Raw genomic sequence first — 57,671 nt, 5'->3', positions numbered from 1 at the left:
CTCCAGAACGCCGATACCGCCGTTAAATGTCAGACCGATAAACAAACCGCCGAACACACTTCCCAGCAAAATATTAATACTCAGCAAATAGCTAAATAACAAATAAGCGGGTCCGGAGAGGATCAAAAGCGCTGTGATGCACCATAACAGATGTTTACGCAAGCCAAGACGGTCCTGAATAAAGCCATAACAAACCTGAGCAAACAGCGCGGAGACGGATAGCACGGAAAAGATAATTCCGGTTTCCGACGCCTTTAGTCCCACTTCCTGATGCAGCCAAATAGAGAGAAGTGAACTTGATGAGGACCAGGTCACAAAGAAAAAGAACAGCAGCGCGCTGAGCAGCAGATAGCTGCGAGAAGATCTTTTATTCATCTACGTAATCTCAGGGAAATGACATACCGAGATGGTAACGTTAACATTTTGCCTGTACACTTGATTTTGATGCGATAATCGATGTTAATCACAAAAGTTAACGTTAACATTTTCATGCTCGGATCAAGATCACATTTTTTATCGTCGCTTGCCATTCATTGGGATTCGATGTCTGGAATAAATATTTGTCTTTGTTCACAACCCGTTAATAGATGGATTGCGTACAATATCTGGATTGGGTAGTTAGTTTCTTTAATGGAAGACTATGGCATCTTTAAAAGATGTGGCCAGACTGGCCAATGTATCACTAATGACCGTGTCTCGGGTGCTGAACGATCCGAAACGTGTGAAGCCTGAAACCCTGTCCCGGGTACAGGAGGCTATTTTACAGCTAAATTACGTGCCGGACCTCTCTGCCCGGCAGGTTCGTCGTGTCGGTTCCAGAAATAAAACGATTGGCGTGCTCGCGTTGGATACTGTCACAACCCCTTTTTCAGTCGACATTACGTTGTCTATCGAGGAAACCGCGCGCGCCTACGGCTGGAATAGCTTCGTGGTTAACATGTTTGCCGATGATAATCCTGACGATATTGTCGATCTGCTGCTCGCACACCGACCCGGAGGGATCATTTTCACCACGATGGGATTGCGTGAGGTGAACGTCCCTTCCAGGCTACTGAAGCACCCTTGCGTTCTGGCCAACTGCGAGAACAAGGGAGAAGCAGTTGCCAGCTATATTCCCAATGATGAACAAGGGCAATATACGGCAGTGCAGGCGCTATTAGCAGCGGGATACCGTCGCCCTCTTTGCCTGCATTTACCTGTCAACCATCTGGCGACGCGACGCCGCCGTCAGGGGCTCGATCGCGCCTGCCGTGAAGCCAATATTAATCCTGACGCGCTCGAACACTGCTATATGCAATATGGAGATGAACACTATCGTGATATTCCGGACATTTTGCTGAGATATATTGATCGGGGGATGCCGCAATTTGATTCGGTAATTTGTGGCAATGACCGTATCGCATTTATGGTATATCAAACGCTGTTAACACAGGGGATTCGCATCCCACAGGACATTGCTGTTCTTGGGTATGATAATCTCGTTGGGATCGGAAATTTGTTCTTACCCCCGCTTTCCACAGTCCAGTTACCGCATTATGAGATTGGGCGTTTAAGTACGTTGCACATTATCAACGGCGACAGTCACCGGGAGAAAGTTCTGGTCGACAGTCCCTGGCTGTTACGCGAATCATTCTGAACATGCCAACAGGTTACCCCATCTACGCCACCACGACGGGAAAGCCACTGAGACTCCTGGCATCATGAATATGAGGGAAAGTATGTTTTCTTACATTATGTTAGGTACCAACAATCTCCCGCGCGCCATTCAGTTTTACGATCCGCTAATGGAACTGCTTGGGCAACCGCAGGCCGGGCGTAATGAAGAAGGGGCGTCGTGGGGAACATTCAACAGCAACCACACCGTTGGGCTGTGCATCGGCAGCCCCTTTGATCGACAACCTGCCAGCGTTGGTAATGGCACGATGGTGGCGCTGAATGCGCGTTCCGTCGAACATATTGAGCAGTTGCACACCCTCGCGCTCAGCCTGGGCGGCACAGATGAAGGCGCGCCGGGTCATAGGCCGCAGTATGGTCAGGGATTTTACAGCGCCTACGTACGCGATCCGGACGGCAACAAGCTCGCGTTTATCTATTACGCGAACGTAGCCTGAAGGAATCTTTATCCGGTAATTCTGTTATCGGCGTGAACTCGACAGGCTCAGAACCCAAAAGCAGTTCAAATCTTTACCCCGAGTCGAAAAAGCATGAGTGCGGCGTGAGAGGAGAAACGTCGTTTTCTTAAAGGTCGGAGGATGTAATGACTTGAAATGGTGCCGATAATAGGAGTCGAACCTACGACCTTCGCATTACGAATGCGCTGCTCTACCAACTGAGCTATATCGGCCCTGAAAAGGACATGTCCACGAATGTGAACACGGGGTAGAAGGTTAAAACTAACCGGGCGATGCGTCAATGGCCTTGTGAATCAAACGCCTATTTTTGCATCATCCGCTTTCAATTACGCACGAATCGTGTCAACACAAGAACGCTTGTACACGGTTGGTTATGACTATAGCCAACGACGAACCCGTTGCTCATATCGTTCCCATTCCGGCCCGAAATGTTTTCGCAACTGTTCTTCTTCAAAATCGATATGCAATCTGGCTATCACCAGCATAAATAATGGTACAGCCAGTATCCCGGCGAGGCTGCCGACGCAGAAAGCGAAGGCCAACTGGAGTCCGCTCATTCCAAGGTAAATAGGGTTGCGGCTCCAGGCGTAACATCCACCGGTAACAAGCGTGGTCGATTTATCTGCATGAAGCGGATTCAGCGTCGTGCGTTTCATTAGCATTTGCCACGCGGTATGCAGTATCACCCACAGACTGACGCTGGTCAGTAATGCGCTGATCACGATATTCACCGCACCGAATATGAAACGTGGACTCGCCGTCATCGCATCCGCTGCGAGGAAAAGTACTAAGATGAGTGGTGGCGGAAACCAGACTCTTAATTTTCGCAGGAAATGACGCATAACGACTGAACCGGCTTGATGAACGCTGATACCGCTATAAATACCCTGTAAAAAACACATAGACAAACGATGTTTCACTCACAACAGGCTATCGCCTTCACCAGGCAGACTCTGTAGTACTAACTTCGGCAAAAATACTGGCATCAGAGGCATACGCCCCTGATGTTCCCGTCAGGTTTCATGATGAGAAAGTGGAATCCGGCGCTGATTCAAATAGACCTACCGACTGCTTGTAAAAACGCATAAAATCATCAAACATCACTGGCGGTAAAAATTGATAACCCTGTAGGTAATCAACATTATTTTTTCCTAACCATTGCTGCTGATAACCATGTTCAACCCCCTCCGCCACCATACGTAATCCCAGGAGTCCAGAAAGGTGAATGATTGACTCGAGCATAGGGATATGTTGCTCAACATCTTTAATAGCCTTGATGAAAGTTTTATCAATTTTTATAACATCCAGGTCTAACTCATTGAGATAGCAAAGGTTAGCATATCCCGTCCCAAAATCATCTAAAGCAAACAAAACCCCTTTGTTTCGCAGCGATCGTATCAGCTCTTTGATGGCAGGAGTAATAGTGAGCGTCTGGTTTTCGGTTATTTCAATCATCAATTTAATCGGTAGCCTTTGTGTTATCTCCATAAAGTTAAGGCATTCCCAATAGAAAACGGGATTACTTAAACCTGATGGGCTGACATTAAAAGAGACAAATAGAGTTTTATTGATATCCTCACTTCCATCGACCAGATTACGCGCGACGGTAGTCATTAAATAGCTCGTTAACTCATTCATTAAGCCACTTTTTTCAGCCAGTGGTATAAACTCACGTTGAGAAATTGCATAGTTATGCCCATGTGGCCAGCGAGCTAAAACCTCAACACCACAGACATCTCCATTGATATTTACGATGGGTTGAAAATAAGGAATGATTTCTTCATTCCTTATTGCCATACTCAGTCGACCAGAATCTGAGATATCATATGCATCGCCGTATATTACATTCTCACCAGAATGACTGTTCGTCGGACAACCATCATGCAATAAATTATTTCTGGTTAAAAAAATGATAGTTTCATTAAAATGTGAAAAACCCAGACGAGCGGTAATTCGTTCCCGGTATCTATACACTGATTTAATGGTTAGCGAGTTAGCAATACAAAAATCGTGCAATTTTTCTTTTGTAAATGATGCATACAGCATTTCCTCCTCAAATTCAGACAAATGAAAAGTAAACATCGTTGAACCTTTAGTGACTTCCACAACCTCAATGGGTGCCATCAAATTGGCTCTTAGCTGAAAAATCAACTGTTCCGATAATTCCCGTCCATTAATGAAAGCATACTCTTCGTACCCTCGATTAACAGAACGCGTTTCATTCATTCGCAGAACAATACAGTTTATATTGATAAATTGTGTACTATTTCTTTGAAACCATTTCCTGACCAGAAACAATGGTAACCGATTATCGATAATCAGCAAACAGGATGGATACCGTGGAATAATTGACTGAGTACCAGAAATAAATGATCGCGCATCAACCAGCACCAGATTTGGCAACCACGCTTTTATTCCTGAGAAAAGGAAAATATCATAACTGAGAAGAAAAACCTTTTTCGTATTCATAGTTATCACCAACTTTAATTTATGGCATAGCAGGCCCCTCGTTTTATACACGAGAGCATGTACAACACCTTCAACCTCCAATAATTATAAGGCGGCGCGTGAGTTAACTTTTTCCATAAGTTATCTCATGCAGATTAGGAATTTATAATCACAACTGTCCATATGAGTATCCCCGTAAAATAGTAAGGCCTTTTAAAAATTGAAAAAGGAATATTCCTGATTCCTAAGCGGCACAAATAAAATCGCTCACGTTGACAGCAAGTAAAAATATAAAACCATAAAATCAAAAAACGACAACATATGTAACTAAAAAAATTATTCTGCCAGACAAACCATGAACACATGTCATAAATTTCTTATCCCATAACCATTTCCAGCGATATGGATCACATTTCATTAGAAAAAAAACTGGCTTAACATGAGCTACTCAGTAATATCATCAGGAACATTATCATTTAATTTTTTGACGATAGCCGCACGACGAATCTTTGATATCACGCTGCTTCAGGCTTTTCTGGTGCAATCACACTCAACCTGATCATTAATTATACACCCCATGCAATCTGACTCTTAAATACCGTAATATTGAGTACGTATGAAAAAATTTCATCTATTCTGAACTTATGACTGTATTTTATAAAGATACATACTAACGATTGAGTTTGAAGCACCCCTGCCCCACAGGTAAATATTTCTGCAAGGCAACTATAAATTTTCTGTTTTGTGTTTTTAGTTCACTACTATGCCAGGTCTCCCCGGGTAACACATAACGCATGATGGCTTCATCATCTGTTGAATGGCACCCCCGGTGTACGATGACCTTAAAAAAAGTATTCCCGGTGTTTTTCAGTGTCCCGTTTCTCTCATCAACCGAGTATGCCAGATTGATTTTTCTCGGACGAACAACCAGTATGGTATCCATGGCGATTACCGGGAGCGCCGCTCCGCCTTTCCCTTGATTGCGCTGGGTAAGCAGCGTTATCGGTATTTCGCGAAACAGAATTCGATAATAACGTTCCTTATCATCCTGTGGACCACGGTAGAAAATCTTAAAAAATTCGCTCGCCTGCGGTGCCAGTGAAAAATTCAGTGGTGTAAATAAAAGTTCGCCTTCGGCAATAGCGCTTCTGTTTTCACCACCTGGCCCCGGTTTATCAATTTTTACTGCGCTAATACTGTACAAATTCTGTTTCTGGCTATCGTTATAGATTCGTTTACTGATAAACGATTTATCCGATGGCATCTCATAAATAGTCGATTCCAGATAAACAGCCTGTACAGAGCATGCAGTCAGCGCAGACAGCAAGACCAATACCCATCTAAGTGCCAAATGGCAGCGATTCATGGTGTGACTCCCACCCAATTCGCCGTGACTTTTATCTCTCCACTGGCACTGACGACACCTTCCCAGTCCGCACCAGAAACGGTTAACAGCGAACGTGAATCATTCATTGGGAAAAGCAGTTTCAAATCAGTTGCATAATAGCTTCCATCATCGTTGTTATTTGCGTCCCAGGGCGTCTGTTGCCACTGCGCATCGCTCATGTTGATTGCCGCCTCACTACAGCTGTTTCGTTTCTGCACCACGCCCCCCGACTGACTGTTGTACTGAAGAAAGGCGGGAATTGGGACGGATAGCCCTCCTTGCGTAGAGGTAAACAGGCAATAAGGCACATTGTTTATCGTTGTACTATCCCCAATAACCTGGGCGGTAATGCTATCGGCCTGACGGGGTCCGGAGACAGTCACGGTGTAATCCATCTCAATCGGAGCGGCATCGCCAATCGTACCGCTGCCGCTTGCAGAAGTAGTATTATTCGCAGAGATAATACTGATCCCATACTCCTTCGGCACAATATTAAGCTGTAGTGAAGGTGTAAACTGGTAATATCCAGACTCTGGTGTTAATCCATTATAAAAACCAAAAGTAAACGGTTGACTATTAGTAATGCTGATTCCTGAATCGACGAGATTTTTCAGAAATGCTTTCGACAGAAAAATATAAATATATTCCCCAGACGTTGTGAAAACGTTGTAATACGCTGTTGAAGTACCATAGTTATACCAGTTTGAACCATTCCCGGAGTATTTCACCGTAGTCGAACCCGGCGTAAAACCAAGCATTGCTGTGTCAACATAAGCTCGAAACGTCAGAGAGGCGGTCAGATTAGCCGTTTGTTGCAGGTTATAACTTACCATCTTGCAAATCACACCATCGGTGCCGCCTACCACGCCAAGTTCACAATAACCAGAGTCTTTGGTGATGCTCGGCGTTCCATCGCTGGCGACCCACAACTCCTGAAATGCGTTGGTTGAAACTAAAGATAAATGGCCTCTTTTGTTTAATGTATAGGGTCTGATGTACCAATTACCACTACTCTGGTCTTTGCAACGTTGTCCAGCCGCATAATCATAGTCAATCGTTGTTCTGCAAAAATTGAGATTGTAGGTCTCTGAGCCACCGACTGACATATTGCGAAAATATTCATACGCCGAGTCAGTCAGCGATGCAAAACCATAGTATCCACCGGCAATCCCCGCTCCGGTTGCTTTGGTATGATAAAAACCAAATTGATCGGTTAGTTCTGCAGGTATGTAGCCAGATGCCGGACAATTAGCGCCAGTTGTGCAACGAATACCACGGAATGGTTCGCTGATTGGCGAATTATCAATCCACATATCCTTGTAGTATGTAGTATTAGCTACCCAACCAACGATACCAATGTATCCAAGGCTATCCTGGTCATTTCCATATTTTACCCAAGTATTCGAGCCGCTAATACGGGGATCGAGGGAAGAAGGAGTAATAAAATATTCGTTATCAACGTTGTTTTCTATAAATAAATAATTGTTGTTCACAGCCGCCTGAGTGGACGCAGAAAGCGCCCATGCCGAGGGGGATAACGCAACGAAGACACTCCCGAGAATAAGAGACAGAGATTTATTCATTATTAATACCTTATCGTTGTGCCATGGTGGTTTGCGTTGCACATTTCACCTCGCCAACCCACGCCGCGCCGCGTGCTTTTTCCAGATCAAGATCAGCTTCACATACGCTGCCATTGGCTGAAATTAACGTGATGACCGGATATTTTTTATCAATATCGATAGCAAACTCACCCTTTTCATCCGTGCGCGTTTTACCAATATGGTTATGAATATCGGTATTTGCAGCCAATTGCCCATCAGGGTAGCGAATACGCCCGAACACGGTGACCATGCTTTTAATTTCAGGGTTAATAACGCCAACGTTCCCCGGATAAAGCGTCAGTTCCTGTTTGCGTCCTGAAACAATATCGAAGCTGTCCTCAGAGTTCTTATCATTGAGGATCTCCAGCTTGTATTGAGCATAGGGCGGGAGTGCAATGAAATTGGATTTACCGCTGAGAAGATAATTACGATTATTAATCTTCGCAGCCAGTTTCCCCTCGCCGGTCAAATCTGTTTTCACGATGACACCAGACCGCTGCCTCTCTTTACTCAGACCGAAGTCTTTGCCAGCCCACGCCAGAGAGCCTTGAGAAGAGAAGTTCATATTGGTGGAGTTATCCGCGGAACGCGTTACCGATACGGTACCGGCGTTATATTTCGTGTCATAACTCAGATTGCCATTTATCGAATAATTGTTGTCGTAATATTGTTCACCACTCAGACGGGTTGACGCCGCCAGGCCGACCGATTTAATGGGACCTTCAGCATACTGCTTGCGCGCGCTGAGATTCCCCTGGGTGCTGCCATAGCGATCCCGGGAGACCCCCATGCTCAGCCAGGAAGCCAACGGCAACGATAAATCCAGGCTGACATAACGTTCCTGTCTCCCATCGTCATTTCGGTTGTTGTAGTAATAACGCTGGATCCCAGCACGCAGTCCAACCGAGGCATACCTGCCAGAATATAGAGTAGTGCTGTAATCAAGGTTACGGTATTTATTGCCGGAATAACGATTCTCCGTCTGACTCACGGTGAGCGAACCGCCATGAGGAATAAACTTTCCGAGGTTCAGCGTGCCGCCAATAGAATAATTGTCACGTTCCTGCACCGGCAGACGATCGCCAATTTTACTGTCTTCACGAGATGCCCAAAGAGAACCATACCCCTCAGGCACATTGAGATTAATGTTACTGATGTTTCGCCATGACGAATCGTTCGCTACCAGCGTCTGAGCGCCAATGCTGACGTATTCATTCACATTGAGTGTGACATCCGTTTCATTGACCGCATTGTTGTCAAAACCGTAGAGCGTGGATTTCAGGCCCAGTCCCGACAATACCGCCAGCGTTACCGATGCGGCCCCGCCGGCAATCCATGTCTGCTGGCTGCCCAAATCACGATAATGGTTACGCTTATAGCTCACCCGATCATAATCCAGTGAGCCGCCAAAAAATTGCCACGAGAGCTGATCAATTCCAGCAGCCTGCTGGCGGGCAAAGATTTTATTAACCCGGCTGATACGACTATTAATCGTCCGGCCATTGACCACGATATCCACCGTGACGTCATAAACTCCATACGGAAAACGACTGGTATCAATTTCATAGCTGCCCATATTAAAGTTCTGCACGCTGAGCAATCGCCCGTCACGAAAGACATGAACCTCGCCAGCTGCTGGCAAAAATACGGTAATCGGCGTGAGTGAAAGCGCGGTGTTTTCAACCACCGTATTTCCTTTGTTTCCGTAGCTCACGCCGTAAATTTTACCGCCATTCAACGCATTCAGGCTGGCAATAGACTGGACATTCCAGGTGTCAAGCATCCCGAGCGCCAGTCGATACCCGTTATAATCGCGCTCATACATCGCCCGATAGAGTTTACTGGTGCCATTGCTGTCGCCTATGCCGTAAAACGAACCGTTAATGTTGATGTGGTGTTCACGTAGCGATGTTGTATTGTCCATCGTCAGATAACTGCGGGTGCTACTGCCGTTACGATAGTCGTTGTAGTAAGTGCCGAAGTTATAATTCAGGATGTTGGAGAGCGTCTCTACGCTGGAAGGCCCGAGCAGACTGCTGCGTGCGACAATCGCTTCAGTTAACGCATCTTTGCTGACGATCATCTCCAGGTGAAATGAAGAGACATTGAGTTGCAGGCGCACATCATCTGACAGTTCAATATTCGTGTTGTCATGAAATTTCACATCACGAATTTTTTCCACCATCGCGCGGGTTTTCTCAGAGAGCACCGCATTATTGGGCAATTCAGCAAGCGACAGGGCTCTAACGGTAATATTGCCATCAACAAGCGCAATAACCGCATCGGCAATTTTTTGCTGACTTTTCTCGTCAGTCTCGTTGTAACGAATATATACCGGCACCGTCATTCCCTGCTCCAGTGAACGGGCGAAAGCGCTGGGAATAACGTAATTACCCACTTTTACTGGGGCTGCATGTGAAAATCCTGGTGTCAGCGCAAGAAAAAGACAAAAGCTACCGCCGACAATATTATTTGTTGTCATATGCATCCTTACATTCCGGTATTTTTATTTATCCCGTACAGATGGCTGCAATCGACCATCACTTCACTGTAATAAACTGTTTACCGTGCCAGATACCGATCCGTGAACGGCTATTGCTAATGTCGGTAAACTGTAATTTTATTTTCGTACCCGGCATAATGTAATAACGTTCGCGACAGCCTCGTCCCCGATCGCGGGCCTTATCCTTACATGCCCCATAGGCGATCACACGAAACGAAACATTGCCGGTATTGGTAATAACATCGCCATGTCGGCTATATTCAAAACGCTCCTTTCGCGGCGCCACCACCAAAATAGTGCCAATTTCAGCGGATGCTGTCGCAACAGCCATTTTATTGGCCCGGGTTTCTGCGCTCTCGGTGACCGGTTCATCAATCCATTGCAGACGATAATAACGCTCGACATCATCTGCAGGTCCTTTATAGAAGAAACGAAATACATCCTTCGCCTGACCAGGCAGAATAAGATTGGCAGGTGTAGAAAGTAACTCTCCAGAATTAACAGGCTTTATTTCGATACCACCCGCCAAAGGTGATGACAATTGTTTTACCGAAACACTGACATAACGTGCCGAATCTGTCGTATTGGCAATTTCTTTCGATAATGAACTCTCAGCAGAAGTCATTATCGATGTAATCTCACCGACATTAATTGCCCAACTGGAAAAAGATGTTACTAACCCTACCAACATTGCTGCCGGTAAATATTTTTTCATGACACCATTCCTGATAAATTCGGGAGAAAATATTCTCCCGAATCTTTATTGCTTAGGCAGACGGAGTCGTCCAGGTTGCATTGAACTGTACTTTTACATCGCCAGTCCAATAGCCGTCCGGCAGGGCAGAGTAATCCGTTACTGCCTGGGTACCATCAGAAGTCGCTGACGCGATGGTGAATTTGAAGTTGGATTGATCGCTGACACGAGCAGCACCATTATAAGCGCCATCAGCCATCAGGCTTTCAAGACCAGAAGTCGAGCTGGAGTTGACCAGGACGGTATCTGATGAATTAGTCAGCGGGGTGCCATTCCATGCCACCCCGACGTTCAGGGTAGAAGCATCGCCACTGGCGTTAGTCAGAGTATTGCTAACAATCTGAGCAGTCAGTTCAAAATCAGTGGCGGTCTCCTGGCCTTGAATGGTCACATCAAATGCGCCATCCTGGGAGTTGAAGCCATTCAGACCTTCCGCATACTGAAAGGTTAAAGAATTCAGCGGGGTGACAACCAACATGCTGGAGGTATCTTTTGTTGCCGTCGCATCCCACGAGGCTGTTGCAGAAGCAGTAACATCCGCCATTGCATTTGCCGCAACAAATACAGAAGCCAGAGAGGTCACTAATAATAATTTTTTCATTTTATCTTCTCCTAAGAACAAACTCACCACCGAGTCTTATTATTAAGTCACTCCAGCGGTTCCATTATTGCGAGCCAGAATTGCCGCGCCCAAAAATTATCATTTGAATTAAGTAACATCTCAACAAACCCTGAAACGCAGAAATTATAAAAGACTAAGAATTTTCCCACAAAAAAAGACCTCTAAGAAGTTTCCTAAGAGATATTTACTCAAAACAAGCCTCGCTCCAGAATTATCACCCAAACAAATAAGTCACAGCAAACAATTCATCTTTTTTATGTTTTTGATATTTATCAAAAATGTCATACAAATAAATTCACACCAAAATCCTTACAAAACATAAAGATAATCAAAACATCCATATTTCATCCAGAATGCTTATTCTTTGTTGCAATTTTGCTAAAATTTATCCTTCACAAGAAAATTCTCATAAAACTTTCGTTTGAAGGGGAATATTCTTATAAACAAAGCACAAGTCTGGAGGATTAATATTCGAATTGATAATTATTTCACACAAGTAATACCAGGAATTTTCCATTTAAAAAGAATATTCCTGGTATTACCAGATAAAAATCATGTGCATAAAGGAGAGAATTAGATGAAGCTTTTCAAACCAAGGTAACTATTAAGTGTTACCGTACGTACCCGATGTATGGTAATCAAATCCTGTTGTTCGAGTGATTTTAATGAGCGGCTGACGGTCTCAATTTTAAGGTCGAGATAACTGGCAATTTCTTCCCGGGAAAAAGGCAATCGAAGCGTCGTTTCCGGTCTGCCAATGCGCAAATGCATCTCGTAAAACTCCACCAGGAAAGCGGCGATTCTGGCCTCCGCGTGCTTATTCGCATAACGCCGCAATTTCTCCACAATGAACCCATTATCTCTGCACAGAAACTTGATGACTGCTGCGGCCACTGAAGGATCCTTCTCTGCGACCTTGAACAACCGCGCGATGTCGATATGGCAAACTTCCGCAGTCGTTGCAGCCCTGATGGTGGTCAGATACGTTCTCCCTTCGACTGCATCCAGCGCCATGATATCCCCCGGAACATAAAAGCGGCTGATCAAAACGTTATCGCCACATTCCACGCTGGACTTGCAATACCCCTCATGAATCACAAAAAGCATCTCAGCGGTTTCATCCTGCCGAGCGAGAATCTCACCTGCTTTAAACTTCCTTCTTTTGTCTATTAACCTGTACTCATTATCACGATCAATCACCGATCCCTTTGGACACAGCGAACAATGGCGGGGTGGAAACGGATTGCCGAGCGGCACAACAGGAATGCTAAGTTTGTGAATATCCGATTTCACGCAACAACTCCTCATAAAAATGAGACTGATTCTAATAGAACGGGCGTTAGGAACAATACGTGAACCGCAGACCAGGAAAATTCATTCCAGACAGGGAAAATTCTGTGCTAGCTCACTTTTCTGGCACAAACGAGAATATGAATAAATATAGTCTGCTGCGGATGATTAAAAACGCAGAGCTGAAACGAACGCAGGTATGGCAAAGAAGGTTAAAACAAACCGGGCGATGCATTACTGGCCTTGCGAATCAAACGCCTGTTTTGCATCACCCGGTTTCAATTACGCGCGAATGGTGTCGTCGCCGAAGCCAATCCACTTATATGTGGTCAGTGCTTCAAGCCCCATTGGGCCACGCGCGTGCAGTTTTTGCGTACTCACCGCCACTTCAGCCCCCAGTCCAAACTGGGCGCCATCGGTAAAACGGGTGGAAGCATTCACGTACACGGCAGAAGAATCAACTTCATTCACGAAACGGTTGGCGTTGCTGAGCGTGCGCGTCAGGATAGCGTCTGAGTGCTGGGTGCCGTGTTCACGAATGTGCGCGATAGCACCATCCATATTTTCGACCACCACAACGTTCAGATCCAAAGACAGAAACTCGTTATCCAGCTCTTCCGGTTTCAGCGGCACCAGTTTGGCCGGGCCATGCAGTACCTGCATCACGATTTCGTCGCCGTGCAGCGTAACACCGCTTTCCGCCATCTTTTGGCTTAACGCAGGCAGGAAACGCTCAGCGATATCCTGATGCACCAGCAAGGTCTCCACGGTATTACAGGTGCTCGGACGCTGGGTTTTGGCGTTGACGATAATCTTCAGCGCTGGAGCGATTTCAGCAGAATCATCCACATAAATATGACACACGCCTATGCCGCCGGTGATGACCGGGATAGTCGACTGCTCACGACACAGCTTGTGCAGGCCCGCGCCACCGCGTGGGATCAGCATATCGATGTACTTATCCATACGCAGCATTTCAGTGACCAGCGCGCGATCCGGGTTGTCGATCGACTGCACCGCTGCTGCGGGTAAACCGCAGGCTTCCAGCGCCTTTTGGATCACCGCCACGGTCGCCGCGTTAGTCCGGTAAGTCTCTTTCCCGCCGCGCAGGATCGCCGCATTACCAGTTTTCAGGCACAGGGAGGCAACATCAACGGTAACGTTAGGACGCGCTTCATAAATCACTCCAATCACGCCCAGCGGGACGCGACGGCGCTCGAGACGCAGGCCGCTATCCAGCAGGCCCCCGTCAATCACCTGCCCGACCGGGTCAGCAAGATTACACACCTGACGCACATCATCAGCAATCGCTTTCAGGCGCGCAGGGGTCAGTGCCAGGCGGTCGAGCATCGCTTCGCTCAGACCATTTTCACGCGCCTGTTCTACATCCTGCTTGTTAGCGCTAAGGATACTTTCCATTTGCGCTTCCAGCTCATCGGCTATTTTTTCCAGCACGCGATTTTTTTCGCGGCTGGAGAGCAGCGCCAGCTTGTATGACGCAGCTTTGGCAGCAATGCCCATTTGTTCCAGCATATGCCTGTTCCTTAACGGGTAATCATGTCGTCGCGATGGACAGCAACCGGGCCGTATTCATAGCCAAGGATGGTGTCAATCTGCTGTGAGTGGTGTCCGGCAATACGGCGAAGCGCGTCGCTGTTATAGCGGGTCACGCCGTGGGCGATATCGCGCCCTTCGAGATTGCAGATACGAATCACTTCACCACGAGAAAAGTTGCCTGTCACGCTTTTAATGCCTTTTGGCAGTAATGAACTGCCGCGTTCCAGGATCGCAGCGGTAGCCCCCTCATCGACGGTAATTTCCCCGGCAGGCGGCGCGCCGAAAATCCAGCGTTTACGGTTCTCCAGCGGAGAGGCCTGAGCATGAAAACGCGTCCCAACGGAAACGCCTTCCATCACATCACCAATCACGCCCGGCTTGCTGCCCGCGGCAATAATAGTGTCGATTCCGGCGCGGCACGCGACATCTGCGGCCTGCAATTTAGTGCCCATACCGCCCGTTCCCAGGCCAGAAACGCTGTCGCCGGCAATGGCGCGCAGCGCATCATCAATACCGTGAACGTCTTTAATCAGCTCCGCCTGCGGGTTGGTGCGCGGATCGGCAGTGAAAAGTCCCTGCTGATCGGTCAGCAACAGTAGCTTATCGGCTCCGGCCAGAATTGCCGCCAGCGCCGAGAGATTGTCATTATCGCCGACTTTAATTTCGGCGGTCGCCACCGCGTCATTCTCATTGATGACAGGAACGATGTTGTTATCCAGCAGCGCGCGTAAAGTATCGCGGGCATTAAGGAAGCGCTCACGGTCTTCCATATCCGCACGTGTCAGCAGCATCTGCCCGATATGGATACCGTAAATAGAGAACAGCTGTTCCCACAGTTGAATCAATCGGCTCTGCCCTACCGCCGCCAACAGCTGTTTCGAGGCTATCGTCGCCGGGAGCTCAGGGTAACCAAGATGCTCACGCCCGGCGGCGATCGCGCCTGAGGTAACGATAACAATACGATGCCCTGCGGCATGGAGCTGCGCGCACTGGCGAACCAGTTCTACGATATGGGCGCGGTTCAGGCGGCGCGATCCGCCCGTTAACACACTGGTGCCAAGTTTTACCACCAGCGTCTGGCTGTCACTCATGATTCTCTGCCATTCAAAATTGGGGAAAATGATATCAAACGAACGTTTTAGCAGGACTGGCCCCGGTTGCCAACAGCCAGCGCACAAAGCATGAAATTTTATTGCGCAGGATCAGCAAGCGTAGCGGCAGATTTTGACGCATTGATTACAGAAACATAAAAACACTCTTTTTTAAAAATATTCTTACTTTGTCATAAAACGTTCATTGCCAGACGTTAAAAACCTTCCTGTCTTTTAACGGGGATCACACCCAGTGAATATTAGCGCGTACTTTTAATCAGGAATGAAAATGAAAAAGAGCACTCTGGCATTAGTGGTGATGGGGATTGTGGCGTCGGCATCCGTACAGGCAGCTGAAGTGTATAACAAGAACGGCAATAAACTGGATCTGTATGGCAAAGTGAAAGCCATGCATTACATGACGGATTATGACAGCAAGGACGGCGACCAAAGCTATATCCGTTTAGGTTTTAAGGGCGAAACGCAAATTAATGATGAACTGACGGGTTACGGTCGCTGGGAAGCAGAGTTCGCTGGCAATAAAGCTGAAAGTGATTCCAACCAGCAAAAAACACGTCTGGCCTTTGCCGGTCTGAAATTAAAAAATCTTGGCTCGTTTGATTATGGTCGTAACCTGGGCGCACTGTACGATGTAGAAGCATGGACCGATATGTTCCCGGAGTTCGGCGGCGATTCATCTGCGCAGACCGATAACTTTATGACCAAACGCGCCAGCGGCCTGGCGACTTACCGTAACACCGATTTCTTCGGCGTCGTGGATGGCCTGGATCTGACCCTGCAATATCAGGGTAAAAACCAGGACCGCGATGTGAAAAAACAGAACGGCGATGGTTTTGGTACATCCGTTACCTATGACTTTGGCGGTAGCGATTTCGCCGTAAGCGGCGCTTATACCAACTCCGATCGTACCAATCAGCAGAATCTGCAAACTCGCGGTACAGGCGATAAAGCAGAAGCCTGGGCAACGGGTTTAAAATATGATGCTAACGATATCTATATTGCGACGTTCTATTCTGAAACGCGCAATATGACGCCGATTTCCGGCGGCTTCGCCAATAAAACACAGAACTTCGAAGCGGTTGTTCAGTACCAATTTGACTTTGGTCTGCGTCCGTCACTGGGTTATGTGCTGTCAAAAGGTAAAGATATTGAAGGCGTCGGCAATGAAGATCTGGTGAATTATATCGACGTTGGCGCTACGTATTATTTCAACAAAAATATGTCCGCGTTTGTCGATTATAAAATCAACCAGCTGGATAGCGACAATAAACTGGGTATCAACGATGATGATATCGTTGCCGTCGGTATGGTTTATCAGTTCTGATTTAGGATAAAAAATGCCGGATGGGGTTGCGCCGCCATCCGGCATTTTACTGTTCATTATGCGGTTAATTTAACCGGCTCATCCTTAAAATCGTCAGCAGGCTCCAGCGCCAGATTCAGCGACGTTAACAATCCACGTAATTTTTCATGAAACTCACGTAAGGTGTATTCCAGTCGCTCTACCACTTCAGTCTCTTTCACCGGCACCGCCGTCCAGTTGCCATCTTTATCAAACAAACCAAACTGATAGCTGTAGGTAAAGCGTTTTTCCTGCGCCTCAAGCTCCATCCACCAGCCCCAGAACTCACGTTTCTCAGGGGCGGGTTTCACGTTGACGCAAACAGCCAAACAATCGAAAAAAAAGCGATTGTCTTCGCACTGCCCTTCCCGGATGTACGGGCCAAGCGCGGTGAATTTCTTGATCAATCTACTTTTCGGATGCCCACTCGGTAACGTCATTACGATCTCCTTAGGTGAAGCTCCTGTTTTACCAAATCGATAAAATTTAGCAAACTTTTAACACAATCTCTGATTGATCCACTTGGTTATTTCTTGCAGTCCTTTGTCAAAATTGCGATACACCGGGTTGAATGGAATCTCCAGCAGCTTACCGTCAGAAGATGACGAGGTGATTAAACGCGACTCCTCTTCCGGGCTAAACGGATCATTTTTCCAGAACCCCGACAGCATTGGCGTCGGGCAGCGTCGACCGAGCAGTCCCTGCACTTTTAATGAATAGCGATTAAGCTCAACGCGCAGCGCTTCATCGGAAGCGTCATGCATCCCCAGGCGGCTGGCCAGAACGTCAAGATACATTTCCGGGACGCTTGCCTGACGCTGCGGGTCACTCAACAGCGCATGTACAACCGGTCCCAGGCAGGCCACCGCCTTCAGCCGTGACGACTCCAGATACGCCAGGCGTACCGCCACATTAGCGCCAAAACGGAAACCGAAGGCCGCCACGCGGGTGTGATCCACCCACGGGACATTAGGCAGCGCCTTTAATACATGCTGATGTAGCAGGCTGGAATCCTGAGTCAGTTTCCATTTTGATGAGAATCCGACCGACGGCATATCCAGCGTCAACATGGCAATACCGCGCGGAGCAAAGTAGCGCTCATACAGGGTGTAGTAGTCCGTTTGCATGGAATCGAGACCGCCGCACATCAGTACCGTCGGGAACGGACCATCGCCTTTTGGCATATGCAGGAAGCCGGTTATCGGCGCGCCGCCAGCGACCGCGAATTCCATCTCACGCAGCGTGCCCGGCAGCCGTTGAGCGGCTTCTTCATAGGCGCGATTGGCCAGAGCCTGCGCCTGCTCTGCCAGCTCATCGCCTTTCAGGTGCGGATAAGCGGCAATGTTGTACAGCGTAGAGGCATGCAGCCAGTGGCGCCCGCTCACCTGTGGATCCTCCTCCATAGACGCTTTCTGTTGCCATTCCATCGCCTGCTTTGCCCACTCATAGATCCAGTTCCCGCCACGATAACCAATGACCGTGTCGTAGAGCTCTTTATCCGTGCGTTCGGCTTCGCTCATCACGATACGCGCCTGTACTTCGAGGATTTCACGCGGATCGATGCCGCGCCAGATCCACATCAGGCGATTCACCATGCGATACCAGTGTGGGATTGTTTTGCCATCCAGGGCAGATTGTACGGACGGCTGCGCGCCGTGATTAAAACGACGAACCAGCGTAGACGTTTCAGGGTGTTTGAAGCGGGGTTTGAACAGGACTTCGCTGAGGTTAGCTTGTGACATTCTTGCAGCCTCCATGAATACTCATTAAGGCATAGTGTAACCTGATGGGGATTAATAAAGAACAACGCCCGGCATAGCCAGGCGTTGAAAGCGTTGCTGATTAGCGACCAGAGATCGGCGGGACAAACACTACGCCCATATCCCAAGGCTGCTCAATCCAGGTATCCTGAGGGATATCAACAATATAATCATTTACCAGCGGACGACCTGCCGGCTTAGCGAAAATAGTGACGAAATGCGCTTTAGGATACATTTCGCGGATCGCAACCGCGGTGCCGCCGGTGTCAACCAGGTCGTCGATGACGATAAAACCTTCACCGTCGCCTTCAGCACGCTTAAGCACTTTCAGCTCGCGCTGGTTGTCGTGATCGTAGCTGGAGATGCATACGGTATCGACATGACGAATACCCAATTCACGCGCCAGCAATGCGCCCGGCACCAGACCACCACGGCTAACGGCAATAATGCCTTTCCATTGTTCAGAAGGCATCAGGCGGCTTGCCAGTTTACGTGCATGGATCTGCAACATGTCCCAGGTGACGACGTATTTTTCGCTCATGTGAAGTGTCCCAGCCTGTTTATCTACGGCTAATTAATAAATTGAGGGTGAACCAGGTTGCGCGAGATTATAGAGATCTGACGCACTAAAAACCAGTGTTTCGCAGAATCCACGCCTCTTTTTGCATGCTTTATGCTAGCCGTCAGCGGAGAAAGTGGTATTCTCAATCGCATCGCGCAAGCCTGACTTGTGGTGTTTTTTATTCAGCTAACCCCGTGCCCTGCAAGCAAGTTTTGTAGGACATCGCCAAGGAGACTCAACGTGTCTGAACTGTCTCAATTATCCCCGCAACCGTTGTGGGATATTTTTGCCAAAATCTGTTCTATTCCTCATCCGTCCTACCATGAAGAGCAGCTCGCTGAACATATTCTGAGCTGGGCCCAGGAGAAAGGTTTTCACGTCGAGCGCGACCAGGTCGGTAACATCCTGATTCGCAAACCTGCCACTGCAGGCATGGAAAACCGCAAACCGGTCGTTCTGCAGGCGCACCTGGATATGGTCCCGCAGAAAAACAACGACACCGTGCACGACTTCACCAAAGATCCTATCCAACCTTATATTGATGGCGAATGGGTGAAAGCCCGTGGCACCACGCTGGGTGCGGATAACGGCATCGGTATGGCGTCCGCGCTGGCCGTCCTGGCGGATGACAACGTGGTACACGGTCCGCTGGAAGTGCTGCTGACTATGACCGAAGAAGCGGGCATGGATGGCGCGTTCGGTCTGCAGGCTAACTGGCTGCAGGCAGATATCCTGATCAATACCGACTCTGAAGAAGAAGGTGAGATCTACATGGGTTGCGCTGGGGGTATCGACTTTACCTCAAACCTGCCACTGTCCCGTGAGGCGGTTCCGGCTGGTTTCCAGAGCTTTAAACTGACCTTAAAAGGTCTGAAAGGCGGTCACTCCGGTGGCGAAATCCACGTCGGCCTCGGTAACGCGAATAAGCTGCTGGTACGCTTCCTGGCGGGCCACGCTGAAGAGCTGGATCTGCGTCTGATTGATTTCAACGGCGGCACGCTGCGTAACGCGATTCCACGTGAAGCTTTTGCGACCCTCGCCGTGGCTACTGATAAGGTTGATGCCTTAAAAGCGCTGGTTAACACTTACCAGGACATCCTGAAAAACGAACTGGAAGCCAAAGAGAAGAATCTGGTTCTGCTTCTGGATGCCGTAGCCAACGATAAAGCCGCGCTGACCGCACAGTCTCGCGATAGCTTTGTTCGTCTACTGAACGCCACCCCGAACGGCGTGATCCGCAATTCCGACGTAGCGAAAGGCGTGGTGGAAACCTCCCTGAACGTCGGTGTCGTGACCATGACTGACGATAATGTACAGATCCACTGCCTGGTTCGCTCGCTGATCGACAGCGGTAAAGACTACGTGGTAAGCATGCTGGATTCACTGGGCAAGCTCGCCGGTGCCAAAACCGAAGCCAAAGGCGCGTATCCTGGCTGGCAGCCGGATGCTAACTCTCCGGTTATGCACCTGGTTCGCGAAACCTATCAGCGTCTGTTCAACAAAACGCCGAACATCCAGATTATCCACGCCGGTCTGGAATGTGGTCTGTTCAAGAAACCGTATCCGGATATGGACATGGTTTCCATCGGGCCAACTATCACCGGTCCGCACTCCCCGGATGAGCAGGTTCATATTGAAAGCGTCGGCCACTACTGGACGCTGCTGACTGAACTGTTGAAGTCGATTCCGGCGAAGTAAGTCTCTGTAATAAATGCCGGATGGCGCTGCGCTTATCCGGCTTACGCGCTGATTTGTAGGCCGGATAAGGCGTTTACGCCGCTATCCGGCAATACATCAGAGTTAAATTCCCAGCAGCAGTTGCCTTTCCAACTGTGGATCCAGCAGCGTGACGTGTAATCCCACCAGTCTCACGCCTCGCCCTCCCCGACGTTCATCCCAGGTTTTGTGCGCCGTCGCAATTAAGTCATCTTTACTTAAGCGCGGCCAGACGTGCTCCTGCGTGGTTTGCTGAAAATCATTAAACTTGAGTTTTATTCCCTGCCGGGCAATCAACAGATCCGGTTTTACCTTTGCCAGACGCCGTTCCAGTTCGGGATATAGACGCTCAATAATCTCCTCACATTCAGCCCATTCATGAATATCTTCTGCCAGCGTACGCTCGACGCCGACTGATTTGCGCAGTCTGTCGTTGTTGACGTCGCGCTCATCAATACCCTGGCTGCGTTCCCACAACACGCGACCAAACTTACCAAACCGTTTGAGCAACATGGCCAGGTCGTATTTTTGAACATCCTCGCAGGTGCGCAACCCCATCGCTTCCAGCTTAGCGGCAGAAACTTTGCCTACGCCGGGTATTTTCCCTAACGGCAGCGTTCTGAGAAATTCGGGAACATCGGCGGGGGTAATAACATATTGCCCGTTGGGCTTATTGAGATCGGAGGCTATTTTTGCCAGAAACTTGACCGGCGCAATCCCGGCGGAGGCGGTTAACTGTAGCTCGTTGAAAATCGTCTGGCGGATCTCCCGCGCTATCAGCGTGGCGGAACCGTGACAGTGAGCGCTGTCGGTCACATCCAGATAGGCTTCATCCAGCGAAAGAGGTTCGATCAGCGAAGTATAACGGGAGAAGATCGCCTGAATCTGGCGGGAGGCTTCTTTATAAGCCTCGTATCGACCAGGCAATAACGTGAGATGCGGGCACAGTTTTAACGCCATTCCGGTCGGCATTGCGCTACGCACGCCAAATTTACGCGCCGGATAATTGGCAGTGCTGATAACCCCCCGGCGTTCACGACTGCCGCCAATAGCAATGGGAATGTCGCGCAGGGCTGGATTATCACGCATTTCCACCGCCGCGAAAAAACAGTCCATATCAACATGTATGATTTTGCGCATCACTCGCCTCCCACAACACTGTTTAAGTATACAGTATTTTTATGGTGTGAGAAGTCTGATTATGCCTTACGCAGGACCATTCATAACGAAGCGCGCATCACACAGGTAGCGCACGATGTCCGTGGTCTTATGTTCTGCGGGATTACCCGCCGTACTGACAAAAAGCTTATTCACTTTGCGAATCTTTGCCCGCAGCAATTTTTCGATCGTCATCAGGCGAAAGGCGTCATTTTCCACGCAGAAAAGCTCGTAGTCGCCCAGACGCTCTCCACAAATTTCACAATGATTCATCCAGTAACGTAGCCCGGTGGTTTTACTTTTATCCAGATAGTAATTGCTGGCTTTGATGTTCTTTTTTATCTCTTCAGGCAGAGAATTAATGTGGAACAGAAAGGTATTCCGTCGAATAGGTTGCCAGCCTTTGCCATCCGGATCTTTTCTGATAAACCGGGTAAACATCACTCCGTGAATATGGGTAAGCTGGTGGCAGTTCCAGCAGTGCATCTTCGAGGTAATCACCAGATAGTACGGCGCGACGATGTTAAAACTGTCGGTGTTGTAGACATAGTCACGAAGCGCCTCGTTTAGCTCATGGGGTTCGATGTACCAGATCCCGGAAACTTTGTCGAAATGCGCGCCCTGACAGGCCACATCCGTGACGTTATCAGTATGAATATCCAATGGAATAATATGGGCTATATCTATCATATTGCCTTCCTGCGGGATAATTTTCCCCCACATTGCGTGGGGGACGGGGAACAGAATTAATGAGCGACGGGAGCAGAATGTTGGCGTAAAGAAGTCACCTGCTTTTGTTTGTCGAGCTTATCAACCAGTGGTTGCACAACCTTCTCGCCATGCTGACCAAAATATTGATACAGCGTATCGGAAGCGCTTTGCGTCAATACCATGATCTCAATGCGACGATTGCCGGCGCTTTCCGGATTTTTCGCATCCAGCAGCATTTGGTCAGCCATTGCGCTGACCTGCATTACTTTATCCTGCGGCATCCCTGCGTCTTCCAGGACACGACGGGCCGATAATGCGCGGTCGCCTGACAGGTTCCAGTTGTTGTAAATGTTACTCTTATAGCTCATCGCATCCGTATGCCCGGTAATGATGAGCTTGTTGTCCAGCGAGTCAAACACGGGGGCCAGCTCAACCAGCAGCGATTTAAAGAACGGCATAATTTTGGCGCTACCGCGTTCAAACATATTACGGTTCTGATCATCTTTAATCAGAACGCGCAACCCCTGAGGAACAATCTCCATTTCAAGGTTGGTCTCCATATGCGCATTGCGGGCAATGACGTTAATGTCGGTCGCCAGCTCGCCTAGCTCCTGGGCTGATTTTTGTTTCAGTAACGCCGTTTTCTCGTTCACATCCAGCGCCTTTTTAGCGTTCTCTTCCGTGATCCTCGCCGTCTCCTGTGGATTCACGGTTTTATCAAGCTTGTTGCGCGTGACGTTTTTCTTCTGCGCGCCTGGCGCTATCGGCTGCTTGCCCAGCTTGTTTAACGGCGCCATACCGCCACCGTTAAAGATTGACTGGCCATGCAGCGCCGCCACGATATTTTCGCGGTCAGCCTTGCTGACGCTGTTCACAATCCACAGCGTCATAAACAGCGCCATCATCGCCAGCGTAAAGTCAGCAAAGGCGACCTTCCACGCCCCGCCATGATGACCTGCATGGTTCTTTTTAATTTGTCGGCGGATAATGGTGGTTTTCGCGCCGCGATCGCGACGATTTGGCCCCTTCCTCATGCTTATTCCTGCTCCAGCATCGCATTAACCCACGCATCCAGATTGGCGAAAGTGGGTTTAGAGGCCAGATGGAGAAGTTTACGGCCAGCATCGACCGCCAGTAGCGTCGGTTTACCGCCCGCTTGCGCCACCAGCACGGTACGAACGCATTCGAGCAGCGAATGCTCTGCCCGCGCCTGCTGTTCCATGGCGTTTGCCAGCGGGTCCATCAGGCAATAACAGATGAACACCCCTAAGAATGTCCCCACTAACGCCGCCGCCACTTTCAAACCAATAAGCGCAATGGAGCCATCGATAGACTGCATGGTGATGATAATGCCCAGTACCGCAGCACAAATGCCAAATCCAGGCATCGCCTCGGCGGTACGCTGCAAGGAGCGCGAAGGGGTTAACAAAGACTCTTCGGCGGTATCCAGTTCCTGATCGAGGATCCCTTCCAGTTCATGGGCATCGATTTTCCCCATCGCCATCAGACGGAAATTATCGGCGATAAATGTCACCAGTCGCTTCTGAGTCAGCACCAGCGGGTATTTCTGGAAAATGGTGCTTTCTTCCGGCTGCTCGATATGCTGATCCAGCATACGCAGACCACCGTTCTGCACCATTTCCAGCAGCTCATACAGGCACATCAGTAGCTGACGCTGAAACTCCGGTCCCATTTTCTTTTTACTGATCACCCCTTTGATCTGGTGGGCGATCTCTTTCAGGACATGTACCGGGTTACCAATAATCATCGCCCCCAGACCAGCACCGACGATAATAATAATTTCTGCTGGCTGCCAAATAGCAATTAACTGCCCACCAGCCTCAAAGTAGCCGCCAAATACGCAGCCCAAAACCACTAATAAACCAAAAATCTTTTGCATTACGTCCTCCGCATGTTGATTCGGAATTGTTAGTCTGGATATAAACAATCACGAATCTTGTGCGTGATTTTTTTATTCATTTGACAAATTCGGGCTTCGGTCAGCCCTAATACCAGCGCGATCTCTTTTAAATTCATATCGTGTTGGTAATACATTGAGAGCACGAGGCCCTCTTTTTCGCTGAGTTGGCTCAGGGCGTAACTCAACATCTCCTGGGTGACGAATTGCTCCTCAAGCCCCCGCCCTTCGAGCAGTGCAATCGGCATATCGCCATTCAGTAATTCATCCAGACTGGCCAGCGTTTCGGCGCCTTCCAACTGTTGATATTCCTGATAATCCTCAGACGATAATCCCAGCCCGGACAACTCCTCCCATGAGGGTTCATGCCCAAGCTGTGTGCGCGCATCACGAATCATATCTTTAATCTGATGGTATTTTTGTCGTAACTGGCGAGGCCGCCAGTCGAGGCTGCGCAGCTCATCCAGAATTGCGCCGCGTATGCGGTGGACAGCATAACCGGCAAAACCTTCGTCTGGCTGACCGTAGCGGCGAATCGCGTTCAGCAATCCCATCAGCGCCGTTTGTTCCATATCCTGCCTGTCCATAACGCAGGTACATTGCGGCGCAAGTTGACGCACCACTTTGCGCACCAAAGGTAGATAAGCCTGTAAATAATGGCTCTCTTGCTTTGGCGTGAGCACGGGCGTGGCATTAAAGTCTTCTGACTCGTAAGCATCCTGTATCATGTTATTTCCTGGCTTGCCGCTTATTGGAACACGACTTTTTTCACCAATATGTCCTTATAAGGTGTCGCCATTTTGCGTTTCGCTAATTCGACTTTCAGATTCTCAAATACTTTCTTTCTGATATCGGAGATCTTCAGCGCCCGAATATCTTCATATTTCATATTCGAGAGCTCATCTACGGTAATACTTTGATAAAGCGGTTCGTCCTTCTTAATTTTTTCAGCGTCTTTCTCTGAATCAACGACCATTACCAGCTCAGCGACCATATAGCGATCGCCCCCTTCATCATCATGCAGCGTAACCACCGTTTCTGGCAGGGAGACAAAAATACTGCTGGATTCATCCTGGCTGTCTTCCGCTTCATGGGCAGGAACCTCTGCTGCAGCCGTAGTTCGCTTATTCATAGAATGATAAATGCCCCATCCTACGCCCCCCGCAATACCCAGAGCCACAACGGAGCTGATCACACACGCGATAACAATTTTCTTCATCTTGCTCTTACACTTTGATCAGAATGGATTCGTTTTGTTGAAATTGAGGTTCATCGTTAAGCGTTAACGCCGACGTCACCTCATCCTGTTGATGACCTGACTGCTGTTTTTGCTGCTGCTGCGATTGCCCCTCGGAAGAGACCTGAACATTGACTTCCATGAAGTTCTGCGCCGTCAGGTGCTGGCGGAGGTTCTCGCTAAATTGTTGCAATGAGCGGCAGACATCGCTCTGATTTGCGCCGATGTGAACCATCAGCTTGCCTGAATCCAGTTGCACGGCGATTTCCAGTTTGCCCAGCGAAGGAGGGTCAAGACGAATGGTTGATACCTGCTGTTGCTGACCAAGCTGGAACTGAATTCTGTCTTTAAGCAGCGCGGTGAGTTTCTCCCCGAGTTCCTCCGTTGACATCGTCACTGGCGAGGACGCTTGCGTTGACACGATGTTATGGTCAGTCAGCGGATTCACCGGCTGATTTCCCTGCGCCGCGGTAGTGAGCAAACTTTGCGTAGAGAGCGCCGGGTTAACCGTCACTCCAGCGGTTTTTCTCTCCACCACCGGGCGCGGACTGGCGTTCTGGGTTGCTTTCACCCGAGCAGAAATTTGTTGGGTGGTCGAGAGTGACGCAGGCTCCGGCGCAATCGCACGCAGATCCTGGGCGGAAAACGTCGCCAGCTTAGCCTGTTGATCCGGGGTTGCTGGCGGCAAATCCTCACTGAGAGACGCCAATAACGTTTGCAGCTTAGGCGGCAGTGACGATAAGTCGGTTGTATGCTGCTCAGCCGATGGCGTGGACGCTTTTTCCGGCTGGGCCATGGCGCTCGCCAGTTGGCGCAGCAGCGATGCTCCCGAATGAGTGGTTTGCACCTGCGCCAGCATTTTCAGCATTTCACCATCAGGTTGCTTCTGTACTCCAGCAGGAGCCGCCTGAGTCGGTTGCGCCAGTAGCATCGCCAACAATGCCTGCATGGCTGCCGGATTCGCATCGTCTGCTTTATCTGCAGCCGCCGATGTCAGCTGATGACTCAGTTTTGCGCCAATCAGCCGCTCAGCCGCGGCGTTAAACCCCGATTGGGGTAAAGAAAATGTGCCGCTGCTTGCAGGGGCCGCCGACGCCGAAATAGTCGCCTTTTCCGGTGTGGCCTCTGCCGACGCACTGACCGAGGCCAGTAATACAGGATTCATGCCTTCTCCGAAATTAAATTAACCATTGAATACGCCAGCATTCCTTCCTGGTTTTGCTGATGTTTCTCCATACGCGCTTTGAGTTCTTCCGCACGCTGCGTTCGCCGCGCAATTAATGCCTCAAACGCGGCCAGCAGTCTGCTCTTCACTTCCCGTAGCGACTCGGCGTCAGTTTCCCAGGCAGCATAGGCATGAAAGTCACGCATCACCTGCTGATGCAGCCCCGGTAATCGACGCCACCGTTTTTGATCCAGGGCATCGTTCATCGCCGCCACCAGGGCATAAAGCTGCTGTTGCTGACGCTCTCTTTCCATCGCCTTATCCAAGTTTTGCCGACAGACCTTCCCAGCCTGTGCGCAGATTCGTCAGGATGAGGATCACTTCATCAATTTTTTCTAACGACAATTCGCCGCTCGCTTCATACAGACGGTAGACGCAGTGGTCATAAAGCCGGGAGAGATTCACCACCAGCTCACCGCCGGTTTCAAACTCCAGCGAGCTGGTTAAGGCGTTGAGAATATCGATACATTTATTGATGCTTTGCGCTTTACGCTCGTAGCGTTTGTTTTCAATGTGGCTTTTCGCGCGTTCCAGTTCGTCCATCAGTCCCGAAAACAGCACCAGCACCAGCTCTAACGGCGATGCTGCTGCCGTACGCGCAGCAAGATCCATCTCTTTATATTGCGAATAACCATCCTGCGTGTCGTACATATTGTTTCCCAATCCTTCTTTTAAATCAGCCGGTTACATAAACGCGGCCATACTCACTTTCATGGTATACGTTTCAATCAACGTATTGGTGTACTCTTCCACATAGCGGTCATAGTTGGTGTTATAGGTTTCGGTCAGTTGATCGCTTTCGTCCTGAATTTTGCTCTGCTGGTTATCAATGTTTTCCTGGCGCATAGCGATGATGCCGTTGCTGGAATCCAGGTAACTTTCCATCAGGTCGTCCATCTGCGCGACCATGCTGTCATCGCCGACAAAAATGGAGGTCAATCCGTCCGGGTTTTCTTCCATTTCTTCGCTGAACTGGGTGGAGTCAATCTGCAGGTGGCCGTCGGAATCCAGCGTAATGCCATAGTCGACAATCGATACGCCGCCGTATGAAGCGTGTGCGATATCATCCATCTGATTTGCCAGTGAATTCATCCCAGCGTCACCGGCAAAAACCCCGGCTGCCGTGTTGTCATCGCCGTAGCTGGTGAGAGAATCTATGGTGTCGATTAGCGTGTTATAGGCATCCACAAAGGTCTGCACTTTTGCCTGAGAACCACTGGAGTCTTCAGCAACGGTAAAGGTGGTTACATCGTTCGGATCGTCAGGGTCGCTGACCTCTGAAAAGGTCATGGTTACGCCGGGGATCACATCGTCAAAGGTGTTAGTGCTGCTTGTAATGGCGGGGCCTCCCGCATTACCCAGATGAATTTCAGCGTCCTGCGCCTCTGTGACGTTATTTTCGCTGGCGATAATCTGATCAGAGAAAGAGGTGTTTCCCGTTACGCTTACTGAGAATTTGCTTTGCGCTCCCGTAGAATCGGAAGTCAGCATGATGGTGGTTGTCCCGTCGGTTTTGACCAGTGCCGCCGACACGCCTGGGTTGTCATCCGAGCCATTAATCGCATCAACCAGTTCGTTGGCATCAATAAAGCTGTCGCCATCCTCATCGGCAGACGCGAGATCGATATCCATGGTCGTACCATCATCCATCGTGAGCTCAAACGTGCCGGTTGCGCTAAAGGTATCGTCACTCATGCTGAAGGTCGTCTGCTGCGCCTGCGCCAGTTTAGTGACATAGAATGAATAGGTTCCCGCCTGCGCCTGCGAGTTTGCTGATACGGTATTCGCCTCATTATTCGAGGTGGCAGAAAACGTCAGTGGGCCGTCGGTGTCGCTGTTAAGCGCGTCTATTGCTGACTGAAAGTCAGTGAGCGCCGAACTTAACGACTCCAGACCGCTGCTCTCTGCATTCAATTCGTTCTGTTGGTTCTGCAGATTCGCCGCTTGAGTGGCGATATCTGCGTAGGCAAATTCTTGTGCTAATTTTTGGATCGGACTCGTAAAGCTCATAATCAGTGACTCCGTGCAACGTTATTTATGCATTAGCAAAACGCATGCCAATATTTTTTATTATTTATATTCAGTAAGTTAAATTAGTAGCGGAAATGAATTTTCCCTTCCTCAGGAAGGTTTCCAGGTAAAGCCTGGTCGCTGAAAGCACAACACCGCCGGGTGGCGGTGTTGTGAATGGCATCACGTCAGGAATTACTGCAGCAGGCTGGAAACCATGCTGGACATGCTGTTGGACTGCTTCAGCATGGTGATACCCGTTTGCATCAGTACCTGTTGCTGGGTCATGTTGGACGCTTCTGTCGCGTAGTCGGTATCCATAATGTTGCCGATCGCCACTTCAGTGTTGTCCTGCATGCTGGTCAGGTTAGCAGCGGTGTCGTTCAGACGGTTGATGGATGCACCCAGTTTGGACTGGATCTTAGACACATCATCCATTGCAGTCTGGATAGTGCTGATCATATTGTTAGCAGCGCCCGCAGAAGCTGTTAGCTCGGTACCAGATGCACTCACGTTAGATGAGTTGTCAGAAGAGAAAGATTTGCTGACTTTATCCAGATCGTTGACCAGATCACCCAATTGCGAAGAAATATTTACGGTCATGGTGTCAGAAGATTCAGCGCCAACCTGGAAGGTCACTGAACTCTGGAACAGACCTGAAACCCCTGTGTTACTTGTGGCAGCCGTACCGAACAGGTTAGTGCCACCATAGGTGGTGTTCTGCAGCATATCGGACATCTGCTGACCCAGTTCGTCGTATTCGTCCTGCATCGCCTGTAGATCATCGCTGCTGTAAGTTCCGTTCGCAGCCTGGGTGGACAGGTCTTTCATACGGCCCAGTACGTCGGTCATTTCGTCAAACATGCTGTCCGCAGTCTGCAGCATCGCGGTTGCGTCCTGAATATTGCTCAGCGCAACGCCCATACCGCTGGACTGCGCGGTCAGGCGGCTGGCAATCTGTTTGCCCGCAGCGTCATCTGCTGATGAGTTAATACGGTTACCTGTCGCCAGACGTTCCATAGAAGTAGACAGTGATGCGCTGCTTTTGTTGATAGCATTTACAGCAGACATTGATGCGGTATTAGTATTAATCGATAACATGGTACTGCTCCTTGGGAATAATCGTTTTCGTTTCGATACTCAGTAAAAACGACCACCCGTTCGGAAAACTTAAAGCGCTACAAAAAATTTTTTCATGCCTCCTACAACTTCATCAGCAAGAGCTCACTCCTATTTTAGCTTTCCGTGCTTTAGCTCCAAAAAAGGCCTCACCCAAGGAAGAACTCACCTAAGGTTTAATTAAAAGATTATTAGAAATATCTCATCATGAGTTGATTGATTACGCATCTGAAGGGTTAACTTTATGATAAAGATAAGATTGTACTCAATCAAGAATGCATTAAAGTATCGTACTCAGGCTTTATTTTACATTTCGTTGCAAATAGCCTGTATTTTTATATTGTGAGTCTCGGACACTTTCGCTACATTTCAAATCCTTTTTTGGACAGTATAAAAAATACTCAATAGCGATTCGGCTACAGCTTCACAGCCAGAAAGACATTTCAATTTCTCCAGAATTTTAATGCACTGATTTTTAACGGTGTGACACCAGGGATATAAAATCTTGCACGGGTACACAAAACGATGAGTATCGTAGTCAACAACTGGCGGATGGATTCCTCGCTTAATGCGTTAATCCATTGTGAAACAGGTGAGATACGTCGCCTGGGCGAATACCATTTTATTCTGTTAGAGACATTAGCTAAAAATGCCGATGTGGTTTTATCTCGGTCGTATTTAATGAGCGCGGTATGGAAAAATCGTATCGTTGGTGGAAATAGCCTGCCGACAGCCATTCATGCCCTACGTGTTGCTATCGACGATGACGGCAAGCAGCAGGAAATTATAAAAACCATACCCAAAAAAGGGTATTTATTTAATAAAAACTACCTCACTGAAACTATTGACCTTAATGAAACTGTGGCTGATGACAGTACTATTGATGAAGCCGAGAAGCGTACCGAGGTTATTGAACTCCTTACGCTTGTTGAAACGCTTCCGTCAACAACTCATGGGGAAATACCCTTACTTAACAGTCAACTATTGCCGAGAAGCCAGAGAAAAACTAACATCAGGCGGCATCCTTATCGCGCCGTTCTGATTACCTTACCCGTTATCGTTATCGCGCTGTCGTTGTTTATTTTAATCTCTTATTTTAAAGCACCATCTGTCACTAAAATGGAAGAAGCTCCACAACTGGTTAAAGAGACGCTTGAAAATGCCAACCGTGTTACCGTATATCAACTGTACGACTCAGGTGAGAATAAGAAATCGTCATCGTTTGTTTCACCGCATATTCTTCCCGGTATAGAGCAGCTCAACCCATTGTTGGTAAGCCATAATGCCTCGATGACCTTGTATTATCGGGTTTCACTGAACAAACTTGCCCTTGATATTGTGCTTAGTAATCAATGCAATGACAAATGGCAGTTAGCGCTGAGTTTTGATAACTGGCTAAATAAAGATAATGAAATGAATGGTATTTTAATTAAAGAAGTGGAGAAAATGTTAAATGAAATGCCAAAATGCAAATAATTTCTTTTTCCCTGGCCTGTCTGTTTTAACGCTATTTTTCACTTTTATCGCGCATGCCCATATTGAAAATACGGTTATTGCCAATTACGATCTTAATACTGGCAAAAACGTACATTATGAACTCATTACGAGTCCACTGAACAAAAACATGACCGTCACTCTCGTCCCGCTGGAGCAAAATAACAAAATGCCATCCACGTTTAAGATCGCATCGTGCATAAATCATTATGCAGGTTCATCTAAACAAGGGGAGTTTCACTTTAGTACCACCAAAACCGATCAAAACGATTCCCGGCTGGCTAATTTCGGGGTATTTGTCTCTGAACACAACCTGCATACGTGGTGGCTTCATTTAAACCCACAGCAAAATTTGCTTTTTACACGGGATGTTGGAGGTCTATTAATCACAGACCCCACTGTATTTAACTTCTCAACAAATGCATGTCAGCAGAATTAACTTAATAAACTACGGACAGTCTGGCTGGAAAGTCGGGCTTGTCCATTTACCGCCTGTGCTAATACCTGATAATTGTGATTAGCATGATCCAATACTCCCCCCAGTGATTCAGAGGCTTTTACCGCACTCTCTGCCTGTGGAAAACGCGCCATACCGTCAATCAGTTGCCGGCCCTTTTCCTGCTGGGCAGCCATTTGCGCACGTTGATCGCCAATAATATCCAACGCCTGCTGTAATCCGTCCGGAGTTCGGGTTCCGCCCTGTGCTATATACTGTTGAAGCTCCTCTGAACGTGAGGGATCGGCAAATGTTTTCAGCGGGGTAAACGCTGATGACTTCGCACCGACATCGCGTACGCTCAGGGTTTGTTGGAGCTGCGGCCACTGCTTTTCCGTGGTGGAGAACGTTAACGTGCCCTGCCGATCGTGCACCTGTACGCCGACGCGACGCAGCGCGTTGCTCATCATTATCTTGTACTGGCCTGGATCCATATCCTCACTCACCACCACCGCCGAGTGCTGCGTTTGCCGCCCGTCGGAAACACTAAACATACGCGAGCTTATGGCATTTGTTTGCAGCATCTGCGCCAGTTCAGGCGCGTGAAAGGTCACTCGCGCCTCGCCCTGCAAAACCGGACGCAGTTGCCTGTCCACCGCGCCGCCGGATAACGCCGTTCTTTTATCCAGCCACTGGGTAAGTTCGGCGCCCTTTTGCTGCTGCGTCTGCCCGCCACGGCGCGAGGCATGGCGATAATCCAGCAAATGCTGCTCCAGTTGTCCCAGATAGTGATCGGCCTGCTGCAGCGTGGTGAGCTGATCGTTAAGCTGCACGCTATAGCGCTGAGGCCGGGTGGTAATAAGCGGTGAGGCCGGGTAATCACTCGCCGTTGCGGGTAACTTTTGACGGACAGGGGCATTCTGCGCAACGGTATGCTGTTGCACAGAAGAATTAAGCGCTCCGCTACCGGAGAGTGATGTTGTATTTAAACCGACCTGCATACTATTCCTGAGCTACTGCTAACTGTTAAATCACACTGAAAAGGTTCAACTCACTCACTTTGGAGTAAGTTTTTAAGGTGGCTTCCATCGCCATTTCCAGACCGGTAAAGGTTATGGAAGCTGGGCCATAATCCAGATCGCTCAACTGGCTAATAAGCTGATCGTTGGACGTTGAGATATCCGTTTGAGCACCGCTTAGCATGGTCATCGTATTCTGCGTTTCACCAATGGTGGCGATAGAGGCATTGAGCTCATCAGAAGCCACGTCTACCGTGTCGATGGCATTCTGAATATCGCTTTGCACCTGCGGATCGGCGGGGTCTACCGATGGATCCTGCAGCTCTTTCGATAATGACGTTAAGGTGTTCAGCACGTCCAGGCTATCGCCGAAGAAGTCGCTGACGGCAACATTGGTATCAACCTCTACGCCATTGGAGACGGTGGTCTGGCGATGATCGTCGTTACCCTGATAGGTATAGCTGTCGGTCACCCCGTCGCCGTCCTCATCCACCGCGACAATCGGCGGCCGATCGTTCACCGTGCCGCCAAACACATAGTGCCCGTCTTCATCCTGGTAATTGAGCGCCGCCACCATCGCTTCGGTCATTGACTGGATATCCTGCCCCAGGCTGGATAATGACTCGGCGGTATTGGTGCCGTTCGCGGCTTCCAACAGATCGTCGCGAATCGCCAACAGATCGTTATTAACGCCATCGAGAATAGACTCCTGCTGGCTCATTCCTGCCGACGCGGAATCAATATTGGTTTGATATTGGTCGAGGGCCGATTGCTGGCGGTTAAGCTGGGTGATACGGGTTGCAGCGATAGGATCATCTGACGGCAACAGAATGCTTTTGCCCGTCGCCATTTGCGTAACGACGTGCGACAAATCGCTGGAAAGGTTATTAAAACTCTGCGTCATAGACACATAGGATTGTTGGGTAGACACTCGCATGATAATAGCCCTCCAGGTTAGCTACACATTTCCAGCACAGAATCGAAAATATCAGCACCCGTTGAGATGACTTTCAGGTTAGCCTCGTAAATCTGCTGGTAGGTAATAAGGTTGACCGCTTCTTCGTCCATGCTGACGCCGCTCACGCTGCTCTGTTGATTCTGTGCCTCGGAGTACACGTTGGCTGCGGCTTCGGCTTCCGTCTGGTTTTGCTGGCTGTAAATACCGATGTTACTGATGATCGATGAACAGGCTTCGCCCACGGTTACGCTGCCGAGACCTTCTATATCCAACGGTTCGGTCGAGATGTTGATTAGCGCCTGCAGGTTATCGCTGTTACCGCTTTCGTCTGGCGAGCTGGAAAATGCCAGTTCATCGGCGGTGATATCGGGATTGACCTCCAGCGGACCATCCGATGAGTTTTCGTCATAAATAAACAGCGGTTCGCCGGGATTCCCGTTCAGGTCATAGCCCTGCGCCAGCTGAGTGTTAACCGCATCGGCAAATTGCTCCGCCATGCTGTTAATCGTTCCCGTCAACGGCGTCAGTATTTCATTCTGATAATCAAACAACGCCCCCAGCGAACCGCCGGTATCGGTGCTCATGGATGAGGTGGTTCCGGCAAACGTCAGCGACATGCTTTGTGTGCCGTCGGCGTTGGTATCCAGTTCGATGGTGGAACTCTCCTGCCCGCTGACCAACGGCTGACCGTTTTGCAGCGTGACGTTATAGTTACCTTCATCATCGATATTGACCTGAACGTCCATGATACCGCTGAGTTGTTCGACCATCTGATCGCGGGCGTCGTACAGCGCCGAGGCGTTATCACCGTTGGCTTCAGCTTCCGCAATTTGCTGATTATAACTGGCAATACCGGTAGTCAGGGTGTTCACCTGCGCCACCATCGCCTGCTCCTGGCTGACGATCTCGCTGCTTTGCGAGTCGATATAATCGAGGGTGTTATCCACGCGCAGCGCCAGCGCGCCGGACTCGCTAATCACCTGCTCACGCAGGGCGGAATCATCCGGGCTGGTGGTGGCTTCGTTTAGCGCGGCAAAAAAGTTATCAAAACCCCCGCTCAGGCTGCTGTTATCATCGCTGAGGACGGTTTCCAACTGCGTTAAATATTCTTGCTGGGTGTTGTAATAGCCATAATCGCTGGCGGCATACCAGACCTGGTTAACCTGATACTGGTTTGAGACCCGGCGAATACTGTCAACCTGCACACCGTTACCCGCGCTGTTCGCCGAACCAGAACTGGCGCCAATGGTACTGGTGATGGCAACCTGCCGGGTGTAACCGTCTGTCATGGCGTTGGCGGTGTTTTGCGCCGTTACGTTAAGCTCCACTTGCGCAGTCGATGCGCCGCTGTAGCCAATGTTAATCATGTCCATCAAAGCGTCCTCGCCGGTCAGTTACCCGGTCTGTCATTAACAACCTTGCCGATTAAGAGCGGCGAAAAAACCGCAGTTCTTAAGCCGCCGCGCAATCTTTATCCTTTGTGATGAGGGGAGAGTTGTTTGACGATCATCTCCGCAATGCCAATGCCGTGCTGTTGGGCAAGACTGTTGCACAGCTGATCATCATAAAATCCCTGCATCATGCGTACCGAGTCGCTGTTAAACGGGTTATCTTTTGAATCGAATATCTCATTGGTTTTACGCATCTCTTTCAGCATGTTGCGTAAGAAGATGGCTTCGAACTGCTGGGCCGCTTTCTGCAAATCGTTATCTTTGATTTTGGGGCCCATTAACGCATCGCTGCCGTCAATACCCCCGCTATGATTCACCTTAATATCGGCCATTAAATCACCTCCAGATCGGCATCCAGCGCCCCGGCTTCATGCAGGGCCTGTAAAATAGACATAATGTCGTCTGGCGTGGCTCCCAGGCTGTTGAGCGCATTAACCAACGTTTTCAGACTGCTGGATTCAGGCAGCGTAATCATCCCCGGACGGGCATGATTCACCGAAATATTGCTTTGCGGCGTCACCGCCGTACGGCCACCGGCAAAAGCGTTCGGCTGGCTGACGTTGCTGCTTTCATTGATGGAAACCGTCAGACTGCCATGCGATACCGCCGCCGCATGCAGGGCAATACCATCGCCCATAACGACCGTACCGGTACGCGAGTTAAACACCACCCGTGCCCGGACTTTTTCCGCCTGCACCTGGACGTCATCTAACTGAGACATAAACGCAACGCGCGCCCCGGGGCTGGTTGGCGCGCGGACGATAACGTTGGTTGAGCTTTGTGCCGTCGCAATGCCGCCAAACGACGCGTTGATCGCCGCCGCAATATTATTGGCATCTTTGAAAGAAGGACGTTTCAGGTTAAGCGTGATGGTATCGCCCATCTGGAAATCGCTGGGAATTTCACGCTCTACCGACGCGCCGTTCGGTATCAGCCCGGCGGTGGGGGTATTCACGGTGACGCTGGAGCCGCTGGCCCCGGTCGCGTTCATCCCGCCGACCACCACGCTCCCTTGCGCAAGGGCGTAGACCTCTCCGTCCGCGCCGTGTAATTGGGTGAGTAATAATGTGCCGCCGCGCAGGCTTTTGGCATCGCCAATCGACGAGACCGTGACGTCAATGGTCTGCCCACGCGAGTACATGGGCGGCAACGTCGCGCTGACCGCCACCGCCGCAACGTTCTTCACCTTCGGATCGATTTTGCCCGGCAGTTGTACGCCGAACTGGCGCAGCATGTTGGTAATTGTCTGGTTGGTAAATTTGACCTGGTTTTTATCCCCGGTTCCATCCAGACCGACCACCAGACTGTAGCCGACGAGTTGGTTTTCCCTGACCCCCTGGACATTAACCAGCGACTCCAGAGATTGCGCCTGCACCGCGCCAGGTAGCGCCAGGCTCAGGGCGATAACGATGCCGTTTAACGCCTTCATCCAGCGCCCGCTTAAGTGTTGCATATCAAAATCCTGCATTAGATCGGGAAGAGAGGATGGTTAAACAGACGCGTCAGCCAGCCCGCCGCATTGGCATCGCTCAATGCGCCACGACCCGCATAGGAGATACGCGCATCGGCAATACGCTGCGATGAGACGGAGTTGTCGTTCTGAATGTCATCGGCGCGCACCAGACCACTCAGGCGAATGTACTCATCGCCCTGGTTAAGGGTGAGCCATTTTTCACCGCGAATTTCCAGGATACCGTTCGGCTGTACCGAATGTACCGACACCGTAATTTCACCGCGCAAACTGTTTTGCTGCTGCGAGGTCGCCGTCCCGTTGAAGTCACGATTAGCATCCACGGAAGCGGAAAGGTTATCTTTGGTATGTCCGAACAGCGTCGGCGCGCCGATATCAACGGTATTGTTCTTACCGAAATTGGTTTTCGCCTGTTTGCTCGACTGGGTGGATTCTTCCAGCATCACGGTCAGGATATCCCCCACCCGATAGGCGCGGCGGTCCGCCGTCAGCGACCAGTTATACCCAGTTTCAAACACGCCACCCGCACGACCATCCGCCGTTGGCGGCGCTTCCGTTTTGGGAGGAGCAAAGAATTCGTCATTTTTTTTGACCAGTAGGGCCTGCGATTCGCACCCGCTTAACAGGGGAAGCAGTACCATCAGCCAGAGATAATTTTTCACGTTCTGCCTATTTCTGCCGGATGGCGCTGAACCATCCGGCATTTCACATTCTTGAGTTACAGTGTCTGACTAATAAACTGCAGCATATCGTCTGCCGCAGAGACCATTTTGGCGTTCATCTCATAGGCGCGCTGTACGGTGATCATCGCCACCATTTCGTTGACGATGTCCACGTTCGAGCCTTCCAGTGCTTTATCCTGTAACGTTCCCAGGCCATCTTCCCCCGGAATACCTTCCGTCGGTTGGCCGCTGGCCGCCGTTTCCAGATACAGGTTGTCGCCTTCGGCTGAAAGCCCGGCCGGGTTGGCGAAATTCACCAGCGTTAGCTGCCCCAGTTCAGTAGGGTCACTGTCGCCGGGCAGGATTGCCGTCACGGTGCCGTCAGGTGAAAAAGCGACTTGGGTGGCCCCTGCTGGCACATCAATTTCTGGCTGTAGCGGCAATCCCTGGGCGTTGGTTAGCACGCCGTCGGCATTAACCTGCATATTGCCGTCACGGGTATACGCAATATCTCCGTTCGCCTTTTGCACCTGCCAGAATCCCTGCCCCATGATGGCCACGTTCATCGTATTGTCGGTGGTTTCTACATTCCCTTCGGTGAAGGTTTTTTGTGTTCCCACAATACGAACACCGCTACCGAACTGCATACCGGTCGGCATGATGTTATTTTGATCGAGCATGGCGCCCGGCGCTTCCTGAGTCTGATAAAACAGATCCTGGAACATTACGCGGTCGCGCTTAAAGCCCGTGGTATTGACGTTGGCGATGTTGTTAGCAATCGCACTCATCTCAGCATCCTGCGCCGACAGGCCGGTTTTACTGATCCATAACGCTGCGTTCATAAAACTTTATCCCTGATTAAAGGCTACGACTCAGGAGCCGCGTAGCAGTCTGTTGCCTGAGTCGCTGAGATCTTCAGCCGTTTTCATCATCTTGATTTGCGCTTCGAACTGACGGTTCATCGCGATAGATGACATCATTTCGCTCACCGCAGACACGTTACTGCCTTCCAGAAAGCCGCCGCTCACTTTGATGTTCTCATCGCGCTGTGCCGGTACGCCGTCCGCCGTCACCAGCATCCCTTCGCTATTTTTCGCCAGATTGGCGACCGGAATATCCACCAGCTTCAGGCGATCGATATCCATCGTTGCAGTGACATCGCCATCGTCAGGTGTGACGGAGAGCGTGCCGTCGCTGCCGAAAGAGGCAATCGCGTTTGGCGGTAAAATAATCGGGCCGTTATCCCCGAGCACCACGTTACCGTCGATGGTCAGTTGTCCCTGATCGTCCTGCTGAATATTGCCGTTACGGGTGTACACCTCGTTTCCCGCTTTATCCTGCACGGCGATATAGCCGGATCCCTGAATAGCAACATCAAGTGGACGTTCGGTTTTTTCTGCCACGCCGGTGCTGTCATTGACGCCGCTGGGACTCTCCTTCGCCATAAAACGCGTATCGAAGCCACCGCCTTTTACTTTGTCATTGCTCGCCATCGCCATATCCGCGCGAAAACCATTGGTGTTAACGTTGGCGAGGTTATTGGCGCTAATTTGCTGCTCCAGCAGCGTCTGGGTGGCGCCGCTCAGTGCGGTATAAATCAACCGATCCATTTCTTAGCCTTACATCGCCTGGAAGAGAGCCTGATCCAACTGCGTACTGGTGGAAATCACCTTGGTGTTCGCCTGGTAGTTACGCTGGGCGGTCATGAGATTGACCAGTTCGTTGGTGATATCCACGTTGGAGCTTTCGAGCATGCCGGAGGAGAGCGTGCCGCAAGAGCCGGAGCCAGGCGTGCCAATCAGCGGCGTGCCGGATTCGCCCGTCTGTACCCAGGCTGTACCGCTTACCGCTTCCAGCCCGTTCTCATCCGGGAAGGTCGCGAGCACGACCTGACCCTGCAGCATGCGTTCGCCGTTGCTGTAGGTGGCGTAAACTTTACCGTCGTCATCAACCTGCACGCCGTTTTGCGTCGCGGAGGCATAACCGGTGGCGGAGTTGGTCGTCACCGAGAAATCAGAGCCGTACTGAGTACAGTCTGAATAATCGACGGTCATTGAAATCGGCGCAGCTTCATCAGTAGTGAACGTGATGGTTTGCGGCGTTGTTGGCGATGTCAGCTTACCGGTATTCGGATCGAAGGTCAGCGTGATCGGCGGTGCGTCTTTCTGCGCTTCGCCATCAAAGGTGTACTGCACTTCCCAGGTGTTATCTGCGGTTTTAGTAAAATACTGGCTAACCGAGTGCTCGTTACCCAGCGAGTCATACACGGTGGTGGTGTAGCTGTCGGTGTAGGTGTCGCTGTTGTTTGCGTCAAACGGTACGCTGGCGCGATCGATCGTTTCATCACTGGCATCAAAGTTTGCCGTGAAGGTCATGCTGTCGGTGGCCTGCGCCGGGATGTTGCCGGTTTTAATCTGGATATCAGTGACGGTACCAGTTTGCAACGTGCCGCTGTCATCAACCGGATAACCTTGCAGGTAATCACCGGACGCATTGACGATATAACCGTTTTTATCCGTCACAAAAGAACCGGCGCGGGTATAGGATATGTTCCCTGCGCTGTCGCACATGACGAAAAAGCCATCATCGTTAATGGCCAAATCCAGCGCATTGCCGGTTGATACCATCGAGCCACCAGTGGAGATACTTTGTGCGGAACCTGCCACGCTCACGCCCATCGCCTGTGTCCCGGCGTACATGGCGGAGAACTGGGTAGTCATTGATTTATAACCGACCGTCCCGGAGTTAGCGATATTGTTACTGATACCGTCCAGTTGCTCGTTGACGGCGTTTAGCCCCGTCGCTGCAATTTCATAACTCATTGTTTCTTCCTGTAATGTAAACTAAATCAGATCACTGTATTGCTGTCGGCGTTATCGCTGCCGTCGTTAGTATCTGGCGGCGTGGTGTCATCAGTGCTATCCGGTACACCAAACTGGGTGATCATGGTGAATGGCACTTCGCCAACGCCGTCAACGTTGAGCACCGGCGTGCTGCCATCGAGCGGAATACGCACATCTTCCACCTTGCCCGTCACCTCAATCGGCACTTCCTCTTCCCCGGTATTGGTCACCACGGATACGCTGTAATCGCCCGGCGGGATGCCGTAATCCGCAGGATTGATGTCGAAGTCCACCTGGCCGGGTCCGACGGAGGTTTCACCTTCCGGGATCAGCGACACGGTGTAGTCATCACCCGCTTCATCGGTAAAGTGCAAATCCACATCGGTACAGCTGTCATCCAGCGTGACGCGCCCCTGAATCTCCTTGCTGTTATCTTCGATATCCAGCGAGGTGGTTTGCACCATGATGTCGTCGCCGACCATATTCCCCAGCGCCATCACCTGAATGTTGCTCATCAGCACGGCGTTGGTGTTGGCCTGGACGCTCATCTCTTCCATCATGGCGACCTGCGCCATTGAGGAGAGCTGATCGATATAGGCCGTAGGATCGGTGGGATCGGTTGGATCCTGGTTTTCAATTTCCGCCACAAACAATGTCAGGAACGTTTCCACCCCAGAGCTTTCCGTTGAGGTCGTGGTCGTCGGCGTATTACTGGTACTGCTGGTATCCGTCGTTGACGACGTCGTAGAAGAACTACTGTCTCCCAGATTGGTGCTTTGCGCCGTTGCGCCGACGTTATTTTCAGCAACGGCCGTCGTCTTCTCCTGAGAAGAAGCCAGCGCCTGAGATTGGGCATACAGAGCCAGGGTATTCATTACACTTCTCCCAGTTTGAGTAAGCTTTGCTGCATACTTTTGACGTTATTCAGCACATCAACGTCGGTTTCAAAATCACGTGACGCGGACATCATGTCAGCCATTTGCTCGACTACGTTGACGTCCGGGTACCAGACAAAACCGTTCTGGTCCGCCATTGGGTGATGCGGCTCATAACGTTTCACCGCCCCGCCGCTTTGCATGACGTCCTGTACCTGTACGCTGGCGCCATCAATGGCGTGACGGTTATGCCCACCTATCAGACTATTGTTGTAAACCGCGGCAAAAACCGGGCTGCGCGCCTTATAGGCCTGCGCCTCGCTGCTGGCAGGAGATTCCGCATTCGCCATGTTGCTGGCGACGGTATTCAGACGGATGGTTTGCGCCGTCATCGCCGAGCCGGAAATCTGGTAAATATCAGTAAACGACATGGTTATTTTCCTTCAATGGCCTCTTTGATACCGCTAAGTTGCAGGTTCAAAAAGGTCAGACTGCTTTGATAATCCATACTATTTTGTGAAAACCGGGCCTGCTCGGTATTCAGCTCTACGGTATTGCCATCCTCTGAAGGCTGCATCGGCACCCGGTACTTCACGTCCACCTCGGGTGGAACATTTGTGCGACTTGCCCGTTGCATCTCAGCGGCAAAATCAATATCTTTGGCTTTGAAATTTGGTGTATCGACGTTTGCCAGATTCGCAGTCAGTAGCTCGGTCCTCTCAAGACGTAACTTCACTGCCAGCGGATGTACACCCAATGCCTGCTGAAAACTGATTCCCATTTCTTGCATCACTCCTGCGTAGATATCGCTGTTATTAGCAATATGTATGCCAACTTTTAAGTGATTGATGAGAAATGACTTTATGAAAACACCTCCTCACAGAAGGAAGCCTTCTTTCCGCTTTGCCGTGGAAATGATGCTGGCTATATGCTGTGTCTTACCCGTACATGCCGCCGTCCGCCCCATTCAGCACAGCGCCCGGGAACAGATCAACGCGCGGGTTCTCGATGCCGCAAGTCATGAAATTGACGCGCTGGCGCGCAAACAGCAGTGGCAGGACTATCGCTACACGTTCAATATCTATATCCCCTCAGCCGTGAGCACCAGCGCGCTATGCGCATCGGCGCCACAGATCACCTCCAGTACCTCCCCGGAGATGGCCTTGTCACGCATGAACTTTGTGGTGACCTGCCCGGGCAATGCGGGCTGGAAATATAACGTTGCAGTGCGCCCCGACGTGTCGGTGCCGGTAGTGATGCCAAAGTCGTTGATTGCCCGAGATACGGTGATTAAGGCCGACGACCTGCAGCTTAAAAAATTCAATATCAGCAACCAGCGTGAAGGGTTGATGACAAATATGGATGAAGCGATTGGTCTCACCAGCAAGCGCGCCCTACAACCGGGTAAGCCGATTACCCGTAGCGAGCTGGTTCAGCCCGTATTGGTGAAACGAGACCAGCCGGTGATGATCGTCTCCCATACGGCCGGGATTACCGCCTCGATGCCGGGCGTGGCATTGAAAAATGGTCGTAAAGGGGATGTGATAAAAGTTCGCAACAGCAGCAGCCAGCGGATCATTAGCGGTGTGGTGGATGATACCGGCGTGGTCACCACGCTGGCGGCGGAGTAGTGAGGGGGATTTTTTGTGATGGGATTAAAGTTTTCCTCTATTGCCGTCGCTTTTAGCCAATAACAGATAACCAACCCAACGAAATATGTACGAGGTTGCTATGAAAATTACCCCAACTCTGCCAGGCAATCGTCCTGCATCGACAACCGAACAGGCGCGTGCAGACAAGAGCAGCGTGCAGACGAGCACATCCAGCTCTGCGGCGCTTTCCGCCGATGATATTACTCAGGCGGGATTGCAAACGGCGCAGCAAACGCTGAACAACGATACGCAAAGTGACGTTGATTACGGCAAAGTGGCGCAAATGCAGGCCATGCTGGCCTCAGGCGATTTGCAGGTTGATACCGATCAATTGGCTGGGGATATGCTCAGCTTTTTCCAGAAATAAGAGGCTAAAACAGTGAGTACCAGGCTACAGCAGGTGAAAACTCTGCTTCAGGGCATCCGCGAGGACGGGACGCGGTATGACGCGCTCAGACACCAGTTGGAACAACAACGTCTGTGTATGATCCGTCGCGACAGCGACGAGCTGCTGGCTGTCAATGAACTTATTCAACAGCATTATGAGCAGTTGCAAAACAGCAGCCAACAGCGCCGCTCGATCCTGCAACTGCTGGGCGTAAGCGTCAATCGTGCAGGGATAGAGCAGGTCTTTAGCTGGTTGCCGGGCGTGCAGAAAACTGCCGCAGAGGGCTGGTGGCAAAGCCTTGAGCAAAAAGCGAAACGCTGCAAGATGTACAACGAAAAAAATGGCGATCTGCTGATCCGTCAGTATGAGTTCATTCAGGCTTTTTTAGGCACTGAGCCAGATTTTATTTACCAGCGCTAAAACTTCCTTCCCTGACGCGGAAACCGACTTTCCGCGCCTCACCTAACTAATTGATATAAATATAATTAAAATTCAGGCATGGATATTGCACTGTTATAGCCAGATTTTGAACATTGGGATTACTGAGAACAAATTATGAGTATGATTGATTGTTATGAACCCGACTTTGTCCGGTTGTTTTTATCCCACCACCCGGATTCCGCTTTACTGGTCAACATGCGCTGGAAAACGGAAGTTCGTCAGAGTCTGAACTTAACCGATCCGGCCAGCTGTCAGGCTGCATTAGGCGATCCCAATGCCTTTGTCCTGCATACGTCAAAATGCGCAGCTGACCTGGACAGCCCGGCGTTATCCGCACGCGATCAGGTCTTGAATCAATCAGCTCTGAATACCATCACCCTTCCAGGTTTGTCGCCGGAACTGCGCCTGTATGCGCTGGGCATCATGCTCTCTTTTTCCGAGAAATGCCCCGGCAGTAGCGATGCCACGCTGGAAAAGCTGGCCTCGCTACCACAAGTGCTGGCTGAACATGCAGAAAGTGGAAAACTGCAGGAGCAATTCGCACAACTGCCCAGTCTGCCTCAGTTGCAGCGGGAAATGATCACCCAAATGGGCAACTGTGATTTCAATTGGGAGCTGTTGCCGGAAAGTGCGCGTAAGCTGACCTTGCCCCTGCAGATCAGCCTGCTGATGCTGCAAGATGCTAACAGTGAAGCCTTGCTCCAGCAGCAGTTGCAGGAGCAGTGGTTAATGACATGGGATCGCTATTTCGCGCAGGAGAGCTGGATTTTCAGTAACTACCTGATTTATCGCTTGTATCACGACACTTTCCCGCAACACGACGATGAAAGCCCGCTCCAGCGTTTCTTCTGGCTGGTCGCCGATGTCTTTATGATTCGCACACTCTTTTGCCTGTGGACAATGGACGATTCCACATTAAGCCACGACGAAATTTATGCCCTTTTCGCGCTGTTTGAAGCCTGGCGTAATAGCGAGAATGCCAACTCGCTGCACCAGCATATTCTGAACATACTGCCCGGAGACCCTCTGCTCTCGGCGTTTTCCCTGATTACACGTTAGTGCCTGTTGACCGGGTGAATGCCCGGTCCTTTTTCGAATCACGAATACACATCACTATGCCTGAAACCTCTAAAGCTCGTTCCGCCCTGACCGGCATTGTCAAAACGCTGGATACTGGCCGTGAAAAGCCATTTGTCAGCGTTGTCACTCCCACGTGGAACCGCGCCGCTTTCTTACCCTATTTACTGTACATGTACCGGTATCAGGATTACCCAGCCGACCGCCGGGAGCTGGTGATCCTCGATGATTCCCCGCAAAGCCATCAGTCGATCATCGACAGGTTGACGCAAAACCACCCTGAGAAATTTAATATTCGCTATATCTATCACCCGGAAAAGCTCGACCTGGGCAGAAAACGCAATATGCTCAATGAGCTGGCGTTAGGTGAATATATTTTGTGTATGGATGATGATGATTATTATCCATCAGATAAAATCTCTTACACCATTGAGATGATGCAGCGCCACCGGGCGTTGATTTCGGGTTCCGATCAGATCCCCATCTGGTATAGCCATATCAACCGCTTGTTTAAAAGCCGCAGCTTTGGCCCGCAAAACATTCTCAACGGCACCTTTTGCTACCATCGCAATTATTTGAAAAAGCACCGTTACGATGATGAATGTAACTTAGGCGAAGAAGAAGGATTCACCAATCAATTCACGGTGAATCCACTACAATTGCCGGGCGAGCGCACCATTATTTGTATCTCACATAGCCAAAATACGTTCGATAAAGACTTTGTATTGGGAAGCAGCGAGCCGCAGGAAACCTCGCTGGCACAGGCGGTTACCGACCCGATGCTAAAAAACTGGTATCAAAGTCTGCATAACGCCACGCATCATCAGCCGATCCACTGGGATTACATTGATCAGGTGGTGATCGTGAATCTGGATTCACGTCCGGATCGTTTAGCGCACATCCAGCAAGAGCTGACGTTTCTTAATTTCCCTGCGGAAAAGGTTACCCGGCTGGCCGCATCAATAGCAACCAATGGCCAGATTGGTCGCCGTCAATCCCATATGCAGGCGCTACAGCTGGCGCAGCGTAAGGGCTGGAAAAACTACCTGTTATTTGAAGATGACAGCGTGATCCTCAAACAGGAAAAGCATATTCGTGTACTTAACTCGCTCCTGAGCGCGTTACCTAATTTTCCGTGGGAAGTGGTTATCCTCGGCGGAGAAATTAAACAAGGCAGCGAACTGAAAAGCCTGCAGGGTATGATCCATGCCCGCGACTGCAATAAGGTTTGCGCCTATCTGGTAAACAGCCGCTATTACCCGACGCTGACTCAGCAAATGGAGCATGACCTCTCAGACACCCTCGAAGAGCAATGGCAGCCGCTGCTACGTGAAGGAAAATGGCTCTCGTGTTATCCGAGCATTTGTTATCAACGCGCGGGATATAGCGATATCGAGAAGAAAGAAACCGATAACATCGGCTACTACTTCAATAAAATTAATAAAAAACCCGAGACCGTCAACGCGCTGGTAAGCAACTCGCTACCTTCGACTTCCACTCATCTCGATGCCATTGGCTTCTATATGGAAACGTCGCTGCATTACGCGGTGTACCGCCCCATTATTCGCGCGCTGCAGGCGATGGGCCATACTTGCTCGTTGTTGGTAAGTGACAAAATACACAAGTCGTTTCTGGATGAAATGACGGCAACGATTAAAACCATTAACGACCCCGCGCTGGGCGGAACACGCCTTTCTACGGTCATTGAGCAACGCCAGCGTTTCAAATGCCTGGTCAGCCCTTACTATACGCCGTTGCTAAACGGACTGGCGGATACCCATGTGCGTGCCATGTATGGCCTGGCGAAAGAAGAGTGGAACCATGCCTGGTGGAACGCTTTTTATCATCGCATCCTGTGCTACAGCCACTATAGCCAGCACGCGCTTGATATTGGCGGCAGTGCAAAAGTGGTCGGCAATCCGCGCTTCGATGAGTGGCACAACCACACTTTTGATAACACGCTGCCAAAAAGCCTGAAACTCAATGCGAAAAAACAGACCATTCTGTATGCGCCAACCTATGGTGCGCTAAGCTCCCTCCCCCATTGGGCGGAACAGCTCAGCCGGTTAAGCCATGAATATAATATCGTCACTAAATTGCATCATGGCACCCGGCACAGACCGGAAGAAGCCGCCTCTCTGGCGCTGGCGCAGCGCTATTTAAAAAACAGAATTGACGATCCGCAGCACCTGCTGGCGCTTATTGCGCAGGCGGATTACGTCCTGACAGACAGCAGCGGCTTTATTTTTGATGCTATTCATATGAATAAACGCATCATTTTGCTGAGCTGGCCCAACATGAATTCGTTGCTCGATGGTCAGCAAAGTTTCTCCACTCCTGACAGCGCAGATCAACGTATCCGGGACATTCTCCCTGTTGCTGATGATATGCAAACACTGCGTGCTGCGTTATCCGATACGTTTGACTGGGCTGCGCTGGAAGTGTCATTGACTGAGATTCGCCAGCACTATTGCGATGCGTTTATGGATGGCCGAGCGGGTGAGCGAGCGGCGCAGGTAATTGCTAAAACGATTTGTCCAGAAGATGTTACGGATCAAAATGTCTTATTACACAGCCTACAGAAAAAATTATTCAATTTAACATCTAACTGACATCATAAATTATCTGGAGTAACAGAGTGACGATGGATATAAAAAAAGTTGAAAAAATATCACTATGTAAAATATGCAATTCCGAGGCATCGTTGTATGGCGTTATTGATTTCAACGAGTTACATGGCAGGCATGGACTGAAATCTAAATTATCGGGCCAACCTATCTACTATCATCGATGTGAACACTGTGGATTAATTTACACTAATGCTTTTGATCACTGGAATGAAGATGACTTCTCTACATACATCTACAATGACGAATATATCCATATTGATCCAGACTTCCCTGAATTAAGACCTCAACAGAATGCAAGATTTTTGATTGAAAATTTTTCTGATATTAAATCATATCATATGCTAGATTTCGGTTGTGGAAATAACAAACTAGTCGATTTACTTAAAGAAAAAGGCGTAGATGCAACTGGCTGGGATCCTTTCTATCAAAATGATTCAATGCCGCAGGAGAAATTTGAGTTTATTGTCTCCTTTGAAGTAATGGAACACACACCTGACCCGATTAAAACGGTATCATTAATTGATAATTTATTAAATAGTAATAATGGTAAATTTTTCTTCTCAACATTAAATAATGACTCACGACTGCATCTCAAAATGGATGATTGGTATATACTTCCCAGAGGTGGGCATGTTAGTTACTACTCAACAAAATCTTTGAACATTCTATTCCACAAATTCAACATGGAGGTCCATCATATATGTGACGGCCTTCACCTGGCATTTAAATAAGACAAACAACAATCAAAGTGAACATCTATGTCATCAAATCAGGTTAATGCGAAAAAATTTCTAAGCTCATTAAAACATCTTAGCACTGAGCTAGTAACATTAAGAAATAACGATACGATTGATAAAATTAAAAATTTATTTATTGCATATACCGATACATTAGAAGAAAGCAATGAACTAAATGACCTCATTAGCAAACTTATAGAATTATCAGAAAGAAACATCGATGATAATGATATTGATCATTTTATTTGCCTAATATCCAAATACTGGATAATGATTTTAATGAAGAATATTCATATTGTATTCTTTGGTAACTTGAGTAATGCCTATAAGTTGTCCAACACTATCCACAATTTTTCGGAGGTGCAGCATGTCCCTGCCGATCAAGATATCGATACAAGCAGTATTACCGCTCTAATACCACAGAGTGTTTTCACATTAGTTATCTATGACGATATAGGCAGCAAAATTCTATCGCAACGAAAAAACCTTAACGTTTTTGACTACATCTATTTAGATGATATATTTATAGATACAATTGGAAGAACTACAAAGGATAAAATAAATTATTTAATCAATAGACATAACTTGTTGCGTAAGAAGCATTACATTTTATTGCCAATATATAGTATTATCACCTCAATTCACCATTAATTAATTCTTTATACAATACTAAATAAAGACGGACCTTCTCTCCGTCTTTATTTAACAAAAGAACATCTGATTTGCCCCACCTATTTCAAGACTTTTTCACCCCTGTTATTTCATTAAGTGTCGGATCGCTATTATGAATGGCCAAGGCATTAATTCCACATGGAAAGACTTTATATCCCATACCGATGAGGAAATTGTTTATTTTTTCCTTATCCGATTTTAATGTCTCCACCAATATAATTGGATGATGCTTACATATTTGCTCTATACCACCTTGTAATACATCCATCTCCATACCTTCCACATCAATTTTAATGAAATCGAGCCGAAGTAAATCTAAAGAATCAAGAGATATTACAGAAACTTCATCACAATCATCATCACTGTAAGAAACATATTGTCCAATAAATTCTGTACCTATTTTTTGCTTTAGCTCCAAACTACCAAAGCTTGCGCTACGGTTATAATCTGGGCGAGGAATAAGCATCTTACCTGTTTCAGCACCTAAAGCGGACAGTTTTGCCTGAGCATTAGTGCAATTATTAATGGCAATATTTCCAGCTAGTGCATAGAAAATCCTCTCCTGAGCTTCAAAACTCAACACTGATCCCAACCCTTGCATATAACGAGAGCACTCTAATGTATGGACGCCAATATTAGCACCACCATCAATAACAAACACGCCATTACCATAATATTTTCGACGACATGATAACAGTTGTAAAATTAAGGAAATCTCGTCGACATCGAAGCACGCACTATTGAGAATATGATAGCCCACGCCATAATATTCATTACTATCTTCATTTTTGTTATAATCATTTCTATTTACGATCATTGTGCCATGATGTGAGGCACTGAGGACAAACGACAGTTGGCGTGGGGCAAAAAACATAAAGAATCCTATCTGTTAATAGTCGAATAGTTTTACTATACAATATATAACTCTTACAAAGTAATTATAAATATTTAATCACCCTGTATGAACTGTTCCGGAATAACGCTGCAGAACAAATTTTTTAGAAGATAAAAAAGACATAATTTCTGGGAATAACTTTTCGGCAGAATAACTTTTTATGCAGGAGTAGCGAAATTTATCACCTTGCACATCACCTAATGGACACCAATTATTCAGTCGACGCATTTGAATATTTGTACCAAGTACATCTCGACAGAATTTTGAATCTATAGCCAGTTGCATACAGTGACCATATTTACATTTCAGATTCACGCATAAAGCATTCCATCCCAACCTTCCATGCCGATAGGGAATACGCTTATACCCGGGCACAATCGAGTAAAGTGAAACAATAGCTATATCAGATGCGCCAGCTAATGCAACAGGCCCAGAATCGGTGGCGACCAGTAGCTGACTTTTTCTCATCAAATGTATGGTTTCAAGAATTGAGAATTGGTCCACCGCATTAATGACTGCCGGATGAGTGAACTCATGCACCTGTGTTTCAGCATATTTATTATTGGTACTTCCTATTGCGACAACTTTCCAACCTAAATGGATAAATTTCTCTGCCAGAATATTCCAGTTCTCACCAGACCAAGTACGATTTGGATCACCTATGTTGGCATGCAATAATACAATATTTTCATCATTAAAATTATTTATGGTACAGAATTCATCAACCCGAGTAAGATCATGTCTACTCAGGTCAATATCCATGCTCATTTCTTTTGGATTAATTTTCGCGCCAACACTACGTAAACAGGCATCGATCTGATGGCAATCTGCCAAAATATGTAAAATCTCGCAAAAATGTGCACTACGTTGTGTTTCCTCATAGAAGTAATCAATTAAAGCATGATCTGAAAGATCTTCAATGGCAATAACCTTATCTATCCACGGATTACATCGTGCTAATTCTGTGTAAGCTCGGTGCGTCACGAACGTTATTTTCTTCTTTGTAACAGCATAAAGGGCCTTAACTGCTGATAATGCAAACATGCAGTCGCCCAATGAGGATTTCATTTTGATAAGAATCATTTCATCGAGCTGTTGTTCATCATTTCCATTTAACAGATTTTTTGTTTCACTGCTATAGAGAATGTCACCCTGATAACCAACAGAAAAAATTAGTTTTCCAAATTGTTTAGTGCTATGAAAAGACAAATCCTCGTACAAAAAAAAATAAGAAATTCGATTTGTAGGAAATGCCAGCAAGTATAAATCAGGATGCCCTGAAATTTTTTCAGGAACGACACCAAGCGCATGAAGAAAAAACATAGAGCACTGTTCTTCATAGCTTATATTCAGATATTCACGACCAGACAAGTATTCTCGGTAGTCATCAGAGGCGTTAACACAATTAATAACCAATCGAGAATACTGATTCAAGACATCCTGCGTTGATATGTACTCATCAAAATGAAAACCAAAATCTCTTTTACTCGATTTAAACTGTGCTGACTTTCGGTAAGTCGCGTCAGCATAAGTTAACATTAATATATTATCTGCAACATATTTTTTTAGGCGTAGAAAAATATCCCCGGTGATACCAAGTATCTTCATGTACAGTAACTGTACTTTTCTATCTGTTTTCTTAATGCATTCATAATCAATCGGTAACGTATTCTTAAGTAACTTATCGGTAAAGCTTTTATTATTATTCTCAGCCAATAAACATGGGCGAACCATATGATACTCAGTATCAAACAGATAGTGCCAAAAATAAAACATAAATGCCGTATCAAAACGGAATAAATATTTCAAGTCAAGATTCTCAATCATCAACTGAAACTCATTGAGCAAACGAGTTATTGAGGATTTTAGAGTTTCCCTCTTTAAATTTAAAAATTCCTGACGACAAAGAAGATCTTCTACAACACCATCCCATACGTGTAGCTTTATATTAGTAATCGTTTTAATTTTATTGATATTACGTATAAGATTAAAAGACAAAATAGATATAAATGAAGCTGTTACTGGAAAATGCATTTCAATATGCGAAAATTTTTTTTCAACTATAGTATTGCACAACTTCATGATTAAATGATCATAGTAATCATGATGGTGCTTATATGGTATAATTAGTGCACGAGTCACTGATAGTACATCTCCGTTTAATCGACTAGCAAACGGAGAAATAAATATCGATTGACTATTTTCTTTTTCAAAAGAATCTATGTGGTTTAATAACTGTTGTTCAAGAGTGAAAAATGTTTCTGATATATATATTTTTAACATCTTCATAATTCATCCTTACTGCAAAAATAATCCCATCAAAACATTATTAATGAGTTGAATCAGCTTGAATAATTTCTATTATCGAAGTCGTCGATATCGATGGTGTTCTTGGGAAATAGATCACTTCGCACAGGTACGACAAACTATCAAAGCGTCCAGCCCAGTCATCCCCCATCACCAGCGTATCGGCGTTAAACTGGCGAATATAGTCGGCTTTTTTCTCCAGCGACTCTTCAAGAAACACGCAGTCCACACATTTCAGCCCGACAACAATCCCCATGCGATCGCTTTGGCTATAAACCGGCATCCGGCCTTTTTTCTGCATATTTAGCGCATCCGAAGAGACGCCGACAATCAGTCGCTCACCCAACTGCCTGGCGCGTTCAAGAATACGCAAATGTCCAATATGAAAAACATCAAATGTGCCGAAAGTAATGATCGTTTTCATACCAGTCCCAGCGTCTTCTGTCTTAGCCAGCATTGCGCGGCGATTTCATCTACGGCTTTTTGCTCTTTTACCTGCGCCTCATTGCTCAGCGCGTAACGCTTATCTGCCAACGTCATGGCAACAATTTTCTCTTCGCAGGCCGCGGCAACCAGATTTTTTTGAATACGCTGCTCTTTGATTTTAGCCAGCGTTTTTTCCTGTTCTTGCCAGGCAATCACCGTGCGCAGCGTACCTTTGTAACCCGTGACGTTTTTAAGTGATTCAACGGAAGGGGTGTCAACACCGGTGCCGGTTTTTTGAATAAGGTAGCCCAGCGCTTTGATGTTATTGTCAAAACCGGTGCAGACCTGCTGCTGTTTAGCCAGCTGGACCGTCATGTCTTTTACTGATTTATCCCGCAGGCGCTGCAACTGCGCCAGGGTATCAATAATCTGCCGCATGATTATTTACCTTCCGTTTTCTTTGGCTGGGGGAAAAGGGCCTGTAAGCGACTTTGCACCAGCTCAAGCGAGGCGGGTTCACTCACCTCCTGACGCAGAAAACGCTCGATAGCGGGGAACACTTTGACGGCTTTATCAACGCTGGGGTCGGCTCCGGCAACATAGCCTCCCAACGGGATCAGCGGCTTAATTTCCATATAGGCGGCGTAGTTTTGTTTCAGCAGACGGGCCGACTGTTGGTGTTCGTTGGGCGTAACCTGCGTCATGCATCGACTGATCGACTGCCCAATATCGATGGCTGGATAATGCCCGGCTTCCGCCAGCTTACGGGTCAGAACGATATGCCCATCCAGCACCGCGCGCGCGCAGTCAACGATCGGATCCTGCTGATCGTCCCCCTCCGCCAGCACCGTGTAAATGGCAGTCATTGACCCTTCGCTTTCGCTGTTGCCCGCGCTTTCCACAAGTTTTGGGATCATGCCGAACGCTGATGGCGGATAGCCTTTCGTCGCCGGAGGTTCCCCTAATGACAACGCAATCTCACGCTGCGCCATGGCATAACGGGTTAACGAATCCACCAGCAGTAAAACGTGATGCCCACGATCGCGAAACCAGGCCGCGATAGAGTGGCACAGCTCGGTGGCTTTCAAACGCATCAACGGTGACTCATCCGCCGGAGCCGCGACGACGATAGATTTTGCCAACCCTTCCGCGCCCAGTGAATGATCGATAAACTCTTTCACCTCGCGGCCACGCTCGCCAATTAACCCCACCACCACGATGTCGGCCTTGGTCTGGCGGGTGATCATCCCCAACAGCACGCTTTTTCCCACGCCGCTGCCGGCCATTAATCCCACGCGCTGGCCTTTACCGATAGTGAGCAGACCGTTGATTGCTTTTACGCCAACATCCAGCGGTTGGTTTACCGACCTACGCGTAAGGGGGTTGATGGACGGCGCCTGCGGCGGTAGCACGTCATTGCCGGTCAGACGACCTTTGGCATCCAGCGGTTCGCCCAGACCATTGACCACCCGCCCCAGCCAGCTTTCGCTAATCAGGATCTCCTGGGCTTTTTCTTCGGGGAATACGCGCGCGCCCGCCATCAGTCCGACAGGGTGTTTGAAGGGCATCAGGTAGGTGATATCACGATTAAATCCCACCGCCTGCGCGTCAATCAGCGTATGGTTGGCGCTTTCAACGCGGCACAATTGGCCCGTTACCAACGGGCAGCCCACGCTCTCCAGCAAAATGCCGTTCACGCGCACCAGTCGCCCGGCTACCCGGGCTAAAGGAATCGACTCAATAGAACGCAGCGCGTTGTCGAAGCTGGAAAGGTCACTCACCCGTCGGCTCCGGCAGCAGCGACTCTTTGAGCGCCGACATACATTGCTCGAGTCGGTGCTCGCAGCCAATATCCAGCTCGGATTTATCGGTAATCACCCGGCACTCGCCCGCCTGCAGATCGGGAGATGGCGTCAGTCCCCATGCGGTGACCTTCTCAGGCGCGACATCTTTGATACGGTTAAATTCTTCGTTACTCAGCAGCACCTGTAGCGACTCAGGCATCGCTGGAAAGGCCGAAATAGCCTCTTCGACCAGCGATAATAGCTGCGTCGGTTGCAGCGCCAGCTCGCAACGGATCACCTGGCGGGTAACCTTTTCAACCAGCTGCAACAGGTCTTCCCGCTGCTTACGCTGGATGTGCGCCAGATAGTCATTCACTTTGCCGGAGATAGCTTCCAGCGGCTGGGCGGCTCGTTCAAACTGCTTGCGCCCTTCTTGCTGTCCGGCCAGGCTGCCTTCAGTGTATCCCTGACGACGACCTTCATCGTGCCCCTTCTGATGACCCTCCTGAAAACCCTGCTCCTGGCCTTCGGTCATCCCCTGCTCAAAACCTTTTTGCAGCCCTTCCTGGAAGCCATCCATCAGTTGGCGCTGATAATCCGCTGGGGTAATACCCGGCGTGAGCTGTTCAGCCTGGAGATGGCGCTGGCGAGGAGGAAAACGATGCAGCCGGTAACGACCACGAATGGTTTCAATCGCCATGTGTTACTCCGCCGTCTGTTCAGCAAACAGCTGTAGCTGAATTTCACCCGCTTCCTCAAGCTCGCGGGCAATTCCCATGATTTCACGGCGTATTTGTTCAATACGGCTCACCGGAACCGGTCCAAGACGTGAGGTTATCGCCTCCAGCTGTTGTACCTGACGTTTAGGCATCACGGCATAAATCGAACGGCGTAACAGCGCTTCGGTACCTTTCAGCGCCACCGCCCAATCTTCCATCGGCACTTCATCCAGCAGTCGACGACGCACTTCGTCGGTTTGGCGGCTCAGAATAAAGAAGTCGTACATTTCATCCTGCAACTGTTCAAGCACATCTTCATCGCGCTCGCGCAGCTGATCGAGGATCACCTGTTGGTTCCCCTGGAAGCGGTTAACGATATCCGCGGCCTGCTTGATCCCTTTCACTTTCGAACCATGTTCGGAGAGCACCGACAGCCCACGCTCGATCAAACGATCCAGCTCATCCACCACGTCGCGGTTTACATCGTTCAGTTTGGCAACCCGATAGAGGATCTCGTTTTGCACTGACTCATTCATGTAAGACAGTACCGTAGCCGAGATCTCTGGCGTCAGGAAGGCAAGGAATACGGCCTGTAACTGCAAATGCTCTTCTGAGATCAGTATCGCCAACTGGCGCGGTTCCACCCACTGTAAACGCGCCATCCGCGAACGGATTTCGTCGCCATAAATACCGTTGATCACGCTGCTGGCGATTTCTGTGCCCAGCGCTTTATTGAGGATCCCTTGCAGCATGGAACGCGATGCGCCGTTGATACCGCTCTGCTCGCGGAATTCTTCAAAAAAGTTGTTGATCACTTTTTTGGCCATGCTGGTTTTTACTCCAGACAGACGCGCCATGTTTTCACTCAGACGAACCACTTCTTCACGGCTGAGTTTTTGCATCACCGTGGCAGCCGCCTCCTCGCCCAGACACAGCAATAAAATTGCAGCCTGTTCCAGGTAGCTGTTGTTGCTGCCGTTATTTATTGTCAATTCGCTCATTGCTGGTAATCCATTGTCTGAGAACTTCAGCTACGCGATCGGTGTCGCTCATCGCCAGTTTTTGCAGGAACTCCAGCTTCACTTCCAGACCTGAGCTCTGCGAAGGCAGGCTGTCGTCACCAGGGAAAGAAGGCAGTTCAATGTTTTTGCGTTCATCTTCAGCGGCCGCAAAATGAGGTTTGTCCGCAGGAATCGCGATCGGTGCGGCGTCCAGCGCCAGTTCTGGTGTCGACGTCCGGCGACGTTCGGCGGTCAACCGTTTCATGACCGGACGAACAACAAACAGCAGCAACAGCAGAGCCAGCAGGCCGCAACCAATCAGACGCACCCAGGCCAGAATGTTGTCATCCTTCCATAAGGGGACCACCGGCTCGACGGGGATCGACTGCGGCACAAAATTAAGCAGCGATAAGGACAGATTGTCGCCACGCTTAGCATCAATCCCGGCGGCGTTATTCAACAGCGCCGTCAATTGCGTGGTTTGTTCCGGTTTCCAGTTCTTCAACGCAGGCGCGCTCTGGTTAAGTACCACGGCCACATTTAAACGTTTAATGTCGAAACCAGGATGCTGAATATGTTCAACGCTACGGTCCCAGGAGTAGTCGCGTTTGTTCTCGCTATGCTTTGACAACGCAGCAGGCTGGCGAGGCTCTTCTGGCGCGGTTCCATTGGCACCATTCGTCACCTGATTTGCCGCCAATGGAGGACGGTTACTCAGCGAGCCGGGGATCCCCATGGCGATTTGGTTGGTATCGCTATCGAGTACCGTTTCTTCACGATTAACCTTTGGCGTATCGCCGTAATGCTCCTGGGTTTCGTCGATATTGCTCAGATCGAGATCCGGCATCACGCTCACCCGGTAGTTACCGCTTCCTACCAGCGAGTCGAGAACATTTGCGAGACTGGCGCGGGTCTTATCCTGGATATCTTTGAGGATTTGGTCGCGCTTACGCGTCGCCGCAGAAACCGCTTCACCCGCGCCAATACCATCGGACAGCAAATTCCCCGCCTGGTCGACAACGCTGACCTGCGAAGCTTTCAAATCAGGCACACTGCCGGATACCAGGTGTACGATGGCATTCACCTGATCGAGATCCAGCTTGCTGCCATAATGCAGACGCACCACCACCGAGGCGCTGTTTTGCGGCTCGTCGCTGACGACAAAAGAACTCTCTTCATTGAGCGCCAGATGCACGCGGGCGCTCTCAACGGCATCCAGCGTCATAATGCTTTGCGCCAGTTCGCCTTCCAGGCTCCGCTTATAGCGAATGTTCTGCACAAACTGGCTGGCACCCAGCACTTCATCTTTGTCCATCAGCTCATAGCCGCTGGGCAGCATGGCCTGAACGCCTTTCGCCGCCAGCGTCATTCGCGTTTTGGACAAAGCCTCTTCCGGAACCAGAATTTGTCCGCTTTGCGGATCGATGCAGTATTCCAGTTTTTCACCATCCAGCACGGTGACTATCTGCGAAACCGGGATATTCTCCTGGCTACCGTACAGCGAAACATAGCCGTGGTTGCCATTCCACAGCACGCTGACAATAATGGCGGTAGCCGCAATAGCCG

General features: G+C 49.1%; 58 protein-coding genes and 1 tRNA gene (1 of these 59 cut by a window edge). 13 read left to right on the top strand and 46 right to left on the bottom strand.

Annotation, left to right across the window (positions count from 1 at the left end; genetic code table 11):
* Positions 1 to 375 carry the beginning of an MFS transporter gene (locus FDW92_RS17065; protein ID WP_042310359.1) on the bottom strand. Its footprint begins 864 nt before the window's first position, so only the first 375 of its 1,239 coding nucleotides appear in the window; it begins with the start codon at positions 373 to 375; its stop codon lies beyond the left edge, outside the window.
* Between the two features lie 265 nt (positions 376 to 640).
* On the opposite strand from FDW92_RS17065, the gene FDW92_RS17060 reads away from it, so the two are divergent.
* Together FDW92_RS17060 and FDW92_RS17055 are read left to right on the top strand one after the other, a co-directional pair.
* A complete protein-coding gene (locus FDW92_RS17060) occupies positions 641 to 1,636 on the top strand; it encodes a LacI family DNA-binding transcriptional regulator (RefSeq protein WP_042310361.1) in 996 nt (331 codons plus the stop codon).
* An 82-nt stretch (positions 1,637 to 1,718) separates the two neighbouring features.
* Positions 1,719 to 2,111: a VOC family protein gene (locus FDW92_RS17055; protein WP_042310362.1), complete on the top strand. Its 393-nt coding sequence runs from the start codon at positions 1,719 to 1,721 to the stop codon at positions 2,109 to 2,111.
* Between the two features lie 157 nt (positions 2,112 to 2,268).
* Here FDW92_RS17055 and FDW92_RS17050 read toward each other — a convergent pair.
* The 11 genes from FDW92_RS17050 to proB form a co-directional block, all read right to left on the bottom strand.
* A tRNA-Thr gene (locus FDW92_RS17050) sits at positions 2,269 to 2,344 on the bottom strand.
* Positions 2,345 to 2,509: 165 nt separating this feature from the next.
* Entirely contained in the window at positions 2,510 to 2,854 is a 345-nt protein-coding gene (locus FDW92_RS17045) for an isoprenylcysteine carboxylmethyltransferase family protein (RefSeq protein ID WP_249357193.1), read from the bottom strand.
* A 298-nt stretch (positions 2,855 to 3,152) separates the two neighbouring features.
* Positions 3,153 to 4,601, bottom strand: a complete 1,449-nt coding sequence (locus FDW92_RS17040) for an EAL domain-containing protein (RefSeq protein ID WP_042310364.1) — start codon at positions 4,599 to 4,601, stop codon at positions 3,153 to 3,155.
* Positions 4,602 to 5,250: 649 nt separating this feature from the next.
* Positions 5,251 to 5,946 carry a fimbria/pilus periplasmic chaperone gene (locus FDW92_RS17035; RefSeq protein ID WP_042310367.1) on the bottom strand — a complete coding sequence of 232 codons (696 nt, stop codon included), beginning with the start codon at positions 5,944 to 5,946 and terminating at the stop codon, positions 5,251 to 5,253.
* A complete protein-coding gene (locus FDW92_RS17030; RefSeq protein ID WP_042310368.1) occupies positions 5,943 to 7,550 on the bottom strand; it encodes a hypothetical protein in 1,608 nt (535 codons plus the stop codon). Before FDW92_RS17030 ends, FDW92_RS17035 begins: the two co-directional genes overlap by 4 nt.
* A 10-nt stretch (positions 7,551 to 7,560) precedes the next feature.
* Positions 7,561 to 10,053 carry a CS1-pili formation C-terminal domain-containing protein gene (locus FDW92_RS17025; RefSeq protein WP_042310526.1) on the bottom strand — a complete coding sequence of 831 codons (2,493 nt, stop codon included), beginning with the start codon at positions 10,051 to 10,053 and terminating at the stop codon, positions 7,561 to 7,563.
* Between the two features lie 58 nt (positions 10,054 to 10,111).
* Positions 10,112 to 10,789, bottom strand: coding sequence for a hypothetical protein (locus FDW92_RS17020; RefSeq protein ID WP_042310371.1), 678 nt, complete (start codon positions 10,787 to 10,789; stop codon positions 10,112 to 10,114).
* A 52-nt stretch (positions 10,790 to 10,841) separates the two neighbouring features.
* Positions 10,842 to 11,429 (bottom strand): common pilus major fimbrillin subunit EcpA, encoded by a 588-nt coding sequence (locus FDW92_RS17015; protein ID WP_042310373.1) that lies wholly within the window; start codon positions 11,427 to 11,429, stop codon positions 10,842 to 10,844.
* Between the two features lie 594 nt (positions 11,430 to 12,023).
* Positions 12,024 to 12,743 (bottom strand): Crp/Fnr family transcriptional regulator, encoded by a 720-nt coding sequence (locus FDW92_RS17010; RefSeq protein ID WP_042310374.1) that lies wholly within the window; start codon positions 12,741 to 12,743, stop codon positions 12,024 to 12,026.
* Positions 12,744 to 13,022: 279 nt separating this feature from the next.
* Positions 13,023 to 14,273, bottom strand: coding sequence for a glutamate-5-semialdehyde dehydrogenase (gene proA / locus FDW92_RS17005; RefSeq protein ID WP_042310376.1), 1,251 nt, complete (start codon positions 14,271 to 14,273; stop codon positions 13,023 to 13,025).
* 11 nt (positions 14,274 to 14,284) lie between these two features.
* Positions 14,285 to 15,388, bottom strand: a complete 1,104-nt coding sequence (gene proB, locus FDW92_RS17000) for a glutamate 5-kinase (protein WP_003031373.1) — start codon at positions 15,386 to 15,388, stop codon at positions 14,285 to 14,287.
* Positions 15,389 to 15,677: 289 nt separating this feature from the next.
* Here proB and phoE point away from each other — a divergent pair, with 289 nt between their 5' ends.
* Positions 15,678 to 16,733 carry a phosphoporin PhoE gene (gene phoE / locus FDW92_RS16995; protein ID WP_042310379.1) on the top strand — a complete coding sequence of 352 codons (1,056 nt, stop codon included), beginning with the start codon at positions 15,678 to 15,680 and terminating at the stop codon, positions 16,731 to 16,733.
* A 56-nt stretch (positions 16,734 to 16,789) separates the two neighbouring features.
* Here phoE and crl read toward each other — a convergent pair whose 3' ends face one another.
* From crl to gpt, 3 genes are all read right to left on the bottom strand, one after another.
* The gene (gene crl, locus FDW92_RS16990) at positions 16,790 to 17,191 is read right to left on the bottom strand and encodes a sigma factor-binding protein Crl (RefSeq protein WP_042310381.1); all 402 of its coding nucleotides are present in this window, start codon (positions 17,189 to 17,191) and stop codon (positions 16,790 to 16,792) included.
* A gap of 57 nt (positions 17,192 to 17,248) precedes the next feature.
* A complete protein-coding gene (gene frsA, locus FDW92_RS16985; RefSeq protein ID WP_042310383.1) occupies positions 17,249 to 18,493 on the bottom strand; it encodes an esterase FrsA in 1,245 nt (414 codons plus the stop codon).
* Positions 18,494 to 18,593: 100 nt separating this feature from the next.
* Positions 18,594 to 19,052, bottom strand: coding sequence for a xanthine phosphoribosyltransferase (gene gpt / locus FDW92_RS16980; protein ID WP_038637683.1), 459 nt, complete (start codon positions 19,050 to 19,052; stop codon positions 18,594 to 18,596).
* A gap of 261 nt (positions 19,053 to 19,313) precedes the next feature.
* Here gpt and pepD point away from each other — a divergent pair, with 261 nt between their 5' ends.
* Positions 19,314 to 20,771, top strand: coding sequence for a cytosol nonspecific dipeptidase (gene pepD, locus FDW92_RS16975; RefSeq protein ID WP_042310385.1), 1,458 nt, complete (start codon positions 19,314 to 19,316; stop codon positions 20,769 to 20,771).
* Positions 20,772 to 20,873: 102 nt separating this feature from the next.
* Here pepD and dinB read toward each other — a convergent pair whose 3' ends face one another.
* The 11 genes from dinB to lafA form a co-directional block, all read right to left on the bottom strand.
* Positions 20,874 to 21,929, bottom strand: a complete 1,056-nt coding sequence (dinB, locus tag FDW92_RS16970) for a DNA polymerase IV (protein WP_042310387.1) — start codon at positions 21,927 to 21,929, stop codon at positions 20,874 to 20,876.
* Positions 21,930 to 21,995: 66 nt separating this feature from the next.
* Entirely contained in the window at positions 21,996 to 22,637 is a 642-nt protein-coding gene (locus FDW92_RS16965) for a hypothetical protein (RefSeq protein ID WP_042310390.1), read from the bottom strand.
* Between the two features lie 56 nt (positions 22,638 to 22,693).
* Positions 22,694 to 23,692: a putative lateral flagellar export/assembly protein LafU gene (gene lafU, locus FDW92_RS16960; protein WP_042310392.1), complete on the bottom strand. Its 999-nt coding sequence runs from the start codon at positions 23,690 to 23,692 to the stop codon at positions 22,694 to 22,696.
* Between the two features lie 2 nt (positions 23,693 to 23,694).
* Positions 23,695 to 24,558, bottom strand: a complete 864-nt coding sequence (motA, locus tag FDW92_RS16955) for a flagellar motor stator protein MotA (RefSeq protein ID WP_006685923.1) — start codon at positions 24,556 to 24,558, stop codon at positions 23,695 to 23,697.
* Positions 24,559 to 24,587: 29 nt separating this feature from the next.
* Complete coding sequence (locus FDW92_RS16950) at positions 24,588 to 25,304, bottom strand: FliA/WhiG family RNA polymerase sigma factor (protein ID WP_042310394.1); 717 nt, start codon at positions 25,302 to 25,304, stop codon at positions 24,588 to 24,590.
* A 20-nt stretch (positions 25,305 to 25,324) separates the two neighbouring features.
* Complete coding sequence (locus tag FDW92_RS16945) at positions 25,325 to 25,795, bottom strand: flagellar basal body-associated FliL family protein (protein WP_042310395.1); 471 nt, start codon at positions 25,793 to 25,795, stop codon at positions 25,325 to 25,327.
* A gap of 7 nt (positions 25,796 to 25,802) precedes the next feature.
* Positions 25,803 to 26,978 (bottom strand): flagellar hook-length control protein FliK, encoded by a 1,176-nt coding sequence (locus FDW92_RS16940; protein ID WP_042310397.1) that lies wholly within the window; start codon positions 26,976 to 26,978, stop codon positions 25,803 to 25,805.
* Complete coding sequence (locus FDW92_RS16935; RefSeq protein ID WP_042310399.1) at positions 26,975 to 27,292, bottom strand: hypothetical protein; 318 nt, start codon at positions 27,290 to 27,292, stop codon at positions 26,975 to 26,977. Before FDW92_RS16935 ends, FDW92_RS16940 begins: the two co-directional genes overlap by 4 nt.
* Positions 27,293 to 27,296: 4 nt before the next feature.
* Positions 27,297 to 27,689, bottom strand: coding sequence for a flagellar export chaperone FliS (gene fliS / locus FDW92_RS16930; RefSeq protein WP_003843794.1), 393 nt, complete (start codon positions 27,687 to 27,689; stop codon positions 27,297 to 27,299).
* A gap of 33 nt (positions 27,690 to 27,722) precedes the next feature.
* Positions 27,723 to 29,048, bottom strand: a complete 1,326-nt coding sequence (fliD, locus tag FDW92_RS16925; RefSeq protein WP_042310401.1) for a flagellar filament capping protein FliD — start codon at positions 29,046 to 29,048, stop codon at positions 27,723 to 27,725.
* Between the two features lie 195 nt (positions 29,049 to 29,243).
* Positions 29,244 to 30,149 carry a lateral flagellin LafA gene (lafA, locus tag FDW92_RS16920; RefSeq protein ID WP_042310403.1) on the bottom strand — a complete coding sequence of 302 codons (906 nt, stop codon included), beginning with the start codon at positions 30,147 to 30,149 and terminating at the stop codon, positions 29,244 to 29,246.
* A gap of 543 nt (positions 30,150 to 30,692) precedes the next feature.
* Between lafA and FDW92_RS16915 the strand changes: the two genes are divergently transcribed.
* Positions 30,693 to 31,643: a winged helix-turn-helix domain-containing protein gene (locus FDW92_RS16915; RefSeq protein WP_042310404.1), complete on the top strand. Its 951-nt coding sequence runs from the start codon at positions 30,693 to 30,695 to the stop codon at positions 31,641 to 31,643.
* Positions 31,621 to 32,100, top strand: coding sequence for a hypothetical protein (locus tag FDW92_RS16910; protein WP_042310406.1), 480 nt, complete (start codon positions 31,621 to 31,623; stop codon positions 32,098 to 32,100). The genes FDW92_RS16915 and FDW92_RS16910 overlap by 23 nt, the downstream gene beginning before the upstream one ends.
* Here the strand turns inward: FDW92_RS16910 and FDW92_RS16905 are convergent.
* The 12 genes from FDW92_RS16905 to flgB form a co-directional block, all read right to left on the bottom strand.
* Positions 32,097 to 33,098, bottom strand: coding sequence for a hypothetical protein (locus tag FDW92_RS16905; RefSeq protein ID WP_042310407.1), 1,002 nt, complete (start codon positions 33,096 to 33,098; stop codon positions 32,097 to 32,099). The genes FDW92_RS16910 and FDW92_RS16905 overlap by 4 nt on opposite strands.
* 25 nt (positions 33,099 to 33,123) lie before the next feature.
* Positions 33,124 to 34,053, bottom strand: a complete 930-nt coding sequence (gene flgL / locus FDW92_RS16900; RefSeq protein WP_042310408.1) for a flagellar hook-associated protein FlgL — start codon at positions 34,051 to 34,053, stop codon at positions 33,124 to 33,126.
* A 17-nt stretch (positions 34,054 to 34,070) separates the two neighbouring features.
* Positions 34,071 to 35,447, bottom strand: a complete 1,377-nt coding sequence (flgK, locus tag FDW92_RS16895) for a flagellar hook-associated protein FlgK (protein ID WP_042310409.1) — start codon at positions 35,445 to 35,447, stop codon at positions 34,071 to 34,073.
* 98 nt (positions 35,448 to 35,545) lie between these two features.
* Positions 35,546 to 35,848 (bottom strand): rod-binding protein, encoded by a 303-nt coding sequence (locus tag FDW92_RS16890; protein ID WP_094301070.1) that lies wholly within the window; start codon positions 35,846 to 35,848, stop codon positions 35,546 to 35,548.
* Positions 35,849 to 35,856: 8 nt separating this feature from the next.
* Positions 35,857 to 36,978 (bottom strand): flagellar basal body P-ring protein FlgI, encoded by a 1,122-nt coding sequence (locus FDW92_RS16885; protein WP_042310412.1) that lies wholly within the window; start codon positions 36,976 to 36,978, stop codon positions 35,857 to 35,859.
* 14 nt (positions 36,979 to 36,992) lie between these two features.
* On the bottom strand, positions 36,993 to 37,658 hold the full coding sequence (gene flgH / locus FDW92_RS16880) for a flagellar basal body L-ring protein FlgH (RefSeq protein WP_094301071.1): 666 nt from the start codon (positions 37,656 to 37,658) through the stop codon (positions 36,993 to 36,995).
* 56 nt (positions 37,659 to 37,714) lie between these two features.
* Positions 37,715 to 38,500: a flagellar basal-body rod protein FlgG gene (gene flgG / locus FDW92_RS16875; protein ID WP_042310416.1), complete on the bottom strand. Its 786-nt coding sequence runs from the start codon at positions 38,498 to 38,500 to the stop codon at positions 37,715 to 37,717.
* Between the two features lie 30 nt (positions 38,501 to 38,530).
* Positions 38,531 to 39,268 carry a flagellar basal body rod protein FlgF gene (locus FDW92_RS16870; RefSeq protein ID WP_042310418.1) on the bottom strand — a complete coding sequence of 246 codons (738 nt, stop codon included), beginning with the start codon at positions 39,266 to 39,268 and terminating at the stop codon, positions 38,531 to 38,533.
* Between the two features lie 9 nt (positions 39,269 to 39,277).
* Complete coding sequence (gene flgE / locus FDW92_RS16865) at positions 39,278 to 40,480, bottom strand: flagellar hook protein FlgE (protein WP_042310420.1); 1,203 nt, start codon at positions 40,478 to 40,480, stop codon at positions 39,278 to 39,280.
* A 26-nt stretch (positions 40,481 to 40,506) separates the two neighbouring features.
* Positions 40,507 to 41,376, bottom strand: a complete 870-nt coding sequence (locus FDW92_RS16860; protein WP_042310422.1) for a flagellar hook capping FlgD N-terminal domain-containing protein — start codon at positions 41,374 to 41,376, stop codon at positions 40,507 to 40,509.
* Positions 41,376 to 41,807, bottom strand: a complete 432-nt coding sequence (gene flgC, locus FDW92_RS16855; RefSeq protein ID WP_006685942.1) for a flagellar basal body rod protein FlgC — start codon at positions 41,805 to 41,807, stop codon at positions 41,376 to 41,378. Before flgC ends, FDW92_RS16860 begins: the two co-directional genes overlap by 1 nt.
* Positions 41,808 to 41,809: 2 nt before the next feature.
* Positions 41,810 to 42,157, bottom strand: a complete 348-nt coding sequence (gene flgB, locus FDW92_RS16850; protein WP_042310529.1) for a flagellar biosynthesis protein FlgB — start codon at positions 42,155 to 42,157, stop codon at positions 41,810 to 41,812.
* Between the two features lie 133 nt (positions 42,158 to 42,290).
* Between flgB and flgA the strand changes: the two genes are divergently transcribed.
* From flgA to FDW92_RS16815, 7 genes are all read left to right on the top strand, one after another.
* A complete protein-coding gene (gene flgA / locus FDW92_RS16845; protein WP_042310423.1) occupies positions 42,291 to 43,007 on the top strand; it encodes a flagellar basal body P-ring formation chaperone FlgA in 717 nt (238 codons plus the stop codon).
* A gap of 100 nt (positions 43,008 to 43,107) precedes the next feature.
* Positions 43,108 to 43,395 carry a flagellar biosynthesis anti-sigma factor FlgM gene (flgM, locus tag FDW92_RS16840; protein WP_042310424.1) on the top strand — a complete coding sequence of 96 codons (288 nt, stop codon included), beginning with the start codon at positions 43,108 to 43,110 and terminating at the stop codon, positions 43,393 to 43,395.
* Between the two features lie 12 nt (positions 43,396 to 43,407).
* Positions 43,408 to 43,836, top strand: a complete 429-nt coding sequence (locus FDW92_RS16835; RefSeq protein WP_042310426.1) for a flagellar protein FlgN — start codon at positions 43,408 to 43,410, stop codon at positions 43,834 to 43,836.
* A gap of 135 nt (positions 43,837 to 43,971) precedes the next feature.
* Positions 43,972 to 44,916 (top strand): hypothetical protein, encoded by a 945-nt coding sequence (locus tag FDW92_RS16830; RefSeq protein ID WP_042310428.1) that lies wholly within the window; start codon positions 43,972 to 43,974, stop codon positions 44,914 to 44,916.
* A gap of 56 nt (positions 44,917 to 44,972) precedes the next feature.
* On the top strand, positions 44,973 to 47,546 hold the full coding sequence (locus FDW92_RS16825; RefSeq protein ID WP_042310430.1) for a glycosyltransferase: 2,574 nt from the start codon (positions 44,973 to 44,975) through the stop codon (positions 47,544 to 47,546).
* Positions 47,547 to 47,578: 32 nt separating this feature from the next.
* Positions 47,579 to 48,295, top strand: a complete 717-nt coding sequence (locus tag FDW92_RS16820; RefSeq protein ID WP_042310531.1) for a class I SAM-dependent methyltransferase — start codon at positions 47,579 to 47,581, stop codon at positions 48,293 to 48,295.
* Between the two features lie 27 nt (positions 48,296 to 48,322).
* Entirely contained in the window at positions 48,323 to 48,952 is a 630-nt protein-coding gene (locus tag FDW92_RS16815) for a hypothetical protein (protein ID WP_042310432.1), read from the top strand.
* A gap of 85 nt (positions 48,953 to 49,037) precedes the next feature.
* Here FDW92_RS16815 and FDW92_RS16810 read toward each other — a convergent pair whose 3' ends face one another.
* From FDW92_RS16810 to fliF, 8 genes are all read right to left on the bottom strand, one after another.
* Complete coding sequence (locus tag FDW92_RS16810; RefSeq protein ID WP_137400664.1) at positions 49,038 to 49,847, bottom strand: FkbM family methyltransferase; 810 nt, start codon at positions 49,845 to 49,847, stop codon at positions 49,038 to 49,040.
* Positions 49,848 to 49,925: 78 nt separating this feature from the next.
* A complete protein-coding gene (locus FDW92_RS16805) occupies positions 49,926 to 52,157 on the bottom strand; it encodes a glycosyltransferase family 9 protein (RefSeq protein ID WP_042310435.1) in 2,232 nt (743 codons plus the stop codon).
* A gap of 40 nt (positions 52,158 to 52,197) precedes the next feature.
* Positions 52,198 to 52,599, bottom strand: a complete 402-nt coding sequence (locus FDW92_RS16800; protein ID WP_042310437.1) for an adenylyltransferase/cytidyltransferase family protein — start codon at positions 52,597 to 52,599, stop codon at positions 52,198 to 52,200.
* Positions 52,596 to 53,039 carry a flagellar export protein FliJ gene (gene fliJ, locus FDW92_RS16795; protein WP_042310438.1) on the bottom strand — a complete coding sequence of 148 codons (444 nt, stop codon included), beginning with the start codon at positions 53,037 to 53,039 and terminating at the stop codon, positions 52,596 to 52,598. Before fliJ ends, FDW92_RS16800 begins: the two co-directional genes overlap by 4 nt.
* Positions 53,040 to 53,041: 2 nt before the next feature.
* A complete protein-coding gene (gene fliI / locus FDW92_RS16790) occupies positions 53,042 to 54,382 on the bottom strand; it encodes a flagellar protein export ATPase FliI (RefSeq protein ID WP_042310439.1) in 1,341 nt (446 codons plus the stop codon).
* On the bottom strand, positions 54,375 to 55,085 hold the full coding sequence (gene fliH, locus FDW92_RS16785) for a flagellar assembly protein FliH (protein WP_042310441.1): 711 nt from the start codon (positions 55,083 to 55,085) through the stop codon (positions 54,375 to 54,377). The genes fliI and fliH overlap by 8 nt, the downstream gene beginning before the upstream one ends.
* Positions 55,086 to 55,088: 3 nt before the next feature.
* Positions 55,089 to 56,105 carry a flagellar motor switch protein FliG gene (locus FDW92_RS16780; protein ID WP_042310443.1) on the bottom strand — a complete coding sequence of 339 codons (1,017 nt, stop codon included), beginning with the start codon at positions 56,103 to 56,105 and terminating at the stop codon, positions 55,089 to 55,091.
* Positions 56,083 to 57,671 (bottom strand): flagellar basal-body MS-ring/collar protein FliF (fliF, locus tag FDW92_RS16775; RefSeq protein ID WP_249357191.1); only part of this gene is annotated, 1,589 nt, incomplete at its 5' end. The genes fliF and FDW92_RS16780, both read right to left, overlap by 23 nt.

The organism is Citrobacter sp. wls706, from assembly GCF_005281305.1.
Lineage (GTDB): Bacteria > Pseudomonadota > Gammaproteobacteria > Enterobacterales > Enterobacteriaceae > Citrobacter > Citrobacter werkmanii.
This window is presented reverse-complemented; position numbering and strand designations above follow the sequence as displayed.

Coding starts and splice junctions, on each gene's coding strand:
- FDW92_RS17060 (WP_042310361.1), top strand. CDS start 641: ATGGCATCTTTAAAAGATGTGGCCAGACTGGCCAATGTATCACTAATG.
- FDW92_RS17055 (WP_042310362.1), top strand. CDS start 1,719: ATGTTTTCTTACATTATGTTAGGTACCAACAATCTCCCGCGCGCCATT.
- FDW92_RS17040 (WP_042310364.1), bottom strand. CDS start 4,601: ATGAATACGAAAAAGGTTTTTCTTCTCAGTTATGATATTTTCCTTTTC.
- FDW92_RS17035 (WP_042310367.1), bottom strand. CDS start 5,946: ATGAATCGCTGCCATTTGGCACTTAGATGGGTATTGGTCTTGCTGTCT.
- FDW92_RS17030 (WP_042310368.1), bottom strand. CDS start 7,550: ATGAATAAATCTCTGTCTCTTATTCTCGGGAGTGTCTTCGTTGCGTTA.
- FDW92_RS17025 (WP_042310526.1), bottom strand. CDS start 10,053: ATGACAACAAATAATATTGTCGGCGGTAGCTTTTGTCTTTTTCTTGCG.
- FDW92_RS17020 (WP_042310371.1), bottom strand. CDS start 10,789: ATGAAAAAATATTTACCGGCAGCAATGTTGGTAGGGTTAGTAACATCT.
- FDW92_RS17015 (WP_042310373.1), bottom strand. CDS start 11,429: ATGAAAAAATTATTATTAGTGACCTCTCTGGCTTCTGTATTTGTTGCG.
- proA (WP_042310376.1), bottom strand. CDS start 14,273: ATGCTGGAACAAATGGGCATTGCTGCCAAAGCTGCGTCATACAAGCTG.
- proB (WP_003031373.1), bottom strand. CDS start 15,388: ATGAGTGACAGCCAGACGCTGGTGGTAAAACTTGGCACCAGTGTGTTA.
- phoE (WP_042310379.1), top strand. CDS start 15,678: ATGAAAAAGAGCACTCTGGCATTAGTGGTGATGGGGATTGTGGCGTCG.
- crl (WP_042310381.1), bottom strand. CDS start 17,191: ATGACGTTACCGAGTGGGCATCCGAAAAGTAGATTGATCAAGAAATTC.
- frsA (WP_042310383.1), bottom strand. CDS start 18,493: ATGTCACAAGCTAACCTCAGCGAAGTCCTGTTCAAACCCCGCTTCAAA.
- gpt (WP_038637683.1), bottom strand. CDS start 19,052: ATGAGCGAAAAATACGTCGTCACCTGGGACATGTTGCAGATCCATGCA.
- dinB (WP_042310387.1), bottom strand. CDS start 21,929: ATGCGCAAAATCATACATGTTGATATGGACTGTTTTTTCGCGGCGGTG.
- FDW92_RS16965 (WP_042310390.1), bottom strand. CDS start 22,637: ATGATAGATATAGCCCATATTATTCCATTGGATATTCATACTGATAAC.
- lafU (WP_042310392.1), bottom strand. CDS start 23,692: ATGAGGAAGGGGCCAAATCGTCGCGATCGCGGCGCGAAAACCACCATT.
- motA (WP_006685923.1), bottom strand. CDS start 24,558: ATGCAAAAGATTTTTGGTTTATTAGTGGTTTTGGGCTGCGTATTTGGC.
- FDW92_RS16950 (WP_042310394.1), bottom strand. CDS start 25,304: ATGATACAGGATGCTTACGAGTCAGAAGACTTTAATGCCACGCCCGTG.
- FDW92_RS16945 (WP_042310395.1), bottom strand. CDS start 25,795: ATGAAGAAAATTGTTATCGCGTGTGTGATCAGCTCCGTTGTGGCTCTG.
- FDW92_RS16940 (WP_042310397.1), bottom strand. CDS start 26,978: ATGAATCCTGTATTACTGGCCTCGGTCAGTGCGTCGGCAGAGGCCACA.
- FDW92_RS16935 (WP_042310399.1), bottom strand. CDS start 27,292: ATGGAAAGAGAGCGTCAGCAACAGCAGCTTTATGCCCTGGTGGCGGCG.
- fliS (WP_003843794.1), bottom strand. CDS start 27,689: ATGTACGACACGCAGGATGGTTATTCGCAATATAAAGAGATGGATCTT.
- fliD (WP_042310401.1), bottom strand. CDS start 29,048: ATGAGCTTTACGAGTCCGATCCAAAAATTAGCACAAGAATTTGCCTAC.
- lafA (WP_042310403.1), bottom strand. CDS start 30,149: ATGTTATCGATTAATACTAATACCGCATCAATGTCTGCTGTAAATGCT.
- FDW92_RS16915 (WP_042310404.1), top strand. CDS start 30,693: ATGAGTATCGTAGTCAACAACTGGCGGATGGATTCCTCGCTTAATGCG.
- FDW92_RS16910 (WP_042310406.1), top strand. CDS start 31,621: ATGAAATGCCAAAATGCAAATAATTTCTTTTTCCCTGGCCTGTCTGTT.
- FDW92_RS16905 (WP_042310407.1), bottom strand. CDS start 33,098: ATGCAGGTCGGTTTAAATACAACATCACTCTCCGGTAGCGGAGCGCTT.
- flgL (WP_042310408.1), bottom strand. CDS start 34,053: ATGCGAGTGTCTACCCAACAATCCTATGTGTCTATGACGCAGAGTTTT.
- flgK (WP_042310409.1), bottom strand. CDS start 35,447: ATGGACATGATTAACATTGGCTACAGCGGCGCATCGACTGCGCAAGTG.
- FDW92_RS16885 (WP_042310412.1), bottom strand. CDS start 36,978: ATGCAACACTTAAGCGGGCGCTGGATGAAGGCGTTAAACGGCATCGTT.
- flgG (WP_042310416.1), bottom strand. CDS start 38,500: ATGAACGCAGCGTTATGGATCAGTAAAACCGGCCTGTCGGCGCAGGAT.
- FDW92_RS16870 (WP_042310418.1), bottom strand. CDS start 39,268: ATGGATCGGTTGATTTATACCGCACTGAGCGGCGCCACCCAGACGCTG.
- flgE (WP_042310420.1), bottom strand. CDS start 40,480: ATGAGTTATGAAATTGCAGCGACGGGGCTAAACGCCGTCAACGAGCAA.
- FDW92_RS16860 (WP_042310422.1), bottom strand. CDS start 41,376: ATGAATACCCTGGCTCTGTATGCCCAATCTCAGGCGCTGGCTTCTTCT.
- flgC (WP_006685942.1), bottom strand. CDS start 41,807: ATGTCGTTTACTGATATTTACCAGATTTCCGGCTCGGCGATGACGGCG.
- flgB (WP_042310529.1), bottom strand. CDS start 42,157: ATGGGAATCAGTTTTCAGCAGGCATTGGGTGTACATCCGCTGGCAGTG.
- flgA (WP_042310423.1), top strand. CDS start 42,291: ATGATGCTGGCTATATGCTGTGTCTTACCCGTACATGCCGCCGTCCGC.
- flgM (WP_042310424.1), top strand. CDS start 43,108: ATGAAAATTACCCCAACTCTGCCAGGCAATCGTCCTGCATCGACAACC.
- FDW92_RS16830 (WP_042310428.1), top strand. CDS start 43,972: ATGAGTATGATTGATTGTTATGAACCCGACTTTGTCCGGTTGTTTTTA.
- FDW92_RS16825 (WP_042310430.1), top strand. CDS start 44,973: ATGCCTGAAACCTCTAAAGCTCGTTCCGCCCTGACCGGCATTGTCAAA.
- FDW92_RS16820 (WP_042310531.1), top strand. CDS start 47,579: ATGGATATAAAAAAAGTTGAAAAAATATCACTATGTAAAATATGCAAT.
- FDW92_RS16815 (WP_042310432.1), top strand. CDS start 48,323: ATGTCATCAAATCAGGTTAATGCGAAAAAATTTCTAAGCTCATTAAAA.
- FDW92_RS16810 (WP_137400664.1), bottom strand. CDS start 49,847: ATGTTTTTTGCCCCACGCCAACTGTCGTTTGTCCTCAGTGCCTCACAT.
- FDW92_RS16805 (WP_042310435.1), bottom strand. CDS start 52,157: ATGAAGATGTTAAAAATATATATATCAGAAACATTTTTCACTCTTGAA.
- FDW92_RS16800 (WP_042310437.1), bottom strand. CDS start 52,599: ATGAAAACGATCATTACTTTCGGCACATTTGATGTTTTTCATATTGGA.
- fliJ (WP_042310438.1), bottom strand. CDS start 53,039: ATGCGGCAGATTATTGATACCCTGGCGCAGTTGCAGCGCCTGCGGGAT.
- fliH (WP_042310441.1), bottom strand. CDS start 55,085: ATGGCGATTGAAACCATTCGTGGTCGTTACCGGCTGCATCGTTTTCCT.
- FDW92_RS16780 (WP_042310443.1), bottom strand. CDS start 56,105: ATGAGCGAATTGACAATAAATAACGGCAGCAACAACAGCTACCTGGAA.